Genomic DNA, 56023 nt, shown 5'->3' with positions numbered 1-56023 from the left:
ACCCCCAGCAGTGGCCCCCCGGGGGCGGGATCGACCGGCGGCGGCGCCCACGTCGCCGTCGCGGGTGGTGCGGCCGCGCCCCAGAGCACGAGGGCGGTCAGGACGAGCGACGGGACGAGCAGCACGGGTCGGTTCACGGCTCTGACGCTAGGTCTGGGGCGGACGGTCCGGGCCGCCTCGGGCGCCGCCTGTGGAGGGACCGGCGGCAGCGCGCACCTGTGGACGGTTCGTGGACGTGACCTGCGCGACGCGGCACCGGCCGAGACGTCTGCCGGTCCGGATCGTTGGGCACTGACAGGGTTGTGGCGCGGGTCACTCGGGCAGGAGGATCGGGTGGTCGCGCCGCGACCGAGGACGTTGCACGCGGACCCCTTCACCGGACCGCACCACCACGAGGGGGAAGTGTGGTCACTCCGATCGACCCGACGGCGACGGCGTTCCTGCTGGCGGAGAACCGCAGCATGCCGATGCACGTCGGGGGCCTGCAGCTGTTCGAGAAGCCCGAGGGCGCAGGCCGCAACTACGTGCGCGAGATGTACGAGCAGATGCGTGACGTCGAGGAGATCGCCCCGCTGTTCCTCAAGCACCCCCACCGCTCGGCGCGCACGGCCGGCCAGCTGGTGTGGAAGGAGGACGAGCAGTTCGACATCGAGCACCACGTGCGCCACAGCGCGCTGCCCAAGCCGGGCCGCATCCGTGAGCTGCTCGAGCTGTGCGGGCGCCTGCACAGCACCCGCCTCGCCTGGGAGCGCCCGCTGTGGGAGGCCCACGTGATCGAGGGACTGCGCGACGGCCGGGTCGCGATGTACACCAAGACCCACCACGCCCTCGTCGACGGTGTCTCCGCGATGCGCCTGCTCCAGAGCGTGCTGACGACCGACCCGGACAAGCGCGGGATGGGCGCGCCCTGGGCCGCGCGGAGCCCGCGGCGACGCAAGCCGGCCCCCGAGATCTCGCTCTCCGACGTCTCTGCGACCGCGCTGCGCGCGGCGCTCGGCATCACCGCGGAGGCCGCCGGGCTGCCGGGCGCCCTGGTCAAGACCCTGACCAAGGGGCTGCGCAACGAGACCTCGGCCGTGTCCCTCTACGCCCCGCGCACGATGTTCAACCAGCGCATCACGGGCTCACGGCGCTTCGCCGCCCAGGACTGGCCGATCGAGCGGCTGCGCGCCATCGGCAAGGCCACCGACACCACCCTCAACGACGTCGTCCTCGCGATGTGCAGCGGCGCGGTGCGCCGCTACCTCGAGGAGCTCGACGCCCTGCCCGACGCACCGCTCGTCGCGATGGTCCCGGTGGGCCTCAACGCCAAGAAGTCGGGGCTCGCCTCGGCCGAGGGCGGCAACGCCGTCGGCGCGGTGATGTGCCAGCTCGCCACCGACCGCAGCGACCCGGCCAGCCGCCTCACCGCGATCCACCACTCGATGAAGGACGGCAAGGAGGCACTGTCGTCGATGACGCCGGTGCAGATCGTCGCGATGAGCGCGATCGGCCAGACCCCGGCGATCCTCGGCCCGCTGCTGCGGATGCAGGGCATCGTCCGCCCGCCCTACAACCTCATCATCAGCAACGTCCCCGGCCCCCGCACCACCCACTACTGGAACGGCGCGCGCCTGGTCGGCACCTACCCGCTGTCGATCCCCATCAACGGGATGGGCCTCAACATCACCTGCACGTCCTACGACGGCCGGCTCGCCTTCGGTCTCACAGGCTGCCGCCGCACAGTGCCGCGCCTGCAGCGCTTCATCGCCCACCTCGACGGGGAGATCGACGCCCTCGAGAAGGCAGCCGGGGTGGCCTAGGAGACTCCTAGGGGGTCCCGACGACCCGCTCCACCAACCCGCCGCCGCACGCCGCCGCGACGGCGCGCAGGCGGGCGCGGGTCACGTCGGCGACGGTGAGCAGCCCCGCAGCGTGGGCGTTGGAACCGAGCCGGGTGGGTGCGGGCACGTCGACGCTGACGCACTGCCGGGTGCCACCATCCGCGGCGTTGAGCTGCGCGACGGCGTGCCCGGTGGTGCCGCTGCCCGCGAAGAAGTCGAGCACGACCGCGTCGTCGGGCATCGTCGCGACGATGCGCCGCAGCAGCCCCGTCGGCTTGGGTGTCTCGAAGACGTGTCCCACGAGCGCCTTCAGCTCCGCGACCGCGGTGTCGGTGGAGCCGATCTCCTCGGCCAGCCAGATCGTGCGCAGCTTCTTGCGGCGCGCGCCGCGCGCGTCGCGGTGCAGCCAGTCCTTCTGCAGCACGTCGACACGTGCTCCGCTCCGGCCGCGGACCGGGCGGCAGACCAGGTCGGCGGAGCGTTGCTCCACCATCGGCCGGCTCCACCGCCACACCGCCGGCCGGCCGTCGCCGAAGACGGGGACGATCTCGACGCCGCCCTCGAACGGCTCGGCGCTCACCCGACCCGAGCCCGGGTCGCCGTACAACGGGTAGTGCAGCGTCGGGGAGGTGACCGGGTTGAACCGCTTGTTGGTGTTGCGCAGCGGCAGGTGCCGGTAGCGCAGACCGTCGTCTCCGACGAGGGGGAAGTCCGCCTCGTCGACCGTCTCCGCGCTGCGGGCGTCGAGCACACAGCTCCGCGCGTCGCGGGCGTAGACGAGGACGTACTCGTGGCTGGTGGCGAAGCCACCGCCGAGCTGACGGCCCTTCGGGTTGAGGTTGACGACGACCTGCGCGAGGAAGTTCTGCTCGCCGAACACCTCGTCCATCAGCAGCCGCAGGTGCGCCACCTCGTGGTCGTCGATGCTGACGAAGACCGCCCCCGACTCGGCCATCAGCTCGCGGCCGGCGACCAGCCGCGGCCGCATGAACCCCACCCACGCGTCGTGGCGGCTCTGCCCGGCCGCGCCGCGGAGGTCGTCGCGGTAGGCGAAGGCGTGGCCGGTGTTGTACGGCGGGTCGAGGTAGACCAGGTCGGCGCAGAACCCCTCCGCAGCCAGCTGCGGCAGCACGTCGAGGTTGTCACCCTCGATGAAGGTGTTCCACACCGGCACGCCGTGACCCTAGATGGTGACCCTCGATGGTGTCGCCGGGTCGCCCCACCGCTCAGCGCACAGTCAGAGCACAGTCAGAGCACGGTCAGAGCACCTGCGCCGGCACCTCGACGAGCGCGACGGTGGTCATCGGGGCGAAGCACTCCTGCTGCGGTGCGGCCACCGGGACCGCCTCGACGTCGAGCCCGTCCGGGCCGGCGGCGACGGTGACCTCGGTCGGCGCGTCGCACCCCACCGAGACGACCGCGGCGTAGAGCACCGACCCGGTCGGCACCTCGGCCGCGTCGTACGCCGCGCGCAGGCGCTCGCCCATCACCGGGCTCGTGAACCCGTCCGCGTACGCCGTCACAGCGGCCTCGTCGCTCAGCACGGCCCCGCGCCCGACCTCACCGCCGACGGAGGTCTCGGTCAGCATCGCCACGAGCCGGTGCTCGACGGGACCGTCGGTGGCCGTGGGGGACGCGGTGGGACTAGGCGTGGACGTGGCAGGGGACGAGGCAGCAGACCGTGACGCGGGCTCGGACGAGGACGAGCCCACGTCACCGCACGCGGCGAGGAGGACCGAGCAGACGGCGAGCGCGCAGCCGAGGACCAGACGTCGCATGCCGGGTGAGACGCGAGCCGCGACGGCTGGGTTCCGCCCGGCGCGGTCGGGCAGGCTGGCGGGGTGCCCAGGTTCTCCAAGGCCGAGCTCCAGGCCTTCCGCGACGCCGTCGTCCCCGACCTGCTGCCGCCACCCGGGCCGAACGGCGACTCGCCCCTGCGGCTGCTGTTCGTCGGGATCAACCCGGGGCTGTGGACCGCCGCGACGCAGACCCACTTCGCGCACCCGGTCAACCGGTTCTACCCCGCCCTGCTGCGGGCCGGGATCATCGAGCGCCGCATCGACCCGGCGGCCGGGATGGACGACGACGACCGCCGCCACCTGCTCGAGCGCGGACTGGGCATCACCAACCTGGCGCGGCGCGCGACCGCGCGGGCCGACGAGCTCAGCGACGCGGAGCTGCGCGAGGGCGGCGAGGCCCTGGTCGCCCTGGTCGAGCGCACCCGGCCCCGGGTGGTGGCGGTCGCCGGCATCACGGCCTTCCGCACGGCGTTCGGGCGACGCCGCGCCGTGCTGGGCCGCCAGGACGAGACCCTCGGCGGCGCCGAGCTCTGGGTCGTGCCCAACCCCAGCGGACTCAACGCCCACGAGACCGTCGACTCCCTCGCCACGGCGTACGCCGCCCCCGCCCGCGCGGCGGGGGTCCTGCCCGGCTGACACCTGGCTGGGACTCAGTCCGAGGGTGTGTTGATCAATACCCCGTAGGAGCAGGCGTGAGGTCGCGCGGAGCTGGCAAGGCGGAGGAGCCCGCCGTGGCGGCGCCACGGCGGGCGACGACAACGCAGTCCAGGTCCGATGCGACGCCGCGCGGGCGACTGCGTGGGATTCATCAACGCGCCCTAGGGGAAGACCTGGTCCTTGCCGAGCACGGTCAGCCCGTCCTCGACGAAGAAGCCCCGGGCGGCGTCGGCCGCCGGGTCGACTCCGACCTGGGCGCCGGGCGGGATGACGACGTTCTTGTCGAGGATGGCGTTGCGGACGACGGCGCCGGCTCCGATCTGCACGCCGTTCATGAGCACCGCGCCCTCGACGTGCGCGCCGGCCTGCACGCGCACCGCCGGGGAGAGGACCGAGCGGACCACCGTGCCGCCGCTGACGACCACCCCGGGCGAGAGCACGGCCTGGTCGACGACGGCACCGTGCTCACCGTCGGAGACGAGCTTGGCGGGCGGCTGAGGGCCGTAGGAGGTGTAGATCGGCCAGTCGAAGTTGTAGAGGTTGAAGATCGGCAGCGGCGAGACGACGTCCATGTGGGCGGCCATGTAGGAGCTCATCGTCCCGACGTCGCGCCAGTAGCCCTTGTCGCGGTCCGTCGCGCCCGGCACGACGTTGTCCTTGTAGTCGTAGACGCCGGCCTGGGCCCGTCGCACGAACGACGGCACGATGTCGCCACCCATGTCGTGCTTGGAGCCGTCGGTGGTCGCGTCGCGGGTCACCGCCTCGACCAGGGCGTCGGCGTCGAAGACGTAGTTGCCCATCGAGGCCAGCACCTCGTCGGGGTTGTCGGGGAGCCCGACCGGGTCGGTCGGCTTCTCGAGGAACTCCCGGATGCGCGAGGGCTGCTCCGGCTCGACGTCGATGACGCCGAACTGGTCGGCGAGCGAGATCGGCTGCCGGATCGCGGCGACGGTGCACGCCGCGCCGCTCTCGACGTGCTGCTCGACCATCTGGGAGAAGTCCATCCGGTAGACGTGGTCGGCGCCGACGACCACCACGATGTCGGGCTTGGCGTCGCGGATGAGGTTGAGCGACTGGAAGATCGCGTCGGCGCTGCCGAGGTACCAGTGCTTGCCGACCCGCTGCTGCGCGGGCACCGGGGTGACGTAGTTGCCGAGCAGCGTCGACATCCGCCAGGTCTGGGTCACGTGCCGGTCGAGGCTGTGGGACTTGTACTGCGTGAGCACGACGACCTGCAGGTAGCCCGAGTTCACGACGTTGGAGAGCGCGAAGTCGATCAGCCGGTAGATGCCCGCGAACGGCACGGCCGGCTTGGCCCGGTCGGCGGTCAGCGGCATCAGCCGCTTGCCCTCCCCACCGGCGAGGACGATCGCGAGCACCCGTGGTCGCTTGACGGTCATGGCGCCAACCTAGTCGGCGCGTCCACCCAGGTCAGCCCTTGATCGGGACTCTTCTCGTGCGTGTCCTCGACCGGCTCGCGACGCGAGGGGACGCGGTAGGTTCGGCCCGTGCGCGTCGACGTCCTCAGCAAGGAGTACCCGCCCGAGATCTACGGCGGAGCGGGGGTCCACGTCGCCGAGCTGGTGCGGGCACTGCGGGCCCGCGACGACCTCACCACGCGGGTCCACGCCTTCGGGGCCCCGCGCGCGGAGGAGGGCACGGCGTCGTACGCCGACCTCGCCGAGCTGAGCGCCGCCAACGGGGCGCTGAAGACGCTCGGCGTCGACCTCGCCATCGCCGACGGCTGCGCCGGCACCGACCTGGTGCACTCCCACACGTGGTACGCCAACATGGCCGGCCACCTCGCCTCCTTGCTGCACGGGGTGCCGCACGTCGTCACCGCCCACTCCCTCGAGCCGATGCGTCCGTGGAAGGCCGAGCAGCTCGGCGGAGGGTACGCCGTCTCGTCGTGGGTCGAGCGCACCGCCTACGAGGCCGCCGCCGCCGTCATTGCCGTCTCGGCCGCCATGCGCGACGACGTGCTGCGCTCCTACCCCGCCGTCGACCCCGCCCGCGTCCACACCGTGCACAACGGCATCGACACCGAGCTGTGGTCGCCGGTCCACGACGCCGACCGGGTCCGGGCCCTCGGCGTCGACCCGGACCGCCCCTCGGTCGTGTTCGTCGGTCGCATCACGCGCCAGAAGGGACTGCCGCTCTTCCTGCGTGCCGTCGCCGAGCTGCCCGACGACGTTCAGGTCGTGCTGTGCGCCGGTGCCCCCGACACCCCCGAGATCGAGGCCGAGGTCGTCGCGCTCGTCGACGGCCTGCGCGCCACCCGCCAGGGCGTCGTCTGGATCCGCGACATGCTCCCCCGCGCCGACGTCGTCGCGCTGCTGACCGCGGCCACCGTCTTCGCCTGCCCCTCGATCTACGAGCCACTGGGCATCGTCAACCTCGAGGCGATGGCCTGCGAGACGGCGGTCGTCGCCACAGCCACCGGCGGCATCCCGGAGGTCGTGGTGGACCCGCACACCGGCCTCGGTGCCGACGGCCCGGCCGCCACCGGGCGGCTCGTGCCGATCGAGCAGGCGACCGACGGCACCGGCACCCCGCTCGACCCGGAGCGCTACGTCGCCGACTTCGCGCGCACCCTCACCGAGGTCGTCACCGATCCGGCGCTCGCCGAGTCGCTGGGCAGGGCGGGCCGGCAGCGGGCCATCGACTCGTTCAGCTGGGCGGCGATCGCCGAGCGGACCGTCGAGGTCTACCGCTCGGTCTCCTGACCCGGGACCCGGGTCTCACGCGGGCGGGTCGTCGTCCCTGCTCCTCACCTCCGCTCGCCTCGTGGTCGACCGCGCCGCCGAGGCTGCCGCCCCGGGGACCTCGTGGACCCGGTTGGCCCGTACGACCAGTCGCGCCCCGGTGCCGGCGGCCAGCGGGATCTCGCCACCGACCGCGTGACCGCCCGCGAGCCCGAGACGGCCTGCCCGTCGCAGCGCGGGTGCCGCTCGGGGGTCCAGCACCTCCCGGACGAGCCAGCGCAGCCACGCCGCAGGCTCCTCACGGTGCCGCCGCGCCAGCCGCAGGCAGCACCCGTCGCGGCACGGCACCCATGGCGAGCGCGGGGTCGGCTGCGGCGGCAGGACGCGGCGTACGGCGCCGCGCCAGCCTGCCAGGCCGGCCAGCAGCTCGATCTCGGTGGCGGTCAGCGGCGGGTCGACCCGGAGCGCCGGGACGGGTGCGTCGTGGTCGTGCATGAGGCCCTCCTGCGGAAGCGGACGACCTCAGTCTCGTCGCGGGATGCGGCCCCTGGCTCCCGTCGGCCCCGGGGTGTGGAGAACCCTCGGGACGGGCGCGCCTGTGGAGACTCCCGGGACGTCCTGGCGTGGTTTCGAGACAGGACTTCGTCCTTCCTCAACCACCGGCGGGCCTCGGGCGTGCCTAGACGACCAGCGACAGCAGCAGCACGAAGACGAGACCGGACACCGACAGCACCGTCTCCATGAGCGACCAGGTCTTGATGGTCTGGCCGACGGTGAGGCGGAAGTACTGGTTCACGAGCCAGAACCCCGCGTCGTTGACGTGCGAGAAGAAGACCGACCCGGCGCCGACCGCGAGCACCACGAGCGACACCTCGGCGGTCGGCAGGTCGGCGACCAGGTCGAGCACGAGCGAGGACGCGGTGATGGTCGCGATCGTCGCCGAGCCCGTGGCCAGGCGAATCAGAACGGCGAGCGACCAGGAGAGCAGCAGCACCGAGATGTCGGCCTCGCGGGCCCAGTCGGCGAGCAGGGTGCCGACCCCGCTGTCGACGAGCACCTGCTTGAACCCGCCACCCGCCGACACGATCAGCAGGATGCCGGCGATCGGCGGCAGCGAGGAGGTGATGGTGTCGGACAGCTTCGAGCGGTCCATGCCGACGCCGATCCCGAAGGTCCACATGGCCACCAGGACACCGATGAGCAGGGCCACGAACGGCTCGCCGACGACGTCGAAGGTCTGCTGCACGACGCTGCCGTCGTCGTCGATGACGATGTCGGCGACCGACTTGGCCAGCATCAGGACGACCGGCAGCAGGATCGTGCCGATCGTCGCGCCGAACGACGGACGCTGGTCGACGGGTCGCTCCTCGCGCCCCTCGTCGAACGTGTCAGGGGCGGGCACGTGGACCCACCGGCCCGCGATCGCGCCGTACAGCGGACCGGCGACGACGACGGTCGGCACCGCGACGAGGAGACCGAGCCCGAGCGTGACCCCGAGGTCGGCGCCGACGAGGTCGATCGCGGTGACGGGGCCGGGGTGGGGCGGCACGAAACCGTGCATCGCGGAGAGGCCGGCCAGCGCCGGCAGCCCGACCGTGATCAGCGAGACCTGGGCGCGGCGCGCGACGAGGTAGATCACCGGCATCAGGAGCACGACGCCGATCTCGAAGAACATCGGCAGCCCGATGATCGCGCCGACGGCCGCCATGGCCCACGGCAGCCCGCGCCCGGAGGCCCGGCCGACGATCGTGTCGACTACCTGGTCCGCACCTCCGGAGTCGGCCAGCAGCTTGGCGAACATCGCACCCAGCGCGATCAGCACGCCGACGCCCGCGGCGGTGTCGCCGAAGCCTGCGCTGAAGGAGTCGAGGACGGTCAGCAGGTTCTCGCCGGCGATGATGCCGACCGTCAGCGCACCCAGGATCAGCGCGAGGAACGGGTTGAGCTTGAGCACGGTGATGAGCAGGACCAGCAGCGCGATCGCCACCAGGGTGCCGGTCAGCAGCTGCCAGCCGGGGGCGACCGGCTCGGGCAGCTCCTCGGCGGCGGTGACGACGGCCGGCAGGACCGCGGACACGGACTGGGCGATGCTCACGAGTCCTCCTCCAGTCGGGCCTGGCGCACGTACTCCTCGACGATCTGGTCGACGCTGCTGCCGACGTCGACGACGACGCCGCGCTCGTCGGGGGCGAGCGGTTCCAGGGTCGAGAACTGCGAGGTCAGCAGCGAGCTCGGCATGAAGTGCCCGGGCCGGCTGGCCTGACGCCTCTCGATGAGGTCACGGCCGCCCTCGAGGTGCAGGAAGACCACCTCGGAGCAGTGGTGGCGCAACTGGTCGCGGTAGCGGCGCTTGAGCGCCGAGCAGGCGATGACCCCGCCGTCGGCGTGGGCCACCAGCCACTCGCCGATCTTCTCGAGCCACGGGAAGCGGTCGGAGTCGTCGAGCGGCTCACCGCGGCTCATCTTGTCGATGTTGGCCTGGGGGTGCAGGTCGTCGGCGTCCTCGAACGGGACGCGCATCCGACCGGCCAGCGCAGCGCCGACCGTGGACTTGCCCGAGCCGGAGACGCCCATGACGACGACAGGGTGGTCGAGTCCGCTCACGCGCGGGCAGTACCCGCGAGGTGACCGACGCAACGTCGTACCTGACAGCGGTCAGGCTCAAGGGGAACGACGACGGTGTCCCCGACGGAGGACCCGGGGCCGTGGCCAGCGCCTCGACCTCTCCCGGGACGAGGTCGGCGACGCCTGGTCCGGCCCTCCCCGATGGCGGGCTCACCGCCGAGGACACCGTGCCGTTGACCTGGACAACGAGCCTCCTCGGCGGAGGTCACGGCCGGGACGACAGGAAAGTCATGGCACCGGCTCGACCCAGGCGAACGGCACGCGCAGCACGACCCGCCCCGCCTCGAGGTGGTACGACGTGCGACCGCGCTTGGCGACGCGTCCGACGGTGCCGTGGTGCTCCCCCTCGACGACGACGCGGGCACGTGCCCCGACGGGCAGCAGCACGACCCGGCGACCCTCGCGCAGGCGCGCGAGCTCGGCCTCGTAATTGGGGTGGAGGACCGCGGGGCGGCCGTGGTGGGTCCAGGAGTAGACGTGGCGAAGGTCGAAGCCGCGTGAGCAGCGCCCGCACGTCATCACCCGCTCGGGTCGGCGGTGCCGCTCCACGGTGTGGCCGCCCGGGCAGACCCCCAGCCAGGCCGCCGGGGCGGTGGGGGCGTCGGGCGAGACGCAGCGCTGACCGGAGCAGCCGATCGAGACCGCGATGGCGCGCCAGTGGGCGTCGTGCCCGTGGCGCGGGCCGGCCAGGGCGTGCGCGATCTCGTGCAGGACGGTGTCGCGGACCTCGTCGACGGTGTGGACCACCGTGAGCGGAGCGCTCAGCCCGATCACACGCTCGGCGTAGCGGCAGATGCCGGCACGCCGCTTGGCGCCGTCGAAGAAGACGCTCCACTCCCCCAGCCCGTGCACCTCCAGCAGGTGCTCCGCCATCGCGCAGGCGTCGCTCAGCTCCATGTCGGGGACGCTACGAGGGACCACCGACACCGGCGGCCCGGACCCGCTCGTGCAGGCGCTCTCGCACCTCGTCGGGGCTCAGCTGGGTGCGTCGGCGCTGGTCGCGGGCGACGACGACCCCGGTGGCCGCGACCCCGGCGAGTCCGGCCAGTCCCAGCCACTTCCACAGGCGCACGCCATGATCGTGCCATGACTGCCTCCCGTCTGACGCTGGACGAGGCGTGCGAGCTGACCCGCACCGGTGACCTGTGGCTGTTCCGGGGGCGCTCGGTCGCCGACCACGCGATCCGCACCCTCACCAACGCCCCGGTCAACCACGTCGGCATGGCGGTCGTCATCGACGACCTGCCGCCGCTGATGTGGCACGCCGAGCTCGGCAAGGGGCTTCCTGACGTGTGGGCCGGCAAGCACCAGCGCGGGGTGCAGCTGCACGACCTGCGCCAGGCGGTGGGGCAGTGGACGGGCCGCTACGAGCAGCGCGGCTGGCTGCGCCAGCTCTCGGTCGACGTCACCCCGGCGATGGAGGACGCGCTGCTGCAGACCGTGGCGCGCATGGACGGGCTGCCGTTCCCCTCGACGCTGGGCCTCGTCGGTCGCGTGGCGCGGGGCCGCCTGCGGCGCCAGGCACCGACCGAGCTGGCCTACTGCGCCGAGGTGGTCGCGTCGGCGTACGTCGCCATGGGGCTGCTCGACGCCGACCGCCCGACCAACGCCTACGACCCCGGGAGCTTCTGGTCGGGTGACGACCTCGACCTGCGGCTCGGCGCGCAGCTGGGCGCGGAGATCGAGGTCTACGAACCCGGCCGCGGCAGGCTGTGGTGAGGCCCGCTCAGTAGTCGACCGACTGCCCGGCGGACGTCAGCTCCCACACGCCCCGGCCCTCGACCATGAGCCCGGCGTCGATCATCGCCTTGCGCTCCTTGCGGGCCGTGGTGTGCCAGCGCACCTCTCCGGTGGGCGAGGTCTGGCGGTCGCGCTCGCGCAGCTCGTCCTCCATGGCCATCTCGAGCTCGAGGAGCATGTCCTCGGTCTCGAGGCTGCCCTCGGCCTTCAGGATCCGCACGATGTGAGGGCGGAACGCCGCCTGGTCGGTGACCTTGCTCGGCGGTCGCGCAGGCGCGGCCGGGGTGCGGGTGGAGGTCGTGCGCGCCGACGTCGTCGAGGAGTCCCCGCCGACCGTGCTGGTGCGGACCGTGGCGCGCGGGGTGCGCTGCGTGCGGGGCGTGGGCGGCGGCTCGGGCGGTGCCTTCGGCATGCCGTGCACACAGGTGCTCAGCGGGAGGTCACACAGCTCGCAGTACTCCTCGGCCACTCACCCAAGGTTACGAGCCCTCCGTCGCGCTCGCGAGGGCGGCATCGTAGGCAGCCCGCACGGCCGCCGGCACGCGTCCCTTCGCGGACACCTCGAACCCGTGGGCCGCCGCCCAGACACGCAGCTCGGCCGCGCTCGGCCCCGTCGCCGGCGACACGGGCGCCAGCGGGCCGGCCGCGACCAGCTCCTCGACGCGGGCGGCCCCGCCCTCGTCGTCGAGGTGGGCGCGCAGAGCCGCCCCGAGGAAGCGGAAGGCCCACTCCTGGGCGAGCTTGCGGGTCTCGCAGAACACGATCGGCACGCTCGGCCAGCGGACCTGGCACTCGGCCAGACCGTCGGCGAAGACCGAGGCGCGCACGTGCTCGTGGCGGAAGACCTCGGCGTACCTCTCCTCGACCACGACGGCCGCTCGCGGCACGCTGGCGAGCTCGCCGAGCTGGTAGCGCAGCTTGCCCGAGCTCAGTGAGGAGGCGAGGTCGGCGAGGCTCTTGCGCTCGACCACGGCGAGGAGCCGGTCGTCGCGGACCACGCCGTAGTCGCCGCACGCGAGCGCCCCGCGGCGCACGGTCGCCTGCCGGTCGGAGAAGGTCCACGGGTAGCGCTCGTGGGTGTCGACGGTGACCTCGAGGTCGACGATCCCCGAGGGCCGCGCAGTGGGTACGGCGACCGCGGGGCGGGCCTGGCGCGTCGTGCGGGCGCTCTGCCAGAAGATGACCGGACGGCCCTTCGCCTGGGCGAAGACGAGCTGCGAGCGGTTCTCCCGACCGCGGTCGAGCACGAGGTCGATGGAGGCCCCGCGGCGCGTGCAGCTGCGCACCCCGACCCGCTCGACGACCTCGGCGTCGGCCGGCCACTCCTCGGCGCGGTGGCAGTAGACCTTGCTGGTCCGCGGCCAGGTGTCACGCGCCTTCAGCACCACCGCGCCGCTCGCGAGGGGGATGCGGAGCAGGTAGGGCAGCGTGGAGTCCGGGTCCGGGTTCCGTGCGATGACGAAGTCGTCGGGCACGTCGCGAGTGTGCCACGGGTGGTGCTCAGGGGGCCGCTGCCCCGCGCGCGGCCCGGGCCCGGGCGTACGACGGCTCGCGGAGGCGGCGCACGACGTCGTACTGCTCGAGGCCCGGCGGGGGGTGGAGCACGGCGTCGAAGACCAGCTCGGGGTCGTCGGGCTCGCGCTCGCCCAGCTCGAGCTCGGCGAAGGGCTGCCAGTCCTCCCGCGGGCCGGCGTACACCAGCTCCACGGTGGCGGGTCCGTGGTAGCGCCCCGCGACGACGACAGCTCCGGAGGGAGAGCGGAAGGGGACGAGGGTGCCGAGCAGCCCGTGCTCCTGAGCCCGGGTCGCGGTGAGGAGGTAGCGGGTGAGGCGGCCGGCCCCGGTGGTCGAGAGCAGTAGGTCGGCGTGACCGGCCGCGCCGAGCGGCACCTTCACGGCGAGGCCGTGGACGTCGGGCCAGCCGCTGGGGAGGCCGACGGCCCGCGACTCCCGGACCACGATCTCGTCGACGCCGGGCTGGTCGAGGAACGACGCGCCGGTCGACCGCGGACCGCCGCGGCGGTGCAGCCGCCCCCGGCGGACGGCACCGTGGGGGTGCATCGGCTTCGGCGGGTGCCGGACGATGGCGAGGCCGCGGACCAGGACGGCCAGGGTGACGCCGCCGGTGTTCGCGGCCGTGCGGGCGAGCGGGGCTGCGAGGGAGGGCACGCGCGCCGGGTAACCGGCGCAGGCGCGGTCAGACGGGTCGTCCCTCCGCGCGCCTCACACGACGACGGCGAGGACCTTGCGGGTGAGCCGCTCCGGGCGAGGCACCCAGTCGTCGGTCTCCGGCTCGGCCCCCTCGACCGAGGAGCGGACCGCGACCGAGAACGAGCGCGGGTCGCCGACGCAGTCCGGCGCCAGCCGCACCCGCGACGTCCGGCCCTGCATCGAGAGCCGCACGCAGCCGCGGGAGGTGACGTCGCGGCCGTCGTCGTCTAAGGCGTCGGACTCGAAGGCGCGGTACTCCGAGAAGGCGCTCCCGCTCACGTGCAGGTCGGGGGCGCGGTCACCGTCGAGGTCGAACCACACGTCGAGGGTGTCGCCCGGCGCCACCGCACGTGGGTGCCGCACGACCACGACCGCCGACCGTCCCGCCGCCGGAGCGGCGCGCATGACGACCTCGGTGACGTCGAAGGCGGCCGTCGCGTCGACCGGGTCGGTCACCGTGCGGGAGATCGGTGGTGCCGCCTGCGCCGGGACCGCCGTCACCCACAGGGCAGTGGGCACGGCGGCCACGAGCGCGACGGCGGCGATCAGGCGGTGCGGTCTCATGGCGGTCACCCTAGGCGGCGCAACAGACACACGTGCGGGCCGTCGGCCGCGCCTCGAGGCGCTCCTCGGGGATCTCGGCCCCGCACACGTCGCAGACGCCGTAGCCACCCTCGTCCAGCAGCACCAGGGCCGCCTCGACCTCGGCCAGGCGGCGCTGCGCCTGCCGGGTGAGCGTCTCGACCTGCGATCGCTCGAAGGCGATGGTGGCGCCCTCCGGGTCGTGCTCGTCGTCGGCGTTGGAGTCGCGCGAGGCCTCCACGAAGCCGTCGTGGTCCTCGCGCAGTCGTGCCAACCGGTCCGTCGTACGCCGGCGCTCGGCCTCGAGCCGACCGCGGTGGTCGGGCGTGCTCACGGGGAGGTCGAGGCGCTGGGCGAGGGGTTGCTGCTCGGGGCGGAGGAGCTCGGCGCACTGGACGGGGTGGCCGAGGGGGCGCTCGACGGGGTCGAGCTCGGCGTGCTCGTCGGCGTGCTCGTGGGCGTCGGCGTCGAGGACGCCTCCGTGGGCTCGCTCGTCGGCGAGGAGGTCTCGGTCGGCTCGTCGTCGGACGAGGCGCCGTCGCTGGGTGCTTCGGTGAAGCCCTCCTGCTCGCCCTTCCCGCCGTTGCCGCCGTCGTCCTGCTGGTCGTCGCTCTGGCCGCCGCCGGTGACGCCACCGAACGTCGTGCTGTGGGTGCCGCTGCTGCCACCTGTGAGCTGGGACACCGGCTCGCCGACGATCTTCTCGAAGACGGTGATCGCGCCCATGACGACGACGAAGGTGGCGGCGGCCAGCAGCGCGATGCGCTTCCACGCCAACCCGTGCCACCAGCGGGCGACCGGCTCCGTTCCGTCTGCGGGCCCGGCCGTCTCGACGAGCTCCTCCTTGGCCTCGGCGAGGCGCTCGTCGGCGGCCTCGAGGTGGGCGTCGGCCAGCGTGTCCTGACCCTCGTCGCGGCGGCGCGCGGCGCGGCGTACCTCCGCCTGGGCGACGCCGACCTTCGCCATCGCGGCCTCCTGGGCCTTGAGCACCGCGTCCTTGCTGCGGGCCAGGCCCTGGGCGTAGAGCGCACTGCCGACGGTGGCCGCGACGCTGCCGAGCGCGGCACCGAGCAGGGTGCCGACGGCGCCGAGGGTCGAGAGCAGGACCGCGGTCGTCACCGCCGCCAGGGCGCCGGCGAGAGTCTTGACCCAGTCGATGTCGAGCTTCGACCCGGTCGCTGCCGCGCCGTCGGGGGTCGACGGGGTGCTGGGGGTGTCGGGGGTTCCGGTGCTGCGCTGTGCCATGACCCGTCCACCATGCCAGCCACCACCGACGCACCCAACGCCTCGCAGCGTGGAGCGGGTGTGAGGTCGCGCTCAGGCGGAGCGGCCCGGGTGCTCGCTCTCCTCCAGCACGTCGGGCAGCTCGGCGGGGATCAGCGGCGGATCGAGGTAGCGCACCGCGAACTCGTCGGCCCACGCCGGGCCGGGGTCGATCCCCTCCCGCAGGCCGGCCACGAGGGACTCGAACGACACGACCCGGCAGCGCTCGGGCTGGCGCAGCGCGGCGCTCAGCCCCGCGAGGGCGATCGCGGCCCCAGGGTCCGCGGCCAGGCACAGCACCACGACGCTCGCCGACGAGACGCCCTCGACCCGCTCGCGCACGCAGCCCGCGGCGAGCAGGGTGCGGCGCCAGAGCTGGTTGGTCGACGGACCGACCAGCTCGGCGACCGTCTCGGGGTGGAACCACCCCGAGCTCTCGTGCACGTCGCGGTAGGTCTCGCTGTTGTAGATGGTCGCGTTGAACGGCTCGGTGAACTTCGTCTCGACGGCGATCAGGTGCCGCGAGCCGTCGGCCCGCTCGGTGACGATGACCGCGTCGAACGACGAGGCGTCACCCAGCACGTCGACGGGCGGTCGCCACTCGCACTCCAGCAGCCGCACCGAGACGGCCTCGGGGTCGAAGAACGCCTTCACGGCGTTGATCCCGCGACCCGGCTGGCTCCTCAGCTCGCCGAACACCGAGAAGGTCATCGGCAGGCTCGAGAGCATGTTGCGCTGCAGCCGCGAGCGGTCGAGGTGGCCGCCCTCGGCGAGCACCTCCTCGGCCCGCGTGCCGGCGTACTCCCCGGCCGCGGGGCTGACGAAGTTCAGGCCCGGCCGGTCGGCGACGTCATCGGCGTGGAGCAGGCTGCTCAGCGGTCGCGTGCCACCACTGACGCGGTACTCGCCGTACTTCGCGTGCAGGATCTGCTCGCGGTACCACGACTGCTGGAGCCGGTGCCGCGCCGTACGTCTCGAGTCGGTGGCGATCCCGAGGCGTGGGTCGTCCCACGAGAGCTGCATGACGTCGGTCCCCCTCTTGCTCATCCGACCTGGTCACTCTGCCCCTGGGGTGGCGGGAGGGAAACCCTCGGTCCAGACCAAGCGACCGGCGTTTTTGGCGCGAGGGGTGGCGTGTGCGGGTTCTCCACAGATCGCTAGGCGGCGCCCCACGCGGGCCTGATCCGGGGCAGGGTCGGGCCATGACGTTCCGCATCGAGCACCCCGAGTTCCACGCCTCGGTCGCCGACCTGCGCGGCGCCTGCGACCTGATCGCGACCGTGCGGGGTCGCGCCGGCGGCCACGTCGGCACCCTGCTCGGCGACGGGTGGTCGGGTCAGGCCGCCGACGCGTTCGCCGAGGCCTGGGCCGACTGGCTGACCGCCTCCGAGACCGTCGTGCACGAGCTCGGCTCGCTGGCTGAGACCCTGGCCGCGGTGCACGCCGCGGCCCAGGAGGTCGACGCCCACGCCACCGACTCGCTCGCCTGGGTGGCCGGGAGGCTGGGGTGAGCGGCTCCTACCGCGCCGACCTGCGCCAGGCCGGCGACGTGGTGCGGGCGCTGTCCGCGGTGGAGCGCGAGCTCGACGAGGTCGCGGTCGACCTGCGCTGGCGCGTCACCCACCTGCACACCGGCTTCACCGGCCTCTCGGCCGACGCTCACCTCGTGGCCCACCGCCGCTGGGTCGCGGCGTACGCCGACATGCGACGCGCGCTCGGCGAGATGCGCGAGGCACTGCACGTCGCGCAGGGCAACTACCGCGGCGCCGCCGAGGCCAACCTGGCCATCTGGCGGGAGGTTCAGTGAGGATCGCTGTCGACGCGCCGTCGCTGGGCAGCACGGCCGTCGTCTTCGAGCGCGCCAACCAGTCGGCAGCGACCTTCCACCGCGGGCTGGCGCGACGACTCGCGCGCGGCGACGGCATGGCGGGCGACAGCTCGATCGCGGCCGACTTCGCCGAGGCCTACGACGACGCCGCCCAGCTCGCCCTCGACGCGGTCGCCGACCTGGTCGACGCGTTCGCCACGTGCGCTCGCCTGACCCGGGTCACCGCGGGCAACCACGCCCGCGCCGAGGCGCGATCAGTGCTCTCGGGCCGCACGGTCTACGAGGGCCACACCCCCCTCCAGGGCTTCGTCTCGGTGCTGCCGACCACGGTGCCGTCCGCCCTCGGTGGCGACTGGACCGCGCTGCCGGGCTGGGTCGGCTGGGTGCTCGACCAGGTCGAGGGCTTCGTCTGGCCCGACGCCGACGTCGACCGGCTGCGCGACGTCGCCGCCGGGTGGCGCGCCGCTTCCGCGCAGTGCGTCGGCCTGGTCAGCTCGTGCGAGAGCGCCGCCGACTCGCTGTCGCTCACCCTCTCCCCCGAGATCCCCGTCGCGCTCGACGTCACCGGCCGCCTCGCCCGACGCTGCCAGCTGCTCTCCGACCAGTGCGCCAGCATCGCCCGCTCCTGCGAGGGCTACGCCGACCAGGTCGAGGCCGCCCGCGCCGAGATCCTCGACCTCGTCCACGACCTGCTGCGCGACGCGGTGATCATCCAGGGCATCGGCCTCGTGCTCGGAGCGGTCACCGGCGGGATGACCGCCGCCGGCGCCGCCGCGCTCAACGCCACCAAGATCGCCGCCGCCACCCCGCGGATCCTGCGCATCGTCAGCACCCTGCGCTCGCTCGCCACGGTCTGCGCCGCCCCCGTCCGCGCCGCCGCCACCGCCCTGCGCGACGTGCGCCGCGACCTCGCGGTCTTCCGCCGGGCCCGCCTGACCCTCGCCTCGACGTACGACGCCGAGAGGGTGGCGCGCGTCGCGCGCTTGCAGACGATCGTGCGTCACCCGCGCCTGACCGATCCGGCTGCCTTTCGTGGGCTCAGCCGAGAACAGGTGCGAGAGATCGTCCCGAACTGGCCGGTCTCCCCCGCCAGGAGAGGCGAGGGAGTCGTCTACCGCGACCCCGCGAACCGTGATCGGGTGATCAGGGTGATGGACGGCTACTCACCTGAGGAGCGTGCAGACCCGCTCACACACGGTCCCTACGTCGTCATCTCCCAGTTCGGCGACGTGGTCAAGCTCCCACTCGAAGGGAACCCCGTCCTGTGACACCGCTCGAACAGCTGCTGGATGATCTCGGCGAACAGCTGGACGCGATGGGCGCGCTTCCCGTCTACCTCTTCTCGTGGTGGCTGCGCGGGCAAGGTCGAGACCTGAGCGAGGACGAGATCGGCGCGTTGTGCCGGACCGCGTACGACGAACTGCGACGCAGACCCGACCTGGAGCTCGTGTGGCTGGAGTCGCCGCAGGACGCCCCCGAGACCGGCACCCCCGCCGACCCGAGGACCGAGCCCGACTTCGACCTGCACACCACGGGCGAGACCACTGGGCGGGTCCTCACCCTCGTGCCGCGCCCGTGACCGGCGGTCACCGCGGTGGTGACGAAGAACCACCGAAGGAACCACCGACCCCGTCCCGACGAGCGACGCTGAGGCGGGTCGCGAAGAAGGACACCGCTCCGGAACTCGCGCTCCGACGCGAACTGCACAGACGAGGCCTGCGCTACAGGCTGCACGTCCCGGTGCCGGGCCTGCCGCGTCGCTCCATCGACATCTCCCTGAGCCGAGCCCGCATCGCGGTCCTCGTCGACGGCTGCTTCTGGCACGGGTGTCCGGCGCACTTACACCTGCCGGTGCACAACCGGGACTGGTGGCGGTGGAAGTTGCTGAGCGTGCAGAGCCGCGACGCCAACACGACGGCCACTCTGACCGCCGCGGGATGGAGGGTCGAACGGGTCTGGGAGCACGAAGACATGTCCCTGGCAGCGGCGCGCATCCACGCCCTGTGGAAGGACGGCTCGCCGCGAGCCGGCCAATCCATCGGGGCCGGCCCCGCCGCGGGGTCAGGCGCGGTGCTTGCCGCCGGCCCGCAACGAGCGCCGGACGGCAGCGGCCGCGGCGTTCATCTCTTCGCGGGTGAGCCGGTCCCGGCGTTGGGTGAGGGTGTCGAGGAGGTTGACCGGGGCGCAGACGACCACCCCGCGCTCGAAGCCGTCGATGGCGGTGTCCTCACCGACGCACAGGACGGGGTGCACCTCGTCGCGGCGCACCTGTGCGAGCTGGGCGACGGCGTCGGCGGCGGCGAGCAGACCGAGGGCGAGCTTGGCGCGGGTGCGGGGGCGCTCGTTCGCGCGGGCACCGGCGATGACGAAGACCCCCGGCTCGCCCACGGCGACGAAGTCGGCGCGCAGCCCCTTGGGGCCGACGTGCCGGAGGTCGAGGACCCGCCAGTCCCGTGACGGGAGCTCCCCGAGAGCGCGCTCGAGCATCGCGTCGGCCTCGGCGGGTGCCAGCTGCGCCGCCATTCGTCGGACCTCCTCCGGCGTGTCGGGTTGCGCACCAGGGCGCACTCGTGGTCGAACCTACGGTGAGCGGCCAACCCCGCGCAGCCGAACTCCACAGGCCGGACACCGGTCCGAGGCCCGCAACGCCGTCTCCCCGGCCCTCCTTCACCTGTCGGACACCCGGCTGCCCTAGCGTTCCCGGCGTCATGACCCACCCCGGCCCGCTCCCCGACCAGCGCCGCGACGTCGTCCCCCTGCGCGAGGCGGCGAAGGCGTGGTTCCTCATCTCCCTGCAGACCTTCGGCGGGCCCGCGGGCCAGATCGCCGTCATGCAGCGCACCCTGGTCGACGAACGGCGCTGGATCGGCCAGCGGCGGTTCCTCTTCGCGCTGTCCTACTGCACTCTGCTGCCCGGGCCCGAGGCGCAGCAGCTCGCGACGTACGTCGGCTGGCTGCTCAACGGCATCCGCGGAGCGCTCGTCGCCGGCATCCTGTTCATCCTGCCGGGCGTGGTCGCGCTGCTGGCGTTGTCGTCGATCTACGTCGCCGCGGGCGACACCACCGTGGTCGAGTCGCTGTTCCTCGGCCTCGCCCCCGCCGTCATCGCCATCGTGGCGCAGGCCGTGATAAGGGTCGCGGTCAAGGGCCTCACCCACCCGTCGCTCGTGGTCCTCGCGGTCGCGGCGTTCGTCGCCCTGGCCCTGTTCTCGGTGCCGTTCCCGGCGGTGGTCGCGGCTGCGGCACTCGTGGGCTGGCTGGTCGGGCGCAGGGTGCCCAGCCTCACGACGCCGTCCGCACCGCGGGCCGACGACGGCCCGCAGCCCCTCATCAGCGACGACGCCCTGCACGCCGAGCGCCCCTCGGGTGCCCGGGCCGCCCGCATCCTCGCGGTCGGCCTCCTGCTGTGGGCCGCTCCTGTCGCCCTGGCCGCCGTGCTCTTCGGGCGCAGCAGCGTGTTCGTCGACCAGGGTCTGTTCTTCTCCGGCACCGCGCTCGTGACCTTCGGCGGCGCCTACGCCGTGCTCGCCTTCGTCGCACAGCAGGCGGTCGGCGTCTACGGCTGGCTCGCCCCCGGCGAGATGGTCCGCGGCCTCGCCCTGGCCGAGACGACGCCCGGTCCGCTCGTGATGGTCGTGCAGTTCGTGGCCTTCCTCGGCGCCTACCGCGACCCGGGCTCGCTCGACCCCTGGGTCGCCGCGGTGCTGGCCTCACTGCTCGTCACGTGGGTGACCTTCGTGCCGTGCTTCCTCTTCATCCTCCTGGGCGCGCCGTACGTCGAGCGGCTGCGCGGCAACCATGCCCTCGCGAGCGCCCTGACCGGCATCACCGCGGCGGTCGTCGGCGTCATCGCGAGCCTGGGGGTCTACTTCGCCGTGCACACGCTCTTCGCCGACACGCTGACCGTGACCTCCGGCCCGCTCGACCTCGAGGTGCCGGTGCTGAGCTCGCTGCAGTGGACCCCACTGGCCATCACCGCGCTCGGCTGCGCGCTGATCTTCTGGCGCCGCTGGTCGGTGCTCGCCACCCTGGGCGTCTGCGCCGCGACGGGTGTCGTCGTGGGCCTGCTCCAGGCCGCCTAGTCGTCAGGCGGCCAGCGCCACCAGCAGGCCGCCCGCCATGAACGCGACGAGCGCGGTCGCGAGCGTCGAGGTCGCGATCGCGGGGATGAAGCGTCGAGCGCCGGTCGGCGCGTCGCCACCGTGGTGGTACTCGTGGGTCAGCGCGTGCCCCTTGCCCCGCCTGAGCAGAGCACGGTTGACCGGGAACGCCGCCGCGAAGGCCGCGGTCAGCGCGACCGCCATCGAGAGCCAGAACACCGCGTCGACCAGTCCGGCGTCCATCGCCCCCGGGACCAGCGCGACGACGACGTTGTCCGCCACCTCCATCGTCGCGATCGACAGCGTGTCCGCCGCGACGACCACGCTGAGCGCGGCGCCCAGACCGAGCCCCGCCCGCAGCAGCGGTAGCGAGGAGAGGGAGAACCCGAAGACGAAGGCGAGCGCGATCGACACGACGATCGTCCAGCCGTTGCCGAGGCCGGCGGCGGCTCCGATCACCAGTCCGGCGATCTCACCGATCGCGCACCCGGTCAGACAGTGGAGCGTGGCCGACGCCGCCATCGAGCCGAGCCCGTCGCCCGTGCCGTGCATGCCGTACATGCCGCTGGCGTCGTGCGCGTGGCTCGTCATGTCGCTCCTCCTCAGGTTGTCGCCGTACCCCACGGGGGTACCCGGTCAGGCGGTCCCGAGGACGGCGGAAGGGCCGGAGACCGTGTGGTCTCCGGCCCTTCCTGGGTCAGTCGGCGCTCAGCTGCAGCCGGAGGTGCTGCCGCAGCCCTCGCAGACGTAGCAGGAGCCAGCGGGGCGCATCTTGGTGCCGCAGGTCATGCACAGCGGGGAGTCGACCGCGGTGCCGGTGATCAGCTCGAGGAGCTCGGCGGAGGTGCGGGCGGTCGAGGAGGCCTCGGCCGGGACGGCGCGCTGGCCAGCACCGCTGGTGTCCTTGGTCTCCACCACGTCGGCCTCGACCACGTCGACCGCGGCGGGGGCCGGGGTCTCGGTCGGGGCAGACAGGTCGCCGACGACCTCGTCGGGCGAACCGAGCTCGGCGATCGGCTCGTAGGAGCCGGTCTCGAGGTAGCGCTGGCGCTCGTCGGCCGAGAAGACACCGAGGCCCTGGCGGGTCTCGAAGTCGAGGTAGTCGAGCGCGAGGCGGCGGAAGATGTAGTCCATGATCGACTTCGCCATCCGCACGTCGGCGTCGTCGGTGAGACCGGCCGGCTCGAAGCTCAGGTTGGTGAACTTCGAGACGTAGGTCTCGAGCGGGACGCCGTACTGCAGGCCGATGGAGACCGCGATCGAGAAGGCGTCCATCACGCCGGCCAGGGTCGAGCCCTGCTTGCCGAGCTTGAGGAAGACCTCGCCGAGCTCGCCGTCGTCGTGCGCACCCGAGGTCATGTAGCCCTCGGCGCCACCCACGGTGAAGCTGGTGGTGCGCGAGACGCGCGACTTCGGCAGGCGCTTGCGGAACGGCTTGTGCACCTCGACGACCCGCGGCTCGGGCTCGGTCGCGGCGGGCGCCTCGGTGGCGAGGCCCTGGTCCTTCTTCGCCGAGTCCGACTTGCCGTCGGAGAGCGGCTGGCCGACCTTGCAGTTGTCGCGGTAGATCGCGGTCGCCTTGAGACCGAGCTTCCACGACTGGAGGTAGACCTCCTCGATCTCCTCGACCGTGGCCGTCTCCGGGAGGTTGACGGTCTTGGAGATCGCACCCGACAGGAACGGCTGGGCCGCCGCCATCATCCGGACGTGGCCCATCGGCTTGAGCGAGCGGGCGCCCATCGCGGTGTCGAAGACCTCGTAGTGCTCCAGGCGCAGGCCCGGGGCGTCGATGACGTGGCCGTGCTCGCCGATGTAGGCGACGATCGCCTCGACCTGCTCGGGCTGGTAGCCGAGCTTGCGCAGCGCGCGCGGGATGGTCTGGTTGACGATCTGCATCGAGCCGCCGCCGACGAGCTTCTTGAACTTCACCAGGGAGAAGTCGGGCTCGATGCCGGTGGTGTCGCAGTCCATCATGAAGCCGATGGTGCCGGTGGGGGCGAGCACCGAGGCCTGGGCGTTGCGGAAGCCGTTGGCCTTGCCGAGCTCGATGACCTGCGCCCACTCGGCGGTGGCCAGCTTGTGCACCTGGGCGTCGGCGATGCCCAGGGTGCGCACGGTGTCGTTGGCGGCCTGGTGCTTGCGCATGACGCGCTGGTGCGCCTCGGCGTTGCGGGCGTAGCCGGCGTAGGGGCCGACGACGGCGGCGAGCTGCGCCGAGCGGCGGTAGGAGGTGCCGGTCATCAGCGAGGTGATCGAGGCGGCCATCGCGCGCCCGCCCTCGGAGTCGTAGCCGAGACCCATCGCCATCAGCAGGGCGCCGAGGTTGGCGTAGCCGATGCCGAGCTGGCGGTAGTCGCGGGTGGTCTCACCGATCGACTCGGTCGGGAAGTCGGCGAAGCAGATCGAGATGTCCATCGCGGTGATGATCAGCTCGACGGCCTGCGCGAAGCGCTGGGCGTCGAAGGTGTCGTCGTCCTTGAGGAACTTCAGCAGGTTCAGCGAGGCCAGGTTGCACGAGGAGTTGTCGAGCGACATGTACTCCGAGCACGGGTTGGACGCGGTGATGCGGCCGGTCTCGGGGTTGGTGTGCCAGTCGTTGATGGTGTCGTCGTACTGCAGGCCCGGGTCGGCGCACTCCCACGCGGCGGTGGCGATCTTGCGGAACAGGTCGCGGGCGTCGACGCGCTCGATGACCTCGCCGGTCTTGCGGGCGCGCAGCCCGAAGTCGGTGCCGTCCTCGACCGCGCGCATGAACTCGTCGCTGACGCGCACGGAGTTGTTGGCGTTCTGGTACTGCACGCTGGTGATGTCGGCGCCGCCGAGGTCCATGTCGAACCCGGCGTCGCGCAGCGCGCGGATCTTGTCCTCCTCGCGCGCCTTGGTGGAGACGAACTCCTCGATGTCGGGGTGGTCGACGTCGAGGACGACCATCTTGGCCGCGCGGCGCGTCGCGCCACCGGACTTGATGGTGCCTGCGGAGGCGTCGGCACCGCGCATGAAGGAGACGGGGCCGCTCGCCGTGCCGCCGGAGGAGAGTAGCTCCTTGGAGGAGCGGATGCGCGAGAGGTTGAGACCGGCGCCGGAGCCGCCCTTGAAGATGAAGCCCTCCTCCTTGTACCAGTTCAGGATCGAGTCCATCGAGTCGTCGACCGACAGGATGAAGCAGGCCGAGACCTGCTGCGGCGACTGGGTGCCGACGTTGAACCAGACGGGGCTGTTGAAGGAGAAGTACTGGTGGGCGAGCAGCCAGGTCAGCTCGTGCTCGAAGACCTCGGCGTCGGCGTCGGTCTTGAAGTAGCCGTGGTCGACGCCGGCCTGCTTGTACGTCGAGACGACGCGGTCGATGAGCTGCTTGAGGCCGGTCTCGCGCGCCTCGGTGCCGACGGCGCCGCGGAAGTACTTGGTGGTGACGATGGTGGAGGCGTTGACCGACCAGAAGTCGGGGAACTCGACGCCGCGCTGCTCGAAGACGGTCTCGCCGGTCTTCCAGTTGGTCTGGACGACGTCGCGGCGCTCCCAGGTGATCTCGTCGTAGGGGTGGACGCCCTCGGTGCTGAAGACCCGCTGGATGCTGAGCGCACCCGCGCGCTCCGAGCTCCGGGCCTCGCCGGCCTGCTTGCCTGCGGCCGCGCCGCTCACCGTCTCCGTCATGCCTGACTCCTGCTCGCTTCGTGATCTGTTGGGGGTGGGGTGCTGCTCGTGGTGCGGGGGAAGTCCCGAGGCCGATCGTGCACGGGCCCACCGACAGCCGGGTGGCGACGCCGGTGGCGGTGGTGCGCCCGGCGCGCAGCTTCCCCACTGCGCGCCGGGCGGTCTCTGGTCAGCCGGTGGCGGCTGAGGGGGTGGACACGGGCTCCTCGATCGAGCCCTGGAGCATCGATCGCAGCTGGCCCGTGCGGTGGGTGCGCAGGCTCTCGATCTCGCGCTCGAAGTCCTCGGCGGACTCGAACTGCTTGTAGACCGAGGCGAAGCGCAGGAAGGCGACGTCGTCGAGCTCGCGCAGCGGGTCCAGGATCGCCAGCCCCACCTCGTGGGCGGCGAACTCGGCCTTGCCCGAGGCCCGCAGCGCCTCCTCGACCTTCTGCCCGAGGCAGGCCAGGTCGTCCTCGGAGACGGGACGGCCGCCGCACGCCTTGCGGACGCCGGCGATCGCCTTGTCACGGCTGAACGCCTCGCTCGCGCCCGAGCGCTTGAGGACGGTCAGCTGCATCAGCTCCAGCGTGGTGAACCGCTGCCCGCAGCTCTGGCAGCTGCGCCTACGACGGATGGACGAGCCGTCCTCGGCGACCCGGGAGTCGAGGACCTTGGTGTCGGTGTTGCGGCAGAACGGGCAGTGCACCGGAGGTCTCCTCTCGGGGGTGCTGTGGGGTGGTCGTGAGGAGTGGGAGGGCGCGCCGCAGACACCCCGCGGGGGGTGTGTACAAGTCGCCTCACACTGTGGAGAACACCCGTGTGGTTGTGGGTCTTCCACACCCGACCTGGGGACTAGATGTGGATAACTACACCGGTGTAAGTACTAGATGTAGTGGTGACAGTACGCGGCCGACCCCAGGTGTGCAACCCCGCCCCGAGGCGTGTCGCGAGACGCTCCGACGGGCCCGTGCGACACGCCGCGCGGGCGCGGGACAGGCGGGCGGGAGAGGCGTTCGGGAGAGGCGGGCGGGAGGCGGTCGGGCGCGACCTCAGCGACGGGAGCCGAGCTCCGGGGCCGCGATCTCCGCGAGGTCGCGCCACCAGGAGAGCCGGTTCGGACGTCCGTCGTAGTCCTTGCGCTGGTTGGCACCGCTCGTGCCCGGCAGGACGTAGACCTCGGCCCCGGCGAGGTCCCAGCCGGCGAGGCCGAGCGAAGGCCGGCGGCGGCCGAGCCCCCGGGCGACCCAGGCGGCGGTGCCCTTGGCCGTGAACGCGACGTACGCCGGCGCCCAGCGCTCGACCTTGCCCACCAGGTCCTCGAGGTCGACCCAGCCGCGCCCGGTCTCGTGGTCCCAGTGGCCGACCAGGTCGGTGAGGCCGAGACCGAGGTCGGGCAGGCGCTGCTCGTCCGCCGGGCCGAGGCGCTCGTGCACCATCCCGGAGCGGTGGAGGTGGTCCCAGAAGCAGTTGCCGGGCGTGGCGTAGTAGTGGTCGCGGGTCTTCGTGCTCTCCGCCCCCGCCATCCCGCAGAACACGACGACCGGGTCGGGGCCGATGACGTCGGGCAGGACCTCCACGGGATGCGGGTACCCGCGCGGGTACCGCGCGCGCATGGCAGAGCTGCGCGGGGTGCTCGGACTGGCCTTCGTCGTGCTGGTGGCGGTGGCGCTGAGCCGTCACCGCCGCGGCATCTCGTGGCGCACCGTCGGCACCGCGCTGGCGCTGCAGGTCGGGTTCGCGGTGCTGGTGCTGCAGTGGGGCCCGGGCGAGGCCGCACTGAGGTGGGCCTCGGCCCGGGTCGAGTCGCTCATCGGCTACACCGAGGACGGCACGTCGTTCCTGTTCGGCCCCCTCGCGGAGGTCGGCGGCGAGGGGTCGACGATCTTCGCCCTCAAGGTGCTGCCGGTCATCGTCTTCCTCGGCGCTCTGATCGGGCTGCTGTTCTACCTGAGGGTCATCCAGTGGTTCACCTACGTCGTGGGCGGCGCCATCTCGCGACTGCTCGGGATCAGCCGGATCGAGTCGACCTTCGCGGCTACGGTCATCTTCCTCGGCCAGAGCGAGGCACCGCTGATGATCGCGCCGTGGTTGAAGAGCCTGCGCAAGGGTCAGGTCTTCACCGTGATGGTCGGTGGCTTCACCGCGGCTGCCGGCTCGACGCTCGTGGGCTACTCCCTGCTCGGCGCACCGCTGGAGTACCTCCTCGCCGCCACCGTCATGAACGCACCCGCCTCGCTGCTGATGGCGAAGATCATGTGGCCCGACTCGACCCCGCCCGACCCCGAGGACCCCGGCGCCGAGAACACAGCGGGCTCGGACCCGACCGGGGCCGCCGCCGACCCCGCCGCGGAGGTCGACGTGCGCCGCGTGCGCGACGAGGAGTCGCGCAACCTCATCGACGCGGTGGGCCGCGGCGCCCTCGCCGGCGGCCGGATCGCCGTCACCGTCGGCGCGCTGCTCATCGCGTTCATCGCCCTGATCTCGCTCGCCAACGGCGTCCTCGGTGGGATCGGGGGCTGGTTCGGCGCCGGCGACCTCACCTTCCAGCAGCTCCTCGGATGGCTGCTGGCGCCCTTGGCCTGGCTCCTGGGCGTGCCGTGGTCGGAGGCCGCGCAGGCGGGGTCGTGGATCGGGCAGAAGACGGTGCTCAACGAGTTCGTCGCCTACGCCGACTTCGGCCCGGCCGTCGACGGGCTGTCCCCGGTCACGGTCGCGGTGGTCACCTTCGCGCTGGCGGGGTTCGCCAACCTCGGCTCGATCGCCATCATGATCGGCACCATCGGCTCTCTGGCCCCCGAACGTCGTTCGTGGGTCGCCGAGCTCGGCCTGCGGGCCCTGCTCGCGGGCAGCCTGGCCAACCTGGCGAACGCAGCCATCGCGGGGGTCGTGGTCGGCCTGTAGTCCTCAGCCCGCCGCGACGCCGACGTCGAGGATGAACCAGACCGTCGTGCCGCTCGGGTCGCGCCGCGACCCCCACGAGGAGGCGAGCACCTCGACGAGCTGCAGACCCCGTCCGTGCACCCGCAGCGGGTCCTCGTCGGCGTCCGGAGCCGTCGGACCGGACTGCGGGCCGCCCTGGTCGCGGACCGACACCGTGAGCTCGTCGCTCAGAGCCACGCGCACCTCGGTGTGCCCTCCGCCGTGGAGGATCGCATTGGTCACGAGCTCCGAGAGGCACAGCTCGGCGGTGTCGACGGTGTCGTCGTCGATCCCGGCGACCCGGAGCCGGTCACGCAGGAAGCGACGAGCCAGCCCGGCCGAGCGCGGGTCGTCGTCGATCACGAGCCGACCAGGATCGTCGGTGTGCTCGTGCGCGTCGCCCCTCCGGACGGGCGTGGGGACGGCGTCCGGCTCTCCGCGCGCACGCACGCGTCGTACGGCGCTCGCGGCCTGCGCGGCGATGACCGGAAGGCGGTCGCGGCGATCGGCGTCGAGCCGCGACGCGTCGTCGAGGTAGACGATCACCCCGCCGACCGGCGAGCTCTCGCCCGGGAGCGGGACCACCGCCATCGCACGCACGTGCTCGGGTTGGCGCGAGACGAACTCCGGCCACCGTGGCTCGAACTCCTCACGCCCGCCCATCAGCACCTCGCCCGTGCGGACGACGGTCGTGAAGGGCACGTCGTCGAAGGCGTCGATGTGACACCACTCCAGGGCGGCGTCGAGACGGCGGTCGCTGGAGGTGAACCGCAACCGACGACCGCCACCCTCGGTGAGCGCGAACCCCACGCGCGACACACCCGGCCAGGACGCGAGCTCGCACAGCAGACCGCGCGCGACGTCGTCGTAGGTCAGGCCAGCGCTCGGTGGCCCGGCCGGCGGCGGGTGGGCCACCGTCGGGCGCGCCTCGACCGGGGCGTCGACACCCGGAGAAGACGCGGCCACACCACCAGGCTACGGGCTGCGTGGCGTCCCAGTGGCCGTTGTCGGCGCACGACACAATGACCGCGTGGGCGGCCAGGAGGGGAAGTCGAGGGCGGGCGCTCGGCGTGCCGCCCGGCCCCGGCCCCGCCTGCGCATGGACGTCGTGGGTCTCGCCGCGGGTTCATTGCTGGCCTTAACGGCGTGGGGCTTCCTTGTCTGGGCCGCCATCGACTTCGGTCGTACGGCGCGCGGCGGCGACTCCGGCGCCTGGGCCTACCTGGTCGTGGCCTCGATCGGGGCTGTCGCCTGCCTGTTCCTCTGCCTGCTCCTGGTGACGATGGTCCTGCGTCGCATCGGCGTCCTGAGCGACCCTCGACGGCACTGATCGGATCGACACGGGAACTGACGAGGAAGACCGCAGGGGCGGGGCCGCAGCCCCGCCCCCGTCTTCCCCGGCCCGTCAGCCGGGGTCGAAGCGGCTGACGAAGTCTGGTGCGCGAGTCGTGCTCGGCGGGCCTCAGCTCGCCGGGACGACGAGGCGCTGGCCGGTCTGGAGGGCAGTGGACTCGAGCGCGTTGAGGCGCTCGATGCGGTGCATCATGTCGCGCACCCGACCGTCCTCGGCGAGCTCGGAGGCGATGCCCCACAGCGTGTCGCCCGAACCGACCTGCACGATCTCGGTCGCTTCCGGGGCGCCCGGCTCGAGGGTCGCCACCGAGCTGGCGGCGGTCACGAACACGCCGACGGCGAAGGCGAGCACCAGGGCCACGAGCAGGACGACGACCCGACCGCGCCGGGTGAGGCGCACCGTGCCGGCAGCCGCGGGAGCGCGGCCACGAGCAGGGGCGGGGGCGAAGCGGGTGTCGAGGCTCATCGTCGTCATCGGGACTCCTGGGGAAGTGGAGGTGGGTCGTGCTGCGGGACCGTTCGTGCGAAGTTCTAGAGGCGACCACCGACAACGGCCCGGGGACCGTCACCGGACCGGCGAGCGGTCCGAGGTGGTGCGACTGCTTCGATCACACGTTCGATCGAACACGTGTACGAACATAGAACACGTGTTCGACACGCACAAGCACCAGACGAACGCGTGTTCGAGCCTGTCGCGACGACACGCCGTTCGAACAGGTGTTTGAACTCCCGGGGTCGCGCCGATAGCGTGCGGCCATGGCGAGCGACACCCCCAGCGACACCCCTGGCGACACCTCCGGCGACAGCCCCAGCACCGGCGCTGCCGCGCCCCGTCGCCGCGGCAGCGTCTCGGAGCTGCCGGACGGGCCGACCGACGCGACCGGGCTGACGACGCGTCAGCAGCGGATCCTGGAGCACCTGCGCGACTTCATGGAGGCGCGCGGCTACCCGCCGAGCATGCGTGAGATCGGTGAGGCCGTCGGCCTGACCAGCTCCTCGAGCGTGGCTCACCAGCTGAAGGTCCTGGAGGAGAAGGGCTTCGTCCGACGCGACCCCCACCGGCCCCGAGCCCTGGAGGTCTTCCTGCCCGACGCGATGGCGTCGCGGCGCGCCGTCGGCTCCGCGACCGAGTCGGACGTCGACGAGACCGGGATCGGCGACCTGCTCCCCGCCGCGACCTACGTCCCGGTCGTCGGACGCATCGCCGCCGGCGGGCCGATCCTCGCCGAGGAGAGCGTCGAGGACGTCTTCCCGCTGCCGCGCCAGCTCGTCGGTGACGGACAGCTCTTCCTGCTCGAGGTGCGCGGTGAGTCGATGATCGAGGCCGCGATCTGCGACGGCGACTACGTCGTCATCAAGCAGGCGCAGACCGCGGAGAACGGCGAGATCGTCGCCGCCATGATCGACGGCGAGGCCACGGTCAAGACCTTCCAGCGCAAGAACGGACAGGTGTGGCTGCTCCCCCACAACCCGGCGTTCGAGCCCATCGACGGCACGCACGCCTCGATCCTGGGCAAGGTCACCGCCGTCCTGCGCAAGGTCTGAGCCACCCCACGACCCCCAGGTCGCCGCGACCCCGAGCGGGTCCCCACCTCGAGTCCAGGAACGCGTGCGGCACCGGGCCCAACCGAACACCGGGTGCTGTCCGTCTCACACGGTAAGGTCAGCCCGACCTCGTCGACCCTCCACAGACTCGGAGAACTCATGCTCAAGCCCACCAGGGCGCGCCGCTCGGCGCTGCTGCTGGGCGCGGTCGCGACGAGCGCGACCGCGCTCGTGGCCACCACGCTCGGACTGCCGGCCCAGGCCGCGGCCCCGGCTGCGCAGGCCCCGGCTGCGACCGCGACCGCCAAGGCGGGCCCGCTGGTCAAGGTCAAGGACCGCGGCGACCGCGCCGAGCGCGCCCTCGCCAACGCCACCGCGGCGATGACCCCCGCCAAGACCGGCTCGCACCGCGACGCGACCCTGGCGCTGCGCCGGCTCTGGAAGCTGCGCGACGCGCTCTCCCCCGCCGACCAGGCGGCCGCCGACAAGCTGGTCGCGCGGCCCGACGAGCCCAACGTCATCGAGACCGCGACCCTGAGCATCCACTACAACGCGGCCGAGCTCGGCTACTCGATCAACGACGCCGTCAACGTCCTCAACACGGTCTCCGAGACCTACGCCGACTCCGGCTACAAGCGCCCGCTGCCCGACGGCAACCTCGGCGGGAACTCCAAGACCGACATCTACCTGACGAACCTGCAGCCGGGCCTCTACGGCTACTGCACCACCGACCAGAAGCGGTTCAAGGGCCGCAGCCGCGGCGTGTGGTCCTACTGCGCGATCGACGCCGACTTCGCCGGCTTCCCCCGCACCCCGCTGGAGAACCTCCAGGTGACCGCGGCGCACGAGTACTTCCACGCCACGCAGTTCGCCTACAGCTTCTACATGGACGACTGGTTCCTCGAGGCCTCGGCGGCCTGGGTCGAGGACGAGGTCTACCCGAGCATCAACGACAACCTCCAGTACCTCGCCGACAGCCCGATCACGAAGCCGCGCCGCTCCATCGACAAGTTCGGCGGCGTCTTCCAGTACGGCGTGTGGAACTACCTGCGCTACCTCACCGAGCACTACCCGGCCCGCACCGGTGCGCTCCCCGACCTGATCCTCAAGGCGATCAAGGCCCAGGACACCACCAAGGGCGCCAACCGCGCGGTGAACTCGCTGCAGGCGATCAACAAGGCGCTGAAGAAGGCCGGCAAGACCACCATGGCCGAGCAGTTCGCCCTCTACTCCGCTGCGACCCGCTCGCCTGCGCAGACCTTCGCCGAGGGCGCCGCCCTGGGCTACCCGGCCAAGCCGCTGCGCGGTGGCATCGCGCTCGGCCCGGCCAAGAAGAAGAAGGCCTTCAGCACCAAGCTCGACCACCTCACCAGCGACACCTACCAGTTCGTGCCCTCGGGCACCGCGGCGGACTCGACGCTGAAGGTGAAGATCAAGATGGGCCGCAAGCCGACCGGCTCGCGCGCCGTCGCGGTCATCTACAACCCCGCCGGCCTGATCATCGACGTGAAGGCCCTGAAGGTGAACGGCAAGGGTGTCGCGAAGAAGAAGCTCGCCTTCGGTGCCGGCGCGGTCGGCGCGGTGGAGATCACCCTGGTCAACGCCAGCCTGCGCATGAAGGGCTGCAACCCGCTGAGCAAGTCGCCCTACACCTGCGGTGGCCGTCCGGTCGACCAGAACGTCAAGGCCGTGCTCCGGGCCAAGGCCTCCTGACGCAGCACCGCTACCCGCAGCACCCCGCTCGATCCCGGACCCCGGTGGACTCCTCCACCGGGGTCCGGCGCGTCTGACCCCCGACGCGCAGACAGCGGACGTCGTTCACCCGGACGTGAGAGCCTCCGGTCCATGCGCCCGCGCCGCCTGCTCCGCCTCGCCGTCACCTCGGTGGCCCTGACCCTGGCCGCCAGTGGGTGCGCCGCCGCGCCGGCCTCGACCTCGCTGGCCCGCTCGCAGGCCCACACGCGGGTGCAGCCGGCCGTGGGCGAGGTCGGCCCCACCGACGGACCTGCGGCCCGAGCCGCCGCCGTTCCCGCGCCGACCTCCGGCCGGGTGGTGCGCAGCGGCTGCAACGTCGACGCTGCGCTCGAGGTGTGCTTCTCCTCCCCCAGCACCCGCGGCGGCAGTGACGCAGCCGTCGTGCGGCGCTTCATCGAGATCTTCGGCGAGGCCGGAGCCGGTGACAGCCTGCGGGTGGCGATGTTCCGCTGGGACATCCCCGCGACGACCACGGCCCTGGTCGGTGCGCTCGAGCGCGGGGCGCACGTCGAGCTGGTCGCCGACGCCGACGTCGCGACGAAGCCCGCCGGGCGCCAGCTTCTAGCCCGGCTGCGGGCGGCCGGGGCGACGGCGGTCGTCTGCCGGGGCGCGTGCCTGCCGTGGCGCGGCAGCGGGCCCGCCCCGCCCTCGCAGGACGTCAACCACCTCAAGCTGCTGCTCGCCGACATCGGCGGGAGACGCTCGGTGGTCACGTCCTCGACCAACTTCGAGGGACGGCAGTACTCCCAGTACAACTCCCTCGCCCGGGTCTACGACGACGGGCTCTACGCCTTCGCCCTCGGCTACTTCGACCGGCTGCGGGCGCAGAGCTGGACGGTCGACGGCATGACCTGGAAGGACCGTCAGAAGGGGTACGCCGGTCCGCCGGCCGCCGCGGTCTACCCCCGGCGCAGCGACCTGGTGCTGTCCACGCTGAAGCAGGTCCGGTGCGTGCCCGGTGCACGCACGGTCGACATCATGGTCGCGGTCATCCAGCGCTACGACGTCCGCGCGCAGATCGGTCGCCTCGCGCAGGACGGCTGCCGGATCCGGATCGTGACGACCCGCGACCTCATCGAGAACTGGCTGCAGAAGCCGTTCCGGCTCCCGGACGGCTCGACCGTCGACCTGCCCGACGCCAACGTGCGCACGATCGTCACCCACGACAAGGTCTACGCGATCCACGCGAAGGTGGCCGGGACCGTGCGGTACGTCGTGCTGACCGGCACGAGCAACACCACCTGCGGCGGCCTGCTCTACAACGACGAGATGATGCTGCGCCTCGACGGCGCCTGGGCGTTCAAGGCCTACTCCGCCCACGTCGGCGACGCGTTCAAGCACGCCCACCAGGCCCGGACCGGCGTCGTCCCGACCCAGGCCCGCTGCCGCTGAGCCGCGTCGCGGCACGGTCTCGTGCAACGGTCAGGTGAACGTCAGGTGAGATCTGGGCGCGAGGCGTGACGTCTGCCGGTCCCAGGGGTTCTTCACGGGTGTGGACGAGCCTCGTGACCTCACCCTGCACCGTCGTTCCGTGCTGGCCACCGGCGCGGCCGGCGTCGGCCTGTCGACGCTGAGCCCCGCCGCGCACGCGGCGGAGCGCCCCCGTGGATCCGGACGGACCTTCCAGCACGGGGTGGCCTCGGGTGACCCGCTGCCCCGGTCGGTCGTGCTCTGGACCCGGGTGACGCCCACGGCGGCGGCGGCCCCCGGCTCGGGCCGGGGCCCCTCCGTCGTCGTCGAGTGGGAGGTCGCCACCGACCGGCGCTTCCGCCGCATCGTGCGCCGCGGTCGGGTGCGGACCGGCCCGCACCGCGACCACACCGTCAAGGTCGACGCGGACGGTCTGCGACCCGACACGTGGTACCACTACCGGTTCCGGCTCGGGCGGCGCGTGAGCCCGGTCGGGCGCACCCGCACGGCCCCGCCCGCCGCCAGCACTCCCGACCGGGTCCGGCTCGGCGTCGTCTCGTGCGCCAACCTGCAGGCCGGGTGGTTCTCGGCCTACCGCGCCCTCGCGGGGCGGGAGGACCTCGACGCCGTCGTCCACCTCGGGGACTACCTCTACGAGTACGGCCCCGGGGAGTACGGCTACGGCCACGACGACGTCGACATCCGCCCGCACCAGCCGCCGCACGAGACGCTGGTGCTGGCCGACTACCGGCAGCGGCACGCGCAGTACAAGCAGGACCCCGACCTGCAGGCGCTCCACGCCCGCTACCCGTGGATCGTCACGTGGGACGACCACGAGGTGACCAACGACCAGTGGTCCGGCGGCGCCGAGAACCACCAGCCGGGCGAGGGCGACTACGCCGCCCGCCGGGCCCAGGCGCACCGCGCGTACGACGAGTGGATGCCGGTGCGGATGGAGGGCACGGCTCGGCTGGGCGACGGCGACCGGCTGTTCCGGCGGATCCGCTTCGGACGACTCGCCGAGCTGAGCATGCTCGACCTGCGCACCTACCGCAGCCAGCAGGTTGCAGGAGCGCTGCCGCTGCCCGGCCTCGACCCCGCCGTGAGCGACCCGGCGCGCACCATCACCGGCGAGGAGCAGATGGCGTGGCTCAAGGAGTCGCTGGCCGACGACCGGGCCCAGTGGAAGGTGATCGGCAACCCGGTGATGATCGCCCCGGTCGACTTCGGCGCGGTCCCCCGCCAGCTGATCGACCCGGTCAACGACGTCACCGGACTCCTGCCCGCCGACGGTGTCGCCTACAACGTCGACCAGTGGGACGGCTACACGGCCGACCGGCGCGAGGTCCTCACCCACATCCGTGACCGGGGCGTGAGCGGCGCGCTCTTCATCACCGGCGACATCCACTCGGCGTGGGCGGCCGAGCTGCCCTACGACGCGGCGACGTACCCGCTCGGCGACTCGGCCGGCGTGGAGTTCGTCTGCTCCTCGGTCACGTCCAACAACCTCAAGGACGTCCTGGGCGCGCCCCCGCGCACCGCGAGCCTGGCCGTCGAGGCGGCGATCGTCGCCAACAACCGGCACGTGCGGTTCCTCGACTTCGACAACCACGGCTTCTGCGTCCTCGACCTGACGCCCCAGCGCGCGCAGATGGACTGGTACGTCATCGGCGACCGCGCCGACCGGGCCACCCCGGTCACCTGGTCGCGCTCCCTGCAGACCCGTGCGGGCAGCTCCCGCATCACCGAGGCGAACGGACCCGTGCAGTGACCGAGCACCCGACCCCCTTCGAGCGGGGCCTGACCGAGGTCGCGACCGGCCGCCGCACGCTGCTGCGCGCCGGCGCGACGGGTCTCGCCTTCTCCGTGGCCGGCGGCGGCGGCTTCGTGGCCCAGTCGGCCGCCGCGGCGGCGGCCCGGCCGCGGACCCGGCTGCGGCGCCGACGCCGCGCCTACGTGCTCGTGATCGACGGCTGTCGGCCCGACGAGCTCGACCAGGGGCTGACGCCGCGGCTGGCCGCGCTGCGCGACGGCGGACTGGCGTTCCCGCGGGCGGCGTCCCTGCCGGTCATGGAGACGATCCCCAACCACGTCATGATGATGAGCGGGGTGCGACCCGACCGCACTGGCGTGCCGGCCAACTCTGTCTACGACCGGGCCGAGGGCGACGTGCGGACCCTCGACCGGCCCACCGACCTGCGTGGCGCCACGCTCCTCGACCGGCTCGCCGCGAACGGGTTGCGGACCGGCTCGGTGCTGAGCAAGGAGTACCTCTACGGCATCTTCGGCACCCGCGCGACCTACCGCTGGGAGCCGCAGCCGACCCTGCCGGTCACCGAGCACGCCCCCGACGCCTTCACCGTCCAAGCCGCCATCGACATGGTCGACACCTTCGACCCGCACCTCGTCTTCGTCAACCTCGGCGACATCGACCGCTTCGGTCACTCCGATCTCACCGGTCCCCTCGGGCTGAAGGCACTGCGCCGCACGGCGCTCGCCGACACCGACCTGCTGGTCGGCCGCTTCGTCGACCACCTGAGGCGCACGGGACGCTGGGACCGGTCGATGCTGCTGGTGCTCGCCGACCACTCGATGGACTGGTCGACCCCCGACCGCGTGGTCAGCCTGGCCCGCCCCTTCGCCGCCGACCCGCTGCTGGCCGGTCAGGTGCAGATCGCCGACAACGGCGGCGCCGACCTCCTCTACTGGACCGGCGACCCTGCCCGCCGGGCCGAGGCGGTGGCCCGGATGCAGGCCGTGGCGTCGACCGTGCCGGGCGTGCTGGCGACGTACGCCACGACCGAGCCGTCGCTGCGCCTCGGCCCGGAGGCCGGTGACGTGATCGCCTACTGCCAGGCCGGGTGGCGCTTCAGCGACCCGACGCTGCTGGCCAACCCGATCCCCGGCAACCACGGGCACCCTGCGACCGAGCCGATCCCGTTCTTCGTCACGGGCGGGCACCCATCGCTGCCGCGCGGCACGGTGTCGTCGCGACGAGCGCGGACGGTGGACGTCGCGCCGACGGTCGGGGAGTTCCTCGGGCTGCGCGCCCCGAGCGGCGGGTACGACGGGCGCTCGCGGCTGCGTCGTCGCTGACGTCCGGTCCGGTCCCGCCTCAGGCGTCGCACACGCGCCCGGCGGGCATGTCCTGGACATGGGGACCGAGGTGAGGGTGGGCGTCGGCGAGCGGCTGCGGCTGGTGTCGCGCGACGCCCGTCTCGCCGTGGGCGCGGCCCTGGGCGTCGTGATGGTCCTCATCGGCATCGGCCTGGCGCTGGTGCTGGCGGTCGCCGGGACGTCGGAGCCCGTCGGGCTGGTGCTGCTGGCGGTCCTGGTCCTGATGGGCGGCTACGTCGTCGCCGACGCGCTGGGTCAGGCGACCCGGGTCGAGCTCCCCCCGGGCCGCCTCGTGCGCGACTCGTCCGGGCTCTACGGGCAGTGGGTGCGGGAGCCGGAGCCGAACGGGCCGCGTCCGCGACCGCTGCGCGCGGTCGTCGTGGTGCTGCTGATGGTGCTTGTCGGGCCGTTCGTCATCGCCGTCCCGCTGGCCTGGTTGGGCGACCAGCACGACGACCACCCGGGGCTGGTCGGCGTCGCCGTCCCCGTGCTCCTGGTGCTGCTCGGCCTCGTGGTGCGCCTCGTCGTCGGCCGGCTCGTCGGACGCCGGCGGGACTGACAGGCCCTGGGGCCGACCTCAGCGGGCGTCGGAGTCGGCGGTTGCGGCGAGCCGCGACAGCGCCTTGCGCACGAGGCCCGGGTCGGTGGTGGTCCACATCGGCGGCAGGCTCGAGGTGAGGAACCCGCCGTAGCGCGCCGTCGCGAGCCGCGGGTCGAGCACCGCGACCACGCCGCGGTCGGTGGTGGTGCGGACCAGGCGTCCGGCGCCCTGGGCCATCAGCAGCGCCGCGTGGGTCGCGGCCACCTGCATGAAGCCGTTGCCGCCGGCCCGGTCCGCGGCGCGCTGACGGGCGCTCATCAACGGGTCGTCGGGGCGCGGGAAGGGGATCCGGTCGATCATCACCAGCTGGCAGGTGTCACCCGGCACGTCGAGCCCCTGCCACAGCGAGAGCGTGCCGAACAGGCACGTGTGCGGGTCCTCGACGAACTGGCGGGCCAGCTCGGGCAGCTGCGCGTCGCCCTGGGCGAGCGTGGTGAGGTGGGGCAGCCGCTCGCGGACCGCCTCGGCCGCGGCCTCCGCGGCTCGCCGGGAGGAGAAGAGGCCGAGCGCCCGGCCCTCGCTGGCGTCGACCAGCTCGACGATCTCGTCGAGCTGGGCCGGGCCGAGGCCGTCGCGCCCGGGCGGCGGGAGGTGGCGCGCGACGTAGAGGATCGCCTGCTGGCCGTAGTCGAAGGGACTCCCGACGTCGAGGCCCTTCCACGGCAGCACGTCCTCGGTGCGCTCGCGGGGCGCCTCGTCGGGCCGGACCTGCTCGCTGGCCTTGAGCCCGAACGACGACGCGACGGCGCCGAAGTCACCGCCGAGCCGCAGCGTCGCGCTGGTGAAGACCGCGACCTTGTCCGACAGCAGCCGGTCGCGCATCGGGCCCCACACCTGCAGCGGCGCGACCGCCAGGTGCGGCGGTCGCCCGCTCTGGCCCGGCCCGGCCTCGGTGACCCACAGGACGTCGTGCTCGGAGCCGGTCGCCATCCGCTCCGCGGTCGCGAAGACCTCCTGCACCGACCCCTTGGCCTGGGTGAGCCCGGGGTCGGCCTCACCGGGGGCCGACGGCCCGCTCTTGGGGTACGCCGAGAGGCAGGCGCGCGCGGCGTCGCGCACCCCTGCGAGCGCGTCGGCGAGGGCGTCGGGCAGCGCGTCGATGCGCCCGGCCGGGAGGTCGGCGATGACCTCGCGCAGCCGGTCGCCGGCGTCGGCGAGGTCGTCGGCCTCGCTGCCGTCGACGTGGCGCTGGGACCGGCTCGCCGCGCGGTCGACGTCGGCGGCGAACAGCTCGTCGGTGGCGGCCTGGGTGACCCGGCTGACCAGCTCGTGGGCTTCGTCGACGACGACGGCGTCGTACTCCGGGATCATCGGGACGCCCTCGATGGCGTCGATCGCGAGCAGCGAGTGGTTGGTGACGACGAGGTGGGAGCGCTGCGCCTTCTCCCGCGCGCGCTCGGCGAAGCACTCCTCGCCGAAGGGGCACTTGGCGGCGCCGAGGCACTCGCGGTGGTTGACCGAGACCTGGCGCCACTCGCGCTCGGTGTGGCGCGGCGCGTGGTCGCGCTCCCCCGTCTCGCCGTCCTCCGCCGCCTGCTCCGCCCAGGCCCGCAGCTCGAGCACCTTGGTGGCCATCGAGCCCTGCGGCACCTCGATCAGCGCGCCCTGCTCGTCGGGCACCCCGGCCCGGATCCGGTGCAGGCAGGCGTAGTTGGAGCGCCCCTTCAGCACGGCGTACGACGCGTCGACGCCCGGCTGGTCCTTGACCGCCTCGACCAGGCGTGGCAGGTCGCGCTCGACGAGCTGGTGCTGCAGCGCCAGGGTCGCCGTGGCGACGACGACCCGCGAGTCGTGCAGCAGCGCCGGCACGAGGTAGGCCAGCGACTTGCCGGTGCCGGTGCCGGCCTGCACGAGCAGGTGCTCGCCCTCGCTCAGCGCCTCGGCCACGGCCTCGGCCATCTGGACCTGCCCCGCACGCTCGGTGCCCCCGAGGGAGGCCACCGCGGCCGCCAGCACGTCCGCGACCGGCGTCGTGGTCGAGGCACTCGCTGCGGCAGTCACCCGCAAACCCTAGGCGCTCGCCGCCGTCGCGCGCTGCGCCCGTCCCCAGGCCAGACCGGCTCGGGTCGGAGGACGAGAAATGAGGCGGAGGGCTGCGCCGCAGCGCTACGGTTCGGCGCGTGGACCAGGACGCTCCGTGGCGGCAGCCCGGTCCTGCGGCCTGGGCCGAGTCGTCAGCGCGGGCCGTCCTGCAGCTGATGGTCGAGTCGATCGCGGAGATCGTCGGCTACGAGGTCGCGGCCCTCTCGGTCGTCGAGGGCGACCAGCTCGTGACCCTGGCCTACACCGGCCCCGAGGAGCACCGCGCGTACCTCGAGCAGCCCGATCCGGTCGCGATCATCGAACCCGTGCTGGCGCGCGCCACCCACCTCGGCGAGCGGCTGCGCTTCTTCGAGTCGACCCCGCTCGAGGAGCTCGAGGGGCACTGGGTGCGCATCGAGCAGGTGCCGACCGACCACCCCGACGCCTGGCAGCCCGACGACGGGCTGCTCGCCGTGCTCACCGGCGACGACGGGGCCGTCGCCGGCATCCTCTCCGTCGACCGGCCCAGCTCCGGACGACGGCCCGACGCCCACCAGTGCAGCCTCCTCGAGCGGTACGCCGCGCAGGCCGAACGCGCCGTCCTCACCCTCTTCGACACCCGTGAGCTCCTGGAGCAGGCCGCGCACGCCGCGTCGGCGCGCCAGCTGGTGCGCTCCGCCTCCCGGCCGACGCTGGGCTCACTGGTCGACGTCCTGCGCCACACGCACGGGCAGCTCGTGGCCAGCTTCGACGCGTGCGGCTCCTGGCTGCACGTCTTCGAGCCCGAGGGCCCGGGCACGAGCGTCGCGCGCACCGACGAGGGCCAGCACGTCGAGGTGCCGCTGACCCTGCTCGACGAGGTCGCCATCGCCGCACCGGAGCTCTGGGAGCGACAGGAGCCGCTGCTGTCCGCGTCCGGCCGGCCGGGCGACCCGTGGGGGCTGGGCGCGTCCGTCCGCGGCCAGCTGCTCGGCGGCGGGGACCACGCCGTGCTCGGCGTGGCGCTCGGGGTCGGTGACGAGTGCGTGGGCTTCATGGCGCTCTCGCGGCTGCCCGGCCAGCGCGACTGGTCGCCGGTCGAGATCGACTCCGCGCTGCAGGTCGGTCACGACCTCGGCGCCGCGCTGATGACCGCACGGGCGCTGGAGCGCGAGCGCCGGCTGGTCGCCGACCTGCAACGCGTCGAGGACTACCGCTCCCAGCTCGTGGCGATGCTCTCCCACGAGCTGCGCACGCCCCTGACGGTCATCTCGGGCAACCTCGAACTCCTGGGCGAGGCCGACCTCGATCCCGCCGCTCGGCGCCACCACGAGGCGATGCGCCGCGGCACCGACCGCATGGGCACCGTGGTCGACGACCTGCTGCTGCTCGCCCGGGTCAGCAACCCCGACCACCCGCTCGTCGCGCTGCCCCTCGACGTGCGCAGGGTCGGTCGTGAGGTGGTCGCCCTCGTCGACTCGACGGCCCGGGCCAAGGGCGTGGAGCTGTCCCTGGACGAGCCCGACACCCCCCTGGTCGTGCTGGGCGACGCGGTCGAGCTCGACCGGCTGGTCGGCAACCTCGCGAGCAACGCGGTGAAGTACACCGGGTCGGGCGGTCGCGTCGCCGTACGCTTCCGGCGCGCCGCGGACGAGGTGGTGCTGACGGTGAGCGACACCGGCATCGGCATCTCGGAGGAGGACCAGCGCGAGCTGTTCCGCGCCTTCTTCCGCAGCACCAACCCGGCCGCGCTGCGCGAGTCCGGCACCGGGCTCGGACTGACGACGGTCGCCACCATCGCAGCACGCCACGGCGGCCGCATCCAGGTCGCCTCGCGGCTCGGCGAGGGGAGCACCTTCACGGTCTCACTGCCCGCGTCGTCGCCGGTCCCGACCTCCGTCGCGCCGTCGACCGAGGAGTCGGTCCAGGCGTCCTAGGCCGTCCTAGGCTGGGTGCCGTGACGGGCTACCAGCAGGTCGAGACGGCAGACGGGCGATCGCTGGAGGTGCTGACCGGGGGCGACCCCGACGGCTTCCCCCTGCTCTTCCACGGCGGGTCGCCGTCCGCAGCCGTCCCCTTCTCGGTCATCGACGACGCCGCCCGCGACGCCGGTCTGCGGCTGATCACCTGGTCGCGTCCCGGCTACGGCGCCTCCACCGCCCGCCCGCGACCCGAGCCCCGGATGGCCGACGACGTCGCCGACGCGGTGCAGATCCTGGACGCGCTCGGCGTCGGGGAGTTCGTGACCGCCGGGTGGTCCGGCGGCGGCCCGCGCGCCCTGGGCTGCGCCGCGCTGCTCCCCGACCGGTGCCGCGCCGCGGTCTCGATCGCCGGGGTCGCGCCGTACGACGCCGAGGGGCTGGACTGGATGAGCGGCATGGCCGAGGAGAACGTCGCGGAGTACACCGCCGCTGCCGCCGGACGCGAGGAGTACGCCGCCTACCTCGAGACCGAGTTCCTCCCGATCCTGCTGGCCGACGCCGACGACATCGCCGACGCGATGGGCGGGCTGCTGCCGCCGGCCGACCGGGAGGTGCTGGACCGCGGGTTCGTGGAGTGGATGACCGCGACCTTCCACCACGCGGGCGCCCAGCGCATCGCCGGCGTGCTCGACGACGGCCAGGCGGCCGTGCGGCCCTGGGGCTTCGACGTCGCCGCCATCAGGGTGCCGGTCGTGGTCCACCAGGGCCGGCAGGACGCGATGGTCCCCTACGCCCACGGCGCCTGGCTCGCCGAGCACGTGCCCGGCGCGGTCGCGCACCTGACCGAGGACGACGGTCACCTGACCCCGGTCGTGCGGATGCCCGCGGTGCTGGCGGAGCTGAAGGAGCTGGCCGGACTCTGAGCTCAGAGCCCCAGCGCGGCGATCCGCTGGGCGACGGCGTCGCCGAAGGCGCGGTGGCCGGCCGGCGTGAGGTGCAGCTGGTCGGGCAGGTAGGTCAGCTGCAGGTCAGCGGTCGAGACGTAGTCGACACCCGCCTCGGCGGACAGTCGCGCGAGCAGCGCGTCGACACGGGGCACCCAGCGGGCCCGCGACGGGGCGGACGCGGGGCCGACGACCACGACCGGGTGGGGCGCGGCCTCCGCGACGGCGCGGCGGAAGCCGGTGGCGATCGCCGCACTCGGCTGGTCGACGTCGTTGAGACCCCCCTCGAGCACCACGAGGTCGGCGCCGCCGCGCAGCGCCTGCGGCTCGCGGGCCGCGAACGACGCCCGACGCCCGCACTCGGAGGCCCCCGCGCTGAACCCCGAGCCGGAGAAGCCTGCGACGTGCACCTCGCCGGCCAGACGGGAGGGCCACGACTGGCCGGGGCGGGCCAGTCCGAGACCGGCCGACCAGGAGTCGCCGATCACCACGACGCGCTCACCGGTGCCGGTGACGACCTTCGCCCGCTGGGCCGAGCCGGTGGCGAACCGCTCGCACTTCGTCGCGCCCGAGGCGCGCGCCGTGAGGACTCCCGAGACCACGACGGTCGCGACCAGCGCGAACGCCAGCAGCACGATCAGACGGCGTCGTGAGCGCACGACGACGAGACCCCGAGAGAGCACGGGACAAGTCTGCGCCGCCGCGGCTGACATCCGAATAGTTCAACCGGGTGGTTCGCAGAGCGGCGAGCGAGCGCCGACGCTCTCAGACGGCGTAGGCCGCGAGCTCGCCCGCGAGGTCGGCGTTGGCGCGGCCGGCGACGACCGTGCCCTCGCCGGTGTGCTCGAGCGAGTCGATCTCGCCGTGCTGGTGCAGCTTGTTGAGCAGGTCGCCGCGCTCGTAGGGCAGCAGTGCCGTGAACTCCACCGCCGGTCGCGGCAGCTCGCTCTCGACCAGGGCGAGCGCTTCGCGGATGCCCTCGCCCGTCTTGGCGCTGACCACGACCGCGTGCGGCTCCTCGCGCTGCAGGCGGCCGAGCACGAGCGGATCGGCCTGGTCGGCCTTGTTGATGACGATCAGCTCGGGCACCTCGGTGGCGCCGATCTCGGCGAACACCTCGCGCACCGCCGAGATCTGGCCCTCGGGGTCGGGGTGGGACCCGTCAACGACGTGCAGCACGAGGTCGGCCTCGGCGACCTCCTCGAGCGTCGACCGGAACGCCTCGACCAGCTGGTGCGGCAGGTGGCGCACGAACCCGACGGTGTCGCTCATCGTGTAGACGCGGCCGTCGGCGGTCGTCGTACGACGCGTGGTCGGGTCGAGCGTCGCGAACAGTGCGTCCTCGACGAGCACGCCCGCGTCGGTGAGCCGGTTGAGCAGCGAGGACTTGCCGGCGTTGGTGTAGCCGGCGATGACCACCGCGGGGATCTGGTGGCGCTCGCGCTGCTGGCGCTTGGTGTCGCGGGTCCCCTTCATCTCCTTGAGGTCGCGACGCAGCTTGGCGATCTTGGTGTTGATGCGGCGGCGGTCGGTCTCGATCTTGGTCTCACCGGGGCCGCGGCCACCGATGCCGGCGCCGGCGGCGACCCGGCCACCGGCCTGGCGCGACAGGTTGCCACCCCAGCCGCGCAGGCGCTGCTTCATGTAGTTGAGCTGGGCGAGCTCGACCTGCGCCTGGCCCTCGCGCGACTTCGCGTGCTGGGCGAAGATGTCGAGGATCAGCGCGGTGCGGTCGACGACCTTGACCTTGAGCCGGTCCTCGAGGTTGCGCAGCTGGCCGGGCGCGAGCTCACCGTCGCAGATCACCGTGTCGGCGCCGGTGGCCTGGACGATCTCCTTGATCGCCTCGACCTTGCCGCGGCCGACGTAGGTCGCCGGGTCGGGCGACTGGCGACGCTGGAAGATCGCCTCCAGCACCTCCGAGCCCGCGGTCTCGGCGAGCAACGCGAGCTCGGCGAGCGAGTTCTCGGCGTCCTGGACGCTGCCCTCGGTCCAGACGCCGACCAGCACGACCCGCTCGAGGCGGAGCTTGCGGTACTCGACCTCGGTGATGTCCTCGAGCTCGGTCGACAGGCTCGCGACGCGGCGCAGGGCGTGGCGCTCGGCCAGCTCCATCGCGCCGACCGTCGGCTCGTCCTCGGGGTCGGGCTCGTCGAGGCTGGGGAGGTCGACCGACTCGTCGAGGTCGTCGTCGGCGAGGTCTGCGTCGTCAGCGGGCTCGTCGACCCAGTCGCGGGTCGCCTCGAGCTCGTCGTGGAGGGAGAAGTCGTGTGCGTTGCTCATGTGCTGTCCAGCGTAGGCGCTGAGCCCAGCAGGCGACGAGCCCTTTCCACAGGCGTCACCTGGGCGCGTTGATCGAGTCCCCGTGGGAGCAGGCGTGGGGTCGCGCGGAGCTGGCAAGGCGGAGGAGCCCGCCGTGGCGGAGTCACGGCGGGCGACGACAACGCCGTCCAGGTCCGATGCGACGCCGCGCGGGCGACCGCGAGGACTCGATCAACGCGCCTTGGGGGGTCGCCTCCGGGTGGCCTTCTCTGTTAGGACAGAGGCTCACCTCGTTCACTCCTCCCCAGGGACCTCCATGCGCCAGCGCCTCGTCGCGTCCGTGTCCAGCCTGCTGCTCACCCTCGGCGTGCTCGCCGTCCTCGGGGTGGCCGCCGCCCCGTCCGCGAGCGCCGCGACCCAGGTCATCCCGATCCCGACGAGCGCCTCGGGCGCCGAGAGCATCGTGGCCTCGCCCGACGGCACCCTGTGGTTCGTCGAGCGCGAGGCCAACAAAGTCGGCCGGGTCAACGCCGACGGCTCGATCAGCGAGTTCGCCCTTCCTGCCGCCTCGCCAGGAATCTCGCAGACCGAGGACCTCGACGTCGCGCCCGATGGGAGCGTGTGGATCCTCTATGACTCTGGTGAGTACGCACGCCACCTCGCACCTGATGGTCGCGTCATTCGGGACCTGCACATCGGCGCCACGCAGGGCGCGCCGGGCGGCGGGTACCCGTACGGCAAGGAAGTCCGTGTGGCCGGGGACGGCACGGCGTGGATCACCATGAACTTCAACGAGCAGTTCGTGACGCTGGCCAACGACGCCGGCTACCGCGACGTGCCCAACGCGCCCGAGTGCAACGACGCTCTGGGGCGCGGGACGGACGGGGCGTTCTGGTGCCGCACCGACTCTGGACTCACCCGCATCAACGCATCCGGCGGCGGCACGACGTACCCGGTCAACGACTACGCCGCCTACCCGTTCGCCATCGCGCCGGGCCCGGTCGGCTCGATCTGGTTCGGCCGCTACCAGCGCGGCAGCTTCGCCTTCTCCCCCAGCGAGGGCTCCGTCGGCTACCTCGACGCCGGCAGCGGCGCGGTCACGTCGTACGACACCGGCGACCGCACCGCGATCAACTCCCTCATCCAGGGCCCCGACGGCAACATGTGGTTCACCTCGATCGGTGCCGCCAAGGGCATCGGCCACATCGCGCCCAACGGCTCGGGCGGTGCGCTGACCGCGATCGGCAACTACGCGCCCAACTCGATCGCCTTCGGCCGCGACGGCGCGGTCTACGCCACCGACGCCACCAACAACGTCGTCATCAAGACGTCCATCGCCGACCTGCAGGTCACCAATGTCGACCCGGGCGAGGGCTCGGTGCTCTACGGCGCGGTGCCCGGCACGATCAAGGCCGGCAAGGCCCCGATCCGGGTCAAGGGCAACAAGGTCGCGCTGCGCGTGGCCTGCCCCAAGGACGCCACCCGCGGCTGCGCCGGCCAGGCGCGACTCGTGACGACGTCGAAGAAGAAGCCCAAGGCCGTCACCGGGTTGAAGTCCTACTCGGTCAAGGCGGGCAAGAAGGGCGCCGTCCGGCTCAAGCTCTCCAAGAAGGGCCTGAAGGCGGTCAAGCGCGGCAAGGTCACCGTGCTCCGACTCGAGATCTACGCGCCCGGCGGCAGCACCCCGGTCGCCGTGAAGAAGGTCAAGGTGCGGCGCTGAGCCCACTCGACGATGACCTGCGGGCCAGGGCCGACGACCTCCTCCGCGCCGCGGCCCCGTCCGAGCGGGTGCTGCTCGGTCTCGCGGGGGCGCCCGGGGCGGGCAAGTCGACGCTGGGCGCGGGGCTCGCGGCGGCGTACGGCTGCCCGGTGGTGCCGATGGACGGCTTCCACCTCGCCGACGTCGAGCTGATCCGCCGTGGGCTGCTCGAGCGCAAGGGTGCGCCCGAGACGTTCGACGCCGAGGGCTACGCCGCCCTGCTGACCCGGCTGCGCGCGCGACCTGGCCACACCGTGATGGCGCCGGCGTTCGAGCGCGACCTCGAGCAGCCCGTCGCCGGCGCGATCCCCGTCCCGCCCGAGGCGCGCCTCGTCGTCACCGAGGGCAACTACCTGCTGCTCGACGAGCCGCGCTGGCGCGCCGTCCGCGAGTGCCTCGACTCCGTGTGGCACCTGCGCCTCGACGACGCCGTGCGGCGCGACCGGCTCGTCGCCCGCCACGTCGCCTCCGGCAAGTCGCCCGACGCCGCCCGCGCCTGGGTCGAGACCGTCGACGAGCCCAACGCCCGCCTCGTCGACTCCGCTGCCTCACGCGCCGACTTCGTCGTCGAGGTCGACTGAGGCTGCGGCCCCCGACAGTCGAGGGTTGCAGTCACCCAGGGGGCTGCAAACCCTCGACTGTCGAACATCCGGGACGTAGGCATGTCCCGAAAGTTCGACTGTCGACGACAGCGCCGTCAGCCGGTGGCGGAGAGGGCGCCGTAGCGCTCGCGGGTGCGCAGGGCCCAGGCGGAGACGGGGACGAGGAGGAGGCCGGAGGCGAGGACGAGGGCGCCGATGACGAGCCAGCCCTCCCAGCCCCACTCGATGCAGAGCCAGACGATGAGGGTGGGCGCGACGACGTTCGACAGGGAGAAGCCGGTGCCGGCGAAACCTTGGTACTGCCCCTGGCGCTCGGTCGGGGCCAGACCCATCGTGAGCCCCCACTGGCCGGCACTCGAGACCATCTCGCCGACGACGTGCGTGCCCGCACCGACCAGCAGGACGGCCACGGCGACCCAGCGGGTCACGCCCGCGGAGACGGCGATGACGGCGAAGCCGGCGGCGATCCACGCGCAGCCGAGCACCATCGTGCGCGCCGAGCTGGTGACGTCGTCGGCGCCGCGACTGAGCCGCACCTGGAAGAGCGCCACGACCACGGTGTTGAGCACCAGCAGCACCGAGACCATCCAGGTCGGCGCGTCGGTGTGCTCGGCGATCCACAGCGGGATGCCGACCTCCATGACCGCGAAGTGCATCGCGACGATGCCGGTCAGCAGGGTGACGAGCACGTACGGCCGGTCGCGCAGTACGGCGAGCCGCGGCTCCCCGGCCAGCCGGGCCGGCGACGGCGTCAGGTGCGGGAGCCGGGCGACGACCAGGCCGGCGGCGATGGTGCACAGGCCGTCGAGGGCGAACACCGCGAGGTAGACCCACGTGCGGTCGACGAGCAGGGCGAGCCCGCCGAGGGCGGCGCCGAAGCTCATCGCGACGTTCGTGACCGCGCGCAGGTAGGCCTTGAACGCGACCCCGCGCCCACCGGTCGCGATCCGGGCGATCATGCCGTTGCGCACGGCGCCCGAGCCGGAGCTGAGCAGGGTCGCGAGGCCGAGGACCACCCCGAGCGCCCACGGCGAGCGGGCGACGAGGAGACCGAGGAGCACCACGCCCGAGGCGATCGTCAGGGTGCGGAGCAGCTCCCGCGGACCCGTCACGTCGCCGAGGTGTCCGAGCGGCACCTGTCCGAGCAGCCCCACCAGCGCCGCGATCGACAGCAGCAGACCGACGGTGGTCGGCGCGATGCCGACGTCGCGGGTGAAGAAGATGGCGAACGTCGTCGTCGAGGCGCCCGAGCCGGCGCGGTTGACCAGGGTCGCGAGGGCGAGCACCCGCAGGTCGGGGTCGGTCGGGACGCCCCGTCGGGTGAGCGGCGTGCTCGCCGCGGCCGGTGGCTGGGCGATGGTCTCCTGGGGGTCCGGTGAGCTCACTTGGGGGGCATGCGGATGCCGCCGTCGACGCGGACGACCTCACCGTTCATGTAGCTGTTCGTCAGGCACTCGACGACCATGCTCGCGAGCTCCTCGGGCACGCCGAGTCGCTTAGGGAACAGCACGCTCTCGCCGAGCTTGGCCTTGAACGCCTCGGCGTCCTCGCCCTCGCCGTAGATCGGGGTGTCGATGAGGCCGGGGGCCACGGTGTTGAGCCGGATGCCCGAGGCGGACAGGTCGCGCGCGACCGGGAGGGTCATGCCGACGACTCCGCCCTTCGACGCGGAGTACGACGCCTGGCCGATCTGCCCGTCGAACGCCGCCACGCTGGCGAGGTTGACGATCGCGCCGCGCTGGCCGTCGGCGTCGGGCTCGTTGCGGCTCATGACGCTCGCGGCCTGACGCACGACGTCGAAGGTGCCGATGAGGTTGATCGCGATGACGCGGGTGAAGGCGTCGAGGTCGTGGGCCGAGTCGATCTGACCGTCGCGACCGATCGTGCGCTGCGCCCAGCCGATGCCGGCGGAGTTGACCACGGCGCGCAGCGGCGCGATCTCACCGGCGGCCTCGACGGCGGCGGTGATCTGGGCGGTGTCGGTGACGTCGACGCGCGCGAACACGCCTCCGATCTCGGCCGCGAGCGCCTCGCCCTTGTCGGCCTGCAGGTCGGCGACGACGACGGTCGCGCCGCGCTGGGCGAGCTGACGGGCGACGGCCGCGCCGATGCCCGAGGCAGCACCCGTGACCAGAGCGGAGGATCCGTTGATGTCCATGTTTCGGACTATAGGCCCGACGCGGCCCGGGCTCAGAGGTCGGTCGTGCCTCTCGCGACGAGTACCGCGGGACCGGTCAACAGCACGCGCTCGTCGGCGGTCCAGGTGACGTGGAGGGTGCCGCCGGGTACGTCGACGCGGTAGGTCACGTCGTCGCCCTCGGGTCGGGCGCCGTCAGCCAGCGCGGCGGCGACCATGACCGCGCAGGCGCCGGTGCCGCACGAGCGGGTCTCGCCGGAGCCGCGCTCGTGCACCCGCATCGCGACGTGCCGCTCGCCGCGGCGCACCACGAACTCGACGTTGACCCCGTCGGGGTAGACCCCCCGGTCGCGTGCAGGCGGGTCGACCAGGGTGCCGACGACCTGCAGCGAGCTCACGAACGCCACGGCGTGCGGGTTGCCCATGTCGACGTGCTGCGCGGGCCAGGTGACGCCGTTCGCCCCGACCGTGGTCTGGCCGAGGACCTTGGCCGGCCCCATGTCGACGGTGTACGTCGCGCCGCCGTCGGCGACGGTGTCGACGGTGATGGTCTTGACGCCGTCGCGGGTGTCGACGACGACCGGCACAGCGGCGTCGACGAGCCCCTCGGTGACGAGGTGGTGGGCGAAGACCCGCACGCCGTTGCCGCACATCTCGGACACCGAGCCGTCGGAGTTGCGGTAGTCCATGAACCACGTCGCCACCGACAGCGGCCGGCCCACGGCCGCGCTGCGCACGACCCGCATCACCCCGTCGCCGCCGATGCCGGCGCGGCGGTCGCACAGCGCCCGGACCCGCTCGGCCGACAGGTCGCCGTGGATCGTGCCGTCGTGGTCGGGCAGGAGGACGAAGTCGTTCTCGGTCCCGTGACCCTTGACGAAGGGGTAGGTCTGTCGTGCGCGGTCGATGCTCGACTCAGGCATAGAGACCGCGCTCGTAGTTGGACTCGTCGTAGTAGTCGTCGAGCTGGGCGATGTCCATGCCGGCGGGCTCGACCTGGCTGGCGATGACGGCGCGCCGGGGCACGCGCCCCTCGGGGTCCCAGGTCTCGGGCTTCCACAGCCCCGAGCGCAGGAACGCCTTCGCGCAGTGGAAGAACACCTCCTCGATGTCCACCACCATCGCCAGCACGGGCCGGTGGCCCTTGACGACCATGTCGTCGAAGAACGGCGCATCGGCGACCAGCCGGGCGCGACCCTGGATGCGCAGCGTGTCGCCGCGGCCGGGGATGAGGAAGAGCAGTCCGACGTGGGGGTTGCTCAGCACGTTGCGGTAGCCGTCGGCGCGCCGGTTGCCGGGCCGCTCGGCGATGGCGACGGTGGTGTCGTCGAGCACCTGCACCAGCCGGCCGACCGGGTCGCCCTTCGGCGAGGCGTCGCAGGTGCCGTCGGCGGCCGACGTCGCCAGCACGCAGAACGGCGAGGACGCGAGCCAGTCGCGGTCCACCGGCAGCAGCGCGGGCCGGCCCTTCGTGGCGGCCCGCTCGCCCGGCGTACCGAGCAGGTCGGTCAGCTCGTCGAGCGAGCCGATCGTCGGCCAGGAGGCACGGTCCTCCGACAGCGTCGTCACCGGTCCAGCGTAGGGCGTGCGGAGGTGGCGCGCCTGAGCGTGCACGAAGAGACGGGTCGGCGCCCTCACACGTGCACGACGAGACGGGTCGGCGTCAGCGGCGCACGACCCCGGCGGCGCCGCCGCCGCGGCGGTCGGGCTCGGCGACCGCGGTGAGCTGGCCGCGGGGGCCGAACTCGATCGCGGTGGCCGCGCCGATCTCGGCGAGGCTGTCACCGACGGGCGCGATCGGCCGGATCCGGTGGCCGAGCGTGGCGAGCGGACCGCGCCAGCGCTCGACGTACGCCGGCTCGGCGAGCACGGGGTTCGTGTTGTTGGGCGCGGCCCGCGGGGCGGCGAGGGCCCGCTCGATGCTCATGCCGAGCTCGAAGCGGTTGAGCAGGATCTGCAGGACGGTCGTGATGATGGTCGAGCCACCGGGCGAGCCGAGCGCGAGCACGGGCCGGTCGCGACGGTCGAGCACGATCGTCGGCGACATCGAGCTGCGCGGGCGCTTGCCGGGGGCGAGCCGGTTGGGGTCGTCGGCGTCGTAGACGGTCGTGAAGTCGGTCAGCTCGTTGTTGAGCAGGAAGCCGCGTCCGGGCACGACGATGCCGGAGCCGCCGGTCTGCTCGATGGTGAGGGTGTACTCGACGACGTTGCCCCGCCTGTCGGCGACGGTGAGGTTGGTGGTCGAGACGTTCTCGGTGTCCGTGGCCTCGCGCGACGGGGCCCTGGTGCCGCCGCCGCAGCGGCCGTCGTACGACGACACGCTGCCGGGGTCGGTCGGCAGCGCGAGGGCCTTGCGCGGGTCGATGCGGCAGGCCCGCTCGTCCGCGTAGCGCTGGCTGAGCAGGTCCTTCAGCGGCACGTCGACGAAGGCGGGGTCGCCGATGTACTCGCCGCGGTCGGCGAAGGCGAGGTGCGTCGCGTCGAGGAAGCGGTGCTGCGCCTGGACCGGCGAGACCCGCCCGAGCCGCTGGGTCTCCAGGATGTTGAGGGCCTCGCCGACGGTCGGCCCACCGCTGGACGACGGCGCCATGCCGAAGACCTTCATCCCCCGGAAGCGGGTCTTCGCCGGCGCCTGGTTGCGCACCTGGTAGCCCGCGAGGTCGGCGGTGGTCATCGTGCCGACGGGCACGGGCAGGTCGGTGGCGCCGCTCTTCGGCGGCGCCTGCACGGTCTGCGCGATCTCGGCGGCGAGCGGGCCACCGTAGAACGCCGCGGTGCCCTGCTGACCGAGCAGGTCGTACGTCGCCGCGAGGTCGGGGTTGGCCAGGCGCGAGCCGACCTTCGGCGCCTTGCCGCCGGGCAGGAAGAGCGCGCTGGTCGAGGTGAAGGTGCGGAACCGCTCGGCGTTGTCGCGGGTCTGCTTGCGGAACGTCTTGTCGACCACGAACCCCTTGCGCGCCAGAGCCGCCGCCGGAGCCAGCGTCTCGCCGAGGCTCATCGAGCCCCACTGGTCGAGCGCGGAGGCCCAGGTCGCCGGGGTGCCCGGCACGCCGACCGCCACGCCGCTGGTGACCAGCTCGGGCGTGAACGGGTAGGGCTTGCCCGTCGCGGGGTCGACGAACGACGTGGGCGTGACCCCGGCAGGTGCGGTCTCGCGGCCGTCGATGGTGTGGACCCTGCGCGTCTTCGCGTCGTAGTAGACGAAGTAGCCGCCGCCGCCCACGCCGGCGGAGTAGGGCTCGGTGACGCCGAGCGCCGCGGCGGTGGCGACCGCCGCGTCGACGGCGTTGCCGCCCTGGCGCAGCACCTTCAGCCCGATGCGGGAGGCGTAGGGGTCGACCGAGGTGACGGCGCCGCCCCTGCCCTTCACCGTCGCGCGCTTGGCGGGGCCGGTCGACTGCGGCTTCGCCTCAGCGGCGCGCTGGAGCTGCGGCTGCGCCGATCGGGACGGCGCCGACGTCGCTGGACCCACCGGGGCGACCAGGGCGGTGACGACCAGAGCCGTCGTGGCGAGCGAGGGCAGGGCGAGGCGCGGCAGGACGCGGCGAGGAGCCATGCCGGGGAGTACCCCGCTCCCCGCCGCGTGATGCGCGCTGGCCGAGGAGCACGCCGCCCACCACCAGCACCACGCCGAGCCACTGGCGCGCACCGAGCACCTCGCCGAAGACCAGGCACCCGAGGGCCACACCCGTCAGCGGGTTGAGCAGCCCGACCAGGCCCACCGTGCTCGTGGGCAGGTGCCGCAGACCGGCGTACCAGCAGACGAGGGCGAGCGCCGTCGCCACGACGGTGACGTAGCCGAAGCCGAGGGCGGTCGGGACGTCGAGGGGCGGCCAGCCGTCGCCTGACACCGCGGCGGCCACGGCGAGCCCCGCCCCACCGGCGAGCAGCTGCCACGAGGTGGTGGCCAGCAGGTCGGCGCCGCCGCTCCAGCGGCGGGCGAGGACGAAGCCGAGGGAGGAGCAGAGCATCGCGGCGACGGCGCAGACCACGCCGACCGGGTCGATCCGCTCCGCCCCGCTGCCGGCGCCGCCGAGGAGCAGCAGCGCGACCCCGCCGACACCGACGACCCCTCCGACGAGGTGCGCCACCGCGGGTCGCTGGCCGAGCAGCAGCCACGCGAGCAGGGCGAGCACCACCGAGGAGGTCGCCATCACCGTCGCGGCGACCGCGGACGGCAGCAGCTGGGCGGAGAGGTAGACGAGCCAGAAGAAGAGGCCGACGTTGAGCACGCCCAGCACCGCCGAGCGCCACCACCACGCGCCGCGAGGTCGACGGCGCGCCAGCGCGAGCAGCAGCAGCCCGGCCGGCAGCGCCCGCAGCGCCGCGCCCGTCAACGGCTGGTCCGGCGGCAGCAGCTGGTGCGTGACGACGTACGTCGAGCCCCAGGCGACGGGGGCGACCGCGGTCACCAGCGACCACCTCAACCTCTTGTCTTCCACGGAAGAGATAATGCCTTCCGTGGAAGGTATCGTCCAGTCCCGTGGACCGCGTCGACCTCATCCAGGCCGCCTGGGCGCGCGAGCGCCCCGATCTCGACGTCTCCCCGCTCGGCGTGATCGGCCGGCTGCACCGCCTCGGCGTGCTGCTGACCGAGGAGCTGCTCACGGTCTACCGACGCCACGGTCTGGGCGAGGGCGAGTTCGACGTCCTCGCGACCCTGCGACGCAGCGGACCCGACCACGCCCTCGCCCCCGGCGAGCTCGCCGCCCACACGATGGTGACCAGCGGTGCCGTCAGCAAGCGCCTCGACCGGCTCGAGCGCGACGGCCTCGTGAGCCGCACCCGCGACGACGGCGACGGCCGCGGCCGGGTCGTCCGCCTGACCGAGGCCGGTCGCCGCGTCATCGACGCGGCCTTCGCCGAGCACCTGGCCAACGAGGAGCGGCTGCTGACCGAGCTCGATCCCGGCGACCGCGAGCTGCTCGCCGAGCTGCTCGGTCGCTGGCTCTCCCGCGTCGAGCCGGTCACGGACTGACGGGTCAGCCGCGCACGGCGTACCTGGCGCAGGCGAAGGCCCGGTTGCGCGCCACCTCGAGCAGCTCGAGGTCGTGACGTCCGGGCAGGAGCGGCCGCCCGGCCCCGAGGGTCACCGGCGCGACCGCGACGACGATCTCGTCGAGCAGGCCCGCGGTCGCGAACGCCGAGGCGAGCGCTCCGCCGCCCACGACCCACAGGTCGCGGTCACCGGCCGCGGCGACCATGGCGGCGTGGACGGGACGGATGTCGCCGCGAGCGAAGCGGACGTCAGCTCCGTCGCCGGCTGACAGGTCGCGCGTCGTCATCACCCACGACGGCACGTCGTACGGCCACGACCCGCCCAGTCCGTCCGGGTGGACGCCGAGGTGGTCGCAGATCCACCCGTAGGTGGTCGACCCCATCACCAGGGCACCCACTCGCTCGATGAACGATGCGTAGCCGAGGGGCCCGGTGTCGTCGACGTCCTGCGAGAGCAGCCAGTCGAGGCCGTCGTGCTCGTCGGCGACGAAGCCGTCCAGGCTGCTCGCGACGTAGTAGATGGTGCTCATCCCCGCCTGTTCCTCATCCAGCTGATCGGGTCCCCGCTCGCCGCGGCCGACTCCAGTCCCTCGCTCGGCCACTGTCCGTCCTCGCGCAGCAGTTGGCGCGCCAGGCCGCGGCGTACGGCCGCGAAGGTCAGGACGTGCGCGACGACCCCCGCGGGGGTGAACGACTCTGGCGGCACGCACAGCGCGTCGACGAAGCGGTCGTCCCAGGCGTCTCGACGGTCCAGCTCGCGCAGCAGGCTCACCCACGCCTCGGCCGAGGCGTCGTGCCGCGCCGCCAGCGAGGTGGGGTCGTCAGCCGCCCCGACCGGTGGCTCCGCGCCGACGAGCGCCGCCACCCAGACCTCCCGGGCCGTGACCAGGCCCGCGAGGAGCGCGGCCAGCGACGGCTCCGGCTCGCCGTGGAGCACCACGCGCAGCCCCGGCAGCCGCGCGGCGCGGTAGCGGTCCTCGGAGACGTCGGCTGCGGCCTCGAGGAGCAGGGCCGTGTCCTCGAGGTCGTGGTGGAGCATCAGCCAGATGGTCGCGTCAGGGCCGGCGCGTTCCCCGCCGCTGTGCGCTTCCAGCCACAGCGAGGTCGGCGGGTGGAAGTGGATGCCGTTGGGGGCCGGGAGCCAGTGGTCGGTCGCCGAGACGCGACTCCCACCGGGAGCGGGAGCACTGGGCAGATGGCCGAAGTGCCGGGAGTACGCGCGCGAGAACCCGTCGACCGAGTCGAACCCAGCGCCGAGCGCCGCCTCCGTCACCGTCGCGCCCCTGCCCAGTCGCCAGGCGGCCCGCTCGAGCTCGACGCGGCGCCTCATCGCGACCGGCGACTCCCCTGTCGCGCGCGAGAGCTGCCGGGTGAAGTGGAACGGCGAGGAGAAGGCCCCAGCCGCCATCCTGCCGAGGTCGGTGCGGTCCTCGTCGAGCACCGCGTCGAGAAGCTCGCGCAGCCGGTCACGCGGGACGTCGCCTGTTCTGCGACTCGTCATGGGAGCAGTCTGTCCGGCTCGGGCGCCTCTGCACCCGACCGTTCTTGCTCATCTCTCCGACGCACGGTCCCCTCATCGGTGGTTGAGCCTGCAGGGCCCTGTCCCGGCCGCCCGTTCTGGGCGGAGAGTTCAGCGGCACCTGACCACCGCTGGTTGAGGAGGCGCGCTAGCTGTTGTGTCCGGGGAGGTTGGGCACGAGGTCGATGGGTGACTTGCCTTTGAGGGCGGTGT

At 73.0% G+C, this 56023-nt stretch carries 56 protein-coding genes and 1 pseudogene (1 of these 57 cut by a window edge); 23 read left to right on the top strand and 34 right to left on the bottom strand.

Annotated elements, in window-relative coordinates; translation table 11 throughout:
* Positions 1-137, bottom strand: partial view of a hypothetical protein gene (locus GRQ65_RS20535; RefSeq protein WP_160879875.1) — the 5' portion only. 10 nt of this gene lie to the left of the window's left edge; only the first 137 of its 147 coding nucleotides appear in the window; it begins with the start codon at positions 135-137; its stop codon lies beyond the left edge, outside the window.
* Positions 138-404: 267 nt separating this feature from the next.
* Here GRQ65_RS20535 and GRQ65_RS20530 point away from each other — a divergent pair, with 267 nt between their 5' ends.
* A complete protein-coding gene (locus GRQ65_RS20530; protein ID WP_160879874.1) occupies positions 405-1802 on the top strand; it encodes a wax ester/triacylglycerol synthase family O-acyltransferase in 1398 nt (465 codons plus the stop codon).
* 7 nt (positions 1803-1809) lie between these two features.
* On the opposite strand, the gene GRQ65_RS20525 is transcribed toward GRQ65_RS20530, so the two are convergent.
* The gene (locus GRQ65_RS20525; protein ID WP_160879873.1) at positions 1810-2997 is read right to left on the bottom strand and encodes a DNA methyltransferase; all 1188 of its coding nucleotides are present in this window, start codon (positions 2995-2997) and stop codon (positions 1810-1812) included.
* Positions 2998-3082: 85 nt separating this feature from the next.
* Entirely contained in the window at positions 3083-3418 is a 336-nt protein-coding gene (locus GRQ65_RS20520) for a hypothetical protein (protein ID WP_160879872.1), read from the bottom strand.
* Positions 3419-3664: 246 nt separating this feature from the next.
* On the opposite strand from GRQ65_RS20520, the gene GRQ65_RS20515 reads away from it, so the two are divergent.
* Entirely contained in the window at positions 3665-4258 is a 594-nt protein-coding gene (locus GRQ65_RS20515; RefSeq protein WP_160879871.1) for a uracil-DNA glycosylase family protein, read from the top strand.
* 182 nt (positions 4259-4440) lie between these two features.
* Here the strand turns inward: GRQ65_RS20515 and glgC are convergent, their stop codons facing one another.
* A complete protein-coding gene (gene glgC / locus GRQ65_RS20510; protein ID WP_160879870.1) occupies positions 4441-5679 on the bottom strand; it encodes a glucose-1-phosphate adenylyltransferase in 1239 nt (412 codons plus the stop codon).
* 108 nt (positions 5680-5787) lie between these two features.
* Between glgC and glgA the strand changes: the two genes are divergently transcribed.
* Positions 5788-7005: a glycogen synthase gene (glgA, locus tag GRQ65_RS20505; RefSeq protein ID WP_160879869.1), complete on the top strand. Its 1218-nt coding sequence runs from the start codon at positions 5788-5790 to the stop codon at positions 7003-7005.
* A gap of 15 nt (positions 7006-7020) precedes the next feature.
* Here glgA and GRQ65_RS20500 read toward each other — a convergent pair whose 3' ends face one another.
* The 5 genes from GRQ65_RS20500 to GRQ65_RS22270 form a co-directional block, all read right to left on the bottom strand.
* Positions 7021-7479 carry a hypothetical protein gene (locus tag GRQ65_RS20500; RefSeq protein WP_160879868.1) on the bottom strand — a complete coding sequence of 153 codons (459 nt, stop codon included), beginning with the start codon at positions 7477-7479 and terminating at the stop codon, positions 7021-7023.
* A 184-nt stretch (positions 7480-7663) separates the two neighbouring features.
* Entirely contained in the window at positions 7664-9073 is a 1410-nt protein-coding gene (locus GRQ65_RS20495) for a GntT/GntP/DsdX family permease (RefSeq protein WP_439331873.1), read from the bottom strand.
* 2 nt (positions 9074-9075) lie between these two features.
* On the bottom strand, positions 9076-9558 hold the full coding sequence (locus GRQ65_RS20490; protein WP_160879937.1) for a gluconokinase: 483 nt from the start codon (positions 9556-9558) through the stop codon (positions 9076-9078).
* Positions 9559-9837: 279 nt separating this feature from the next.
* Positions 9838-10506 (bottom strand): SprT-like domain-containing protein, encoded by a 669-nt coding sequence (locus GRQ65_RS20485; RefSeq protein WP_160879867.1) that lies wholly within the window; start codon positions 10504-10506, stop codon positions 9838-9840.
* A gap of 10 nt (positions 10507-10516) precedes the next feature.
* The gene (locus tag GRQ65_RS22270; RefSeq protein ID WP_202388469.1) at positions 10517-10681 is read right to left on the bottom strand and encodes a hypothetical protein; all 165 of its coding nucleotides are present in this window, start codon (positions 10679-10681) and stop codon (positions 10517-10519) included.
* Between the two features lie 14 nt (positions 10682-10695).
* On the opposite strand from GRQ65_RS22270, the gene GRQ65_RS20480 reads away from it, so the two are divergent.
* Entirely contained in the window at positions 10696-11328 is a 633-nt protein-coding gene (locus GRQ65_RS20480) for a hypothetical protein (protein WP_160879866.1), read from the top strand.
* A 7-nt stretch (positions 11329-11335) separates the two neighbouring features.
* On the opposite strand, the gene GRQ65_RS20475 is transcribed toward GRQ65_RS20480, so the two are convergent.
* The 7 genes from GRQ65_RS20475 to GRQ65_RS20445 form a co-directional block, all read right to left on the bottom strand.
* Positions 11336-11818, bottom strand: a complete 483-nt coding sequence (locus GRQ65_RS20475) for a hypothetical protein (RefSeq protein ID WP_160879865.1) — start codon at positions 11816-11818, stop codon at positions 11336-11338.
* Positions 11819-11828: 10 nt separating this feature from the next.
* Positions 11829-12824, bottom strand: a complete 996-nt coding sequence (locus GRQ65_RS20470) for an ERCC4 domain-containing protein (protein ID WP_160879864.1) — start codon at positions 12822-12824, stop codon at positions 11829-11831.
* 25 nt (positions 12825-12849) lie between these two features.
* Positions 12850-13518 carry a hypothetical protein gene (locus GRQ65_RS20465; RefSeq protein WP_160879863.1) on the bottom strand — a complete coding sequence of 223 codons (669 nt, stop codon included), beginning with the start codon at positions 13516-13518 and terminating at the stop codon, positions 12850-12852.
* 54 nt (positions 13519-13572) lie between these two features.
* The gene (locus GRQ65_RS20460; RefSeq protein ID WP_160879862.1) at positions 13573-14124 is read right to left on the bottom strand and encodes a hypothetical protein; all 552 of its coding nucleotides are present in this window, start codon (positions 14122-14124) and stop codon (positions 13573-13575) included.
* A gap of 10 nt (positions 14125-14134) precedes the next feature.
* A complete protein-coding gene (locus GRQ65_RS20455) occupies positions 14135-14476 on the bottom strand; it encodes a TraR/DksA C4-type zinc finger protein (protein WP_160879861.1) in 342 nt (113 codons plus the stop codon).
* Entirely contained in the window at positions 14473-15387 is a 915-nt protein-coding gene (locus GRQ65_RS20450; protein ID WP_160879860.1) for a hypothetical protein, read from the bottom strand. The genes GRQ65_RS20455 and GRQ65_RS20450 overlap by 4 nt, the downstream gene beginning before the upstream one ends.
* A gap of 72 nt (positions 15388-15459) precedes the next feature.
* On the bottom strand, positions 15460-16452 hold the full coding sequence (locus GRQ65_RS20445) for a PGN_0703 family putative restriction endonuclease (RefSeq protein ID WP_160879859.1): 993 nt from the start codon (positions 16450-16452) through the stop codon (positions 15460-15462).
* A 155-nt stretch (positions 16453-16607) separates the two neighbouring features.
* Here GRQ65_RS20445 and GRQ65_RS20440 point away from each other — a divergent pair, with 155 nt between their 5' ends.
* From GRQ65_RS20440 to GRQ65_RS23610, 5 genes and pseudogenes are all read left to right on the top strand, one after another.
* Positions 16608-16916: a WXG100 family type VII secretion target gene (locus GRQ65_RS20440; RefSeq protein WP_160879858.1), complete on the top strand. Its 309-nt coding sequence runs from the start codon at positions 16608-16610 to the stop codon at positions 16914-16916.
* Entirely contained in the window at positions 16913-17212 is a 300-nt protein-coding gene (locus GRQ65_RS20435; RefSeq protein ID WP_160879857.1) for a WXG100 family type VII secretion target, read from the top strand. Before GRQ65_RS20440 ends, GRQ65_RS20435 begins: the two co-directional genes overlap by 4 nt.
* Positions 17209-18501, top strand: a complete 1293-nt coding sequence (locus GRQ65_RS20430; protein WP_160879856.1) for a WXG100-like domain-containing protein — start codon at positions 17209-17211, stop codon at positions 18499-18501. The genes GRQ65_RS20435 and GRQ65_RS20430 overlap by 4 nt, the downstream gene beginning before the upstream one ends.
* A gap of 47 nt (positions 18502-18548) precedes the next feature.
* On the top strand, positions 18549-18812 hold the full coding sequence (locus tag GRQ65_RS20425; RefSeq protein ID WP_237448626.1) for a hypothetical protein: 264 nt from the start codon (positions 18549-18551) through the stop codon (positions 18810-18812).
* A pseudogene (locus GRQ65_RS23610) lies at positions 18809-19048 on the top strand (PDDEXK family nuclease); the annotation flags it as partial. The gene GRQ65_RS20425 and the pseudogene GRQ65_RS23610, both read left to right, overlap by 4 nt.
* A gap of 246 nt (positions 19049-19294) precedes the next feature.
* On the opposite strand, the gene GRQ65_RS23115 reads toward GRQ65_RS23610, so the two are convergent.
* The gene (locus tag GRQ65_RS23115; RefSeq protein ID WP_237448625.1) at positions 19295-19756 is read right to left on the bottom strand and encodes a hypothetical protein; all 462 of its coding nucleotides are present in this window, start codon (positions 19754-19756) and stop codon (positions 19295-19297) included.
* A gap of 185 nt (positions 19757-19941) precedes the next feature.
* On the opposite strand from GRQ65_RS23115, the gene chrA reads away from it, so the two are divergent.
* A complete protein-coding gene (chrA, locus tag GRQ65_RS20415; protein ID WP_160879854.1) occupies positions 19942-21315 on the top strand; it encodes a chromate efflux transporter in 1374 nt (457 codons plus the stop codon).
* A gap of 3 nt (positions 21316-21318) precedes the next feature.
* On the opposite strand, the gene GRQ65_RS20410 is transcribed toward chrA, so the two are convergent.
* From GRQ65_RS20410 to GRQ65_RS20395, 4 genes are all read right to left on the bottom strand, one after another.
* Complete coding sequence (locus tag GRQ65_RS20410; RefSeq protein WP_237448624.1) at positions 21319-21924, bottom strand: DUF4396 domain-containing protein; 606 nt, start codon at positions 21922-21924, stop codon at positions 21319-21321.
* Positions 21925-22041: 117 nt separating this feature from the next.
* Entirely contained in the window at positions 22042-24984 is a 2943-nt protein-coding gene (locus tag GRQ65_RS20405) for a vitamin B12-dependent ribonucleotide reductase (protein ID WP_160879853.1), read from the bottom strand.
* Between the two features lie 169 nt (positions 24985-25153).
* Positions 25154-25672 (bottom strand): transcriptional regulator NrdR, encoded by a 519-nt coding sequence (gene nrdR / locus GRQ65_RS20400; RefSeq protein ID WP_160879852.1) that lies wholly within the window; start codon positions 25670-25672, stop codon positions 25154-25156.
* A gap of 343 nt (positions 25673-26015) precedes the next feature.
* Positions 26016-26543, bottom strand: coding sequence for a mismatch-specific DNA-glycosylase (locus GRQ65_RS20395; protein ID WP_160879851.1), 528 nt, complete (start codon positions 26541-26543; stop codon positions 26016-26018).
* A gap of 34 nt (positions 26544-26577) precedes the next feature.
* Between GRQ65_RS20395 and GRQ65_RS20390 the strand changes: the two genes are divergently transcribed.
* Entirely contained in the window at positions 26578-27867 is a 1290-nt protein-coding gene (locus GRQ65_RS20390) for a NupC/NupG family nucleoside CNT transporter (RefSeq protein WP_160879850.1), read from the top strand.
* Positions 27868-27870: 3 nt separating this feature from the next.
* Here the strand turns inward: GRQ65_RS20390 and GRQ65_RS24225 are convergent, their stop codons facing one another.
* Positions 27871-28851, bottom strand: a complete 981-nt coding sequence (locus GRQ65_RS24225; RefSeq protein ID WP_160879849.1) for an ATP-binding protein — start codon at positions 28849-28851, stop codon at positions 27871-27873.
* A gap of 64 nt (positions 28852-28915) precedes the next feature.
* On the opposite strand from GRQ65_RS24225, the gene GRQ65_RS20380 reads away from it, so the two are divergent.
* Positions 28916-29215, top strand: a complete 300-nt coding sequence (locus tag GRQ65_RS20380) for a hypothetical protein (protein ID WP_160879848.1) — start codon at positions 28916-28918, stop codon at positions 29213-29215.
* 132 nt (positions 29216-29347) lie between these two features.
* On the opposite strand, the gene GRQ65_RS20375 is transcribed toward GRQ65_RS20380, so the two are convergent.
* The gene (locus tag GRQ65_RS20375) at positions 29348-29713 is read right to left on the bottom strand and encodes a LysM peptidoglycan-binding domain-containing protein (RefSeq protein ID WP_202388446.1); all 366 of its coding nucleotides are present in this window, start codon (positions 29711-29713) and stop codon (positions 29348-29350) included.
* A 281-nt stretch (positions 29714-29994) separates the two neighbouring features.
* Between GRQ65_RS20375 and lexA the strand changes: the two genes are divergently transcribed.
* From lexA to GRQ65_RS20345, 6 genes are all read left to right on the top strand, one after another.
* On the top strand, positions 29995-30783 hold the full coding sequence (gene lexA, locus GRQ65_RS20370) for a transcriptional repressor LexA (RefSeq protein ID WP_160879847.1): 789 nt from the start codon (positions 29995-29997) through the stop codon (positions 30781-30783).
* 159 nt (positions 30784-30942) lie between these two features.
* Positions 30943-32496: an MXAN_6640 family putative metalloprotease gene (locus GRQ65_RS20365; protein ID WP_160879846.1), complete on the top strand. Its 1554-nt coding sequence runs from the start codon at positions 30943-30945 to the stop codon at positions 32494-32496.
* A gap of 132 nt (positions 32497-32628) precedes the next feature.
* Positions 32629-33930, top strand: a complete 1302-nt coding sequence (locus GRQ65_RS20360) for a phospholipase D-like domain-containing protein (RefSeq protein ID WP_160879845.1) — start codon at positions 32629-32631, stop codon at positions 33928-33930.
* A 100-nt stretch (positions 33931-34030) separates the two neighbouring features.
* Positions 34031-35719 carry an alkaline phosphatase D family protein gene (locus GRQ65_RS20355; protein ID WP_160879844.1) on the top strand — a complete coding sequence of 563 codons (1689 nt, stop codon included), beginning with the start codon at positions 34031-34033 and terminating at the stop codon, positions 35717-35719.
* Entirely contained in the window at positions 35716-37044 is a 1329-nt protein-coding gene (locus GRQ65_RS20350) for an alkaline phosphatase family protein (RefSeq protein ID WP_337191914.1), read from the top strand. The genes GRQ65_RS20355 and GRQ65_RS20350 overlap by 4 nt, the downstream gene beginning before the upstream one ends.
* Positions 37045-37114: 70 nt before the next feature.
* The gene (locus tag GRQ65_RS20345; RefSeq protein ID WP_160879843.1) at positions 37115-37624 is read left to right on the top strand and encodes a hypothetical protein; all 510 of its coding nucleotides are present in this window, start codon (positions 37115-37117) and stop codon (positions 37622-37624) included.
* Positions 37625-37642: 18 nt separating this feature from the next.
* On the opposite strand, the gene GRQ65_RS20340 is transcribed toward GRQ65_RS20345, so the two are convergent.
* Complete coding sequence (locus GRQ65_RS20340; protein ID WP_202388454.1) at positions 37643-39565, bottom strand: ATP-dependent DNA helicase; 1923 nt, start codon at positions 39563-39565, stop codon at positions 37643-37645.
* A 221-nt stretch (positions 39566-39786) separates the two neighbouring features.
* On the opposite strand from GRQ65_RS20340, the gene GRQ65_RS24220 reads away from it, so the two are divergent.
* Positions 39787-41604: an ATP-binding protein gene (locus tag GRQ65_RS24220; protein ID WP_160879841.1), complete on the top strand. Its 1818-nt coding sequence runs from the start codon at positions 39787-39789 to the stop codon at positions 41602-41604.
* Between the two features lie 20 nt (positions 41605-41624).
* Entirely contained in the window at positions 41625-42512 is an 888-nt protein-coding gene (locus GRQ65_RS20330) for an alpha/beta fold hydrolase (RefSeq protein ID WP_160879840.1), read from the top strand.
* Positions 42513-42514: 2 nt separating this feature from the next.
* On the opposite strand, the gene GRQ65_RS20325 is transcribed toward GRQ65_RS20330, so the two are convergent.
* Together GRQ65_RS20325 and hflX are read right to left on the bottom strand one after the other, a co-directional pair.
* A complete protein-coding gene (locus tag GRQ65_RS20325; protein ID WP_160879839.1) occupies positions 42515-43216 on the bottom strand; it encodes a GDSL-type esterase/lipase family protein in 702 nt (233 codons plus the stop codon).
* Between the two features lie 82 nt (positions 43217-43298).
* Entirely contained in the window at positions 43299-44816 is a 1518-nt protein-coding gene (gene hflX, locus GRQ65_RS20320) for a GTPase HflX (protein WP_160879838.1), read from the bottom strand.
* Between the two features lie 295 nt (positions 44817-45111).
* Here hflX and GRQ65_RS20315 point away from each other — a divergent pair, with 295 nt between their 5' ends.
* Together GRQ65_RS20315 and GRQ65_RS20310 are read left to right on the top strand one after the other, a co-directional pair.
* Positions 45112-46515 carry a Vgb family protein gene (locus GRQ65_RS20315; RefSeq protein ID WP_160879837.1) on the top strand — a complete coding sequence of 468 codons (1404 nt, stop codon included), beginning with the start codon at positions 45112-45114 and terminating at the stop codon, positions 46513-46515.
* Entirely contained in the window at positions 46512-47135 is a 624-nt protein-coding gene (locus GRQ65_RS20310; protein ID WP_160879933.1) for a nucleoside/nucleotide kinase family protein, read from the top strand. Before GRQ65_RS20315 ends, GRQ65_RS20310 begins: the two co-directional genes overlap by 4 nt.
* A gap of 116 nt (positions 47136-47251) precedes the next feature.
* Here GRQ65_RS20310 and GRQ65_RS20305 read toward each other — a convergent pair whose 3' ends face one another.
* The 6 genes from GRQ65_RS20305 to GRQ65_RS23100 all read right to left on the bottom strand — a co-directional run bounded on the left by GRQ65_RS20305 (position 47252) and on the right by GRQ65_RS23100 (position 53705).
* Positions 47252-48541, bottom strand: a complete 1290-nt coding sequence (locus tag GRQ65_RS20305) for an MFS transporter (RefSeq protein WP_160879836.1) — start codon at positions 48539-48541, stop codon at positions 47252-47254.
* On the bottom strand, positions 48538-49314 hold the full coding sequence (locus tag GRQ65_RS20300; RefSeq protein ID WP_160879835.1) for an SDR family NAD(P)-dependent oxidoreductase: 777 nt from the start codon (positions 49312-49314) through the stop codon (positions 48538-48540). The genes GRQ65_RS20305 and GRQ65_RS20300 overlap by 4 nt, the downstream gene beginning before the upstream one ends.
* Before the next feature lie 32 nt (positions 49315-49346).
* The gene (dapF, locus tag GRQ65_RS20295; protein WP_160879834.1) at positions 49347-50216 is read right to left on the bottom strand and encodes a diaminopimelate epimerase; all 870 of its coding nucleotides are present in this window, start codon (positions 50214-50216) and stop codon (positions 49347-49349) included.
* Positions 50209-50862 (bottom strand): MSMEG_1061 family FMN-dependent PPOX-type flavoprotein, encoded by a 654-nt coding sequence (locus GRQ65_RS20290; RefSeq protein WP_337191912.1) that lies wholly within the window; start codon positions 50860-50862, stop codon positions 50209-50211. Before GRQ65_RS20290 ends, dapF begins: the two co-directional genes overlap by 8 nt.
* 94 nt (positions 50863-50956) lie before the next feature.
* Positions 50957-52765, bottom strand: coding sequence for a gamma-glutamyltransferase (gene ggt, locus GRQ65_RS20285; RefSeq protein WP_337191924.1), 1809 nt, complete (start codon positions 52763-52765; stop codon positions 50957-50959).
* Entirely contained in the window at positions 52704-53705 is a 1002-nt protein-coding gene (locus GRQ65_RS23100; protein WP_337191911.1) for a DMT family transporter, read from the bottom strand. Before GRQ65_RS23100 ends, ggt begins: the two co-directional genes overlap by 62 nt.
* Before the next feature lie 71 nt (positions 53706-53776).
* On the opposite strand from GRQ65_RS23100, the gene GRQ65_RS20275 reads away from it, so the two are divergent.
* On the top strand, positions 53777-54271 hold the full coding sequence (locus GRQ65_RS20275; protein ID WP_160879832.1) for a MarR family transcriptional regulator: 495 nt from the start codon (positions 53777-53779) through the stop codon (positions 54269-54271).
* 4 nt (positions 54272-54275) lie between these two features.
* On the opposite strand, the gene GRQ65_RS20270 is transcribed toward GRQ65_RS20275, so the two are convergent.
* Together GRQ65_RS20270 and GRQ65_RS20265 are read right to left on the bottom strand one after the other, a co-directional pair.
* Positions 54276-54821 (bottom strand): dihydrofolate reductase family protein, encoded by a 546-nt coding sequence (locus GRQ65_RS20270; protein WP_160879831.1) that lies wholly within the window; start codon positions 54819-54821, stop codon positions 54276-54278.
* A complete protein-coding gene (locus tag GRQ65_RS20265; RefSeq protein WP_160879830.1) occupies positions 54818-55792 on the bottom strand; it encodes a helix-turn-helix transcriptional regulator in 975 nt (324 codons plus the stop codon). Before GRQ65_RS20265 ends, GRQ65_RS20270 begins: the two co-directional genes overlap by 4 nt.
* Positions 55793-56023 lie beyond the last annotated feature (231 nt).

The organism is Nocardioides flavescens, from assembly GCF_009823805.1.
Lineage (GTDB): Bacteria > Actinomycetota > Actinomycetes > Propionibacteriales > Nocardioidaceae > Nocardioides > Nocardioides flavescens.
The sequence above is the reverse complement of the archived record's forward strand: the minus strand, read 5'-3'. Positions and strand labels throughout refer to the sequence as shown.

Coding starts and splice junctions, on each gene's coding strand:
- glgC (WP_160879870.1), bottom strand. CDS start 5,679: ATGACCGTCAAGCGACCACGGGTGCTCGCGATCGTCCTCGCCGGTGGG.
- GRQ65_RS20500 (WP_160879868.1), bottom strand. CDS start 7,479: ATGCACGACCACGACGCACCCGTCCCGGCGCTCCGGGTCGACCCGCCG.
- GRQ65_RS20490 (WP_160879937.1), bottom strand. CDS start 9,558: ATGGGCGTCTCCGGCTCGGGCAAGTCCACGGTCGGCGCTGCGCTGGCC.
- GRQ65_RS20485 (WP_160879867.1), bottom strand. CDS start 10,506: ATGGAGCTGAGCGACGCCTGCGCGATGGCGGAGCACCTGCTGGAGGTG.
- GRQ65_RS20480 (WP_160879866.1), top strand. CDS start 10,696: ATGACTGCCTCCCGTCTGACGCTGGACGAGGCGTGCGAGCTGACCCGC.
- GRQ65_RS20460 (WP_160879862.1), bottom strand. CDS start 14,124: ATGAGACCGCACCGCCTGATCGCCGCCGTCGCGCTCGTGGCCGCCGTG.
- GRQ65_RS20450 (WP_160879860.1), bottom strand. CDS start 15,387: ATGGCACAGCGCAGCACCGGAACCCCCGACACCCCCAGCACCCCGTCG.
- GRQ65_RS20445 (WP_160879859.1), bottom strand. CDS start 16,452: ATGAGCAAGAGGGGGACCGACGTCATGCAGCTCTCGTGGGACGACCCA.
- GRQ65_RS20440 (WP_160879858.1), top strand. CDS start 16,608: ATGACGTTCCGCATCGAGCACCCCGAGTTCCACGCCTCGGTCGCCGAC.
- GRQ65_RS20425 (WP_237448626.1), top strand. CDS start 18,549: ATGGGCGCGCTTCCCGTCTACCTCTTCTCGTGGTGGCTGCGCGGGCAA.
- GRQ65_RS23115 (WP_237448625.1), bottom strand. CDS start 19,756: ATGGCGGCGCAGCTGGCACCCGCCGAGGCCGACGCGATGCTCGAGCGC.
- chrA (WP_160879854.1), top strand. CDS start 19,942: ATGACCCACCCCGGCCCGCTCCCCGACCAGCGCCGCGACGTCGTCCCC.
- GRQ65_RS20410 (WP_237448624.1), bottom strand. CDS start 21,924: ATGACGAGCCACGCGCACGACGCCAGCGGCATGTACGGCATGCACGGC.
- GRQ65_RS20405 (WP_160879853.1), bottom strand. CDS start 24,984: ATGACGGAGACGGTGAGCGGCGCGGCCGCAGGCAAGCAGGCCGGCGAG.
- GRQ65_RS20390 (WP_160879850.1), top strand. CDS start 26,578: ATGGCAGAGCTGCGCGGGGTGCTCGGACTGGCCTTCGTCGTGCTGGTG.
- GRQ65_RS20375 (WP_202388446.1), bottom strand. CDS start 29,713: ATGACGACGATGAGCCTCGACACCCGCTTCGCCCCCGCCCCTGCTCGT.
- lexA (WP_160879847.1), top strand. CDS start 29,995: ATGGCGAGCGACACCCCCAGCGACACCCCTGGCGACACCTCCGGCGAC.
- GRQ65_RS20365 (WP_160879846.1), top strand. CDS start 30,943: ATGCTCAAGCCCACCAGGGCGCGCCGCTCGGCGCTGCTGCTGGGCGCG.
- GRQ65_RS20360 (WP_160879845.1), top strand. CDS start 32,629: ATGCGCCCGCGCCGCCTGCTCCGCCTCGCCGTCACCTCGGTGGCCCTG.
- GRQ65_RS20340 (WP_202388454.1), bottom strand. CDS start 39,565: ATGGCCGAGGCCGTGGCCGAGGCGCTGAGCGAGGGCGAGCACCTGCTC.
- hflX (WP_160879838.1), bottom strand. CDS start 44,816: ATGAGCAACGCACACGACTTCTCCCTCCACGACGAGCTCGAGGCGACC.
- GRQ65_RS20315 (WP_160879837.1), top strand. CDS start 45,112: ATGCGCCAGCGCCTCGTCGCGTCCGTGTCCAGCCTGCTGCTCACCCTC.
- GRQ65_RS20300 (WP_160879835.1), bottom strand. CDS start 49,314: ATGGACATCAACGGATCCTCCGCTCTGGTCACGGGTGCTGCCTCGGGC.
- dapF (WP_160879834.1), bottom strand. CDS start 50,216: ATGCCTGAGTCGAGCATCGACCGCGCACGACAGACCTACCCCTTCGTC.
- GRQ65_RS20270 (WP_160879831.1), bottom strand. CDS start 54,821: ATGAGCACCATCTACTACGTCGCGAGCAGCCTGGACGGCTTCGTCGCC.
- GRQ65_RS20265 (WP_160879830.1), bottom strand. CDS start 55,792: ATGACGAGTCGCAGAACAGGCGACGTCCCGCGTGACCGGCTGCGCGAG.